The 57,671-nt window shown below is 27.9% G+C and carries 60 protein-coding genes (2 of these 60 only partly in view); 28 read left to right on the forward strand and 32 right to left on the reverse strand.

The annotated features are described in order from the left end of the window. A protein-coding gene (locus ACQY22_RS02310) for a hypothetical protein (RefSeq protein WP_428324935.1) crosses the window boundary here: on the reverse strand, window positions 1-431 show its 5' portion. 163 nt of this gene lie to the left of the window's left edge; the window shows 431 of its 594 coding nt (coding positions 1-431); it begins with the start codon at window positions 429-431; its stop codon lies off the left edge, out of view. 118 nt (window positions 432-549) lie between these two features. On the opposite strand from ACQY22_RS02310, the gene ACQY22_RS02315 reads away from it, so the two are divergent. Both ACQY22_RS02315 and ACQY22_RS02320 read left to right on the forward strand, forming a co-directional pair. Continuing rightward, window positions 550-789, forward strand: coding sequence for a hypothetical protein (locus ACQY22_RS02315; RefSeq protein WP_428324936.1), 240 nt, complete (start codon window positions 550-552; stop codon window positions 787-789). A 26-nt stretch (window positions 790-815) separates the two neighbouring features. Continuing rightward, window positions 816-1,463: an SDR family oxidoreductase gene (locus tag ACQY22_RS02320; RefSeq protein ID WP_428324937.1), complete on the forward strand. Its 648-nt coding sequence runs from the start codon at window positions 816-818 to the stop codon at window positions 1,461-1,463. A 2-nt stretch (window positions 1,464-1,465) separates the two neighbouring features. Here the strand turns inward: ACQY22_RS02320 and ACQY22_RS02325 are convergent, their stop codons facing one another. After that, the gene (locus ACQY22_RS02325; RefSeq protein ID WP_148702680.1) at window positions 1,466-2,104 is read right to left on the reverse strand and encodes a PqqD family peptide modification chaperone; all 639 of its coding nucleotides are present in this window, start codon (window positions 2,102-2,104) and stop codon (window positions 1,466-1,468) included. 39 nt (window positions 2,105-2,143) lie between these two features. Continuing rightward, a complete protein-coding gene (gene mtnA / locus ACQY22_RS02330; protein WP_428324939.1) occupies window positions 2,144-3,187 on the reverse strand; it encodes an S-methyl-5-thioribose-1-phosphate isomerase in 1,044 nt (347 codons plus the stop codon). A 99-nt stretch (window positions 3,188-3,286) separates the two neighbouring features. On the opposite strand from mtnA, the gene ACQY22_RS02335 reads away from it, so the two are divergent. Next, on the forward strand, window positions 3,287-4,297 hold the full coding sequence (locus ACQY22_RS02335) for an SIS domain-containing protein (protein ID WP_428324941.1): 1,011 nt from the start codon (window positions 3,287-3,289) through the stop codon (window positions 4,295-4,297). A 5-nt stretch (window positions 4,298-4,302) separates the two neighbouring features. Here the strand turns inward: ACQY22_RS02335 and ACQY22_RS02340 are convergent, their stop codons facing one another. Continuing rightward, window positions 4,303-5,244: an iron-containing alcohol dehydrogenase gene (locus tag ACQY22_RS02340; protein ID WP_428324942.1), complete on the reverse strand. Its 942-nt coding sequence runs from the start codon at window positions 5,242-5,244 to the stop codon at window positions 4,303-4,305. Window positions 5,245-5,306: 62 nt separating this feature from the next. Between ACQY22_RS02340 and ACQY22_RS02345 the strand changes: the two genes are divergently transcribed. Genes ACQY22_RS02345 through ACQY22_RS02360 form a run of 4 tightly spaced genes read left to right on the forward strand, consistent with a single transcriptional unit; the run spans window position 5,307 to window position 7,990 of the window. Then, window positions 5,307-6,203, forward strand: a complete 897-nt coding sequence (locus ACQY22_RS02345; RefSeq protein WP_428324943.1) for an isocitrate lyase/phosphoenolpyruvate mutase family protein — start codon at window positions 5,307-5,309, stop codon at window positions 6,201-6,203. Beyond that, complete coding sequence (locus tag ACQY22_RS02350) at window positions 6,200-6,688, forward strand: thiamine pyrophosphate-binding protein (RefSeq protein ID WP_428324944.1); 489 nt, start codon at window positions 6,200-6,202, stop codon at window positions 6,686-6,688. Before ACQY22_RS02345 ends, ACQY22_RS02350 begins: the two co-directional genes overlap by 4 nt. After that, window positions 6,681-7,235 carry a thiamine pyrophosphate-dependent enzyme gene (locus ACQY22_RS02355; protein ID WP_428324945.1) on the forward strand — a complete coding sequence of 185 codons (555 nt, stop codon included), beginning with the start codon at window positions 6,681-6,683 and terminating at the stop codon, window positions 7,233-7,235. The genes ACQY22_RS02350 and ACQY22_RS02355 overlap by 8 nt, the downstream gene beginning before the upstream one ends. Beyond that, a complete protein-coding gene (locus tag ACQY22_RS02360; protein WP_428324946.1) occupies window positions 7,232-7,990 on the forward strand; it encodes an NTP transferase domain-containing protein in 759 nt (252 codons plus the stop codon). Before ACQY22_RS02355 ends, ACQY22_RS02360 begins: the two co-directional genes overlap by 4 nt. Here ACQY22_RS02360 and ACQY22_RS02365 read toward each other — a convergent pair. From ACQY22_RS02365 to ACQY22_RS02390, 6 genes are all read right to left on the reverse strand, one after another. Beyond that, window positions 7,974-9,101 carry a sulfatase family protein gene (locus ACQY22_RS02365; RefSeq protein WP_428324947.1) on the reverse strand — a complete coding sequence of 376 codons (1,128 nt, stop codon included), beginning with the start codon at window positions 9,099-9,101 and terminating at the stop codon, window positions 7,974-7,976. The genes ACQY22_RS02360 and ACQY22_RS02365 overlap by 17 nt on opposite strands. A 23-nt stretch (window positions 9,102-9,124) precedes the next feature. Beyond that, window positions 9,125-10,495, reverse strand: a complete 1,371-nt coding sequence (locus tag ACQY22_RS02370; protein WP_428324948.1) for a hypothetical protein — start codon at window positions 10,493-10,495, stop codon at window positions 9,125-9,127. Window positions 10,496-10,565: 70 nt separating this feature from the next. Next, window positions 10,566-11,900, reverse strand: coding sequence for a sulfatase family protein (locus ACQY22_RS02375; RefSeq protein ID WP_428324949.1), 1,335 nt, complete (start codon window positions 11,898-11,900; stop codon window positions 10,566-10,568). A gap of 1 nt (window position 11,901) precedes the next feature. Then, entirely contained in the window at window positions 11,902-13,248 is a 1,347-nt protein-coding gene (locus ACQY22_RS02380) for a sulfatase family protein (protein ID WP_428324950.1), read from the reverse strand. Continuing rightward, complete coding sequence (locus ACQY22_RS02385; RefSeq protein WP_428324951.1) at window positions 13,245-14,168, reverse strand: TylF/MycF/NovP-related O-methyltransferase; 924 nt, start codon at window positions 14,166-14,168, stop codon at window positions 13,245-13,247. The genes ACQY22_RS02380 and ACQY22_RS02385 overlap by 4 nt, the downstream gene beginning before the upstream one ends. A gap of 19 nt (window positions 14,169-14,187) precedes the next feature. Beyond that, entirely contained in the window at window positions 14,188-14,973 is a 786-nt protein-coding gene (locus ACQY22_RS02390; protein WP_428324952.1) for a glucose 1-dehydrogenase, read from the reverse strand. 52 nt (window positions 14,974-15,025) lie between these two features. On the opposite strand from ACQY22_RS02390, the gene ACQY22_RS02395 reads away from it, so the two are divergent. From ACQY22_RS02395 to ACQY22_RS02405, 3 genes are read left to right on the forward strand one after another with little or no spacing between them, the layout of a single operon-like run. Further along, window positions 15,026-15,514, forward strand: coding sequence for a KdsC family phosphatase (locus ACQY22_RS02395; RefSeq protein ID WP_428324953.1), 489 nt, complete (start codon window positions 15,026-15,028; stop codon window positions 15,512-15,514). A 43-nt stretch (window positions 15,515-15,557) separates the two neighbouring features. After that, window positions 15,558-16,388: an N-acetylneuraminate synthase family protein gene (locus ACQY22_RS02400; RefSeq protein ID WP_428324954.1), complete on the forward strand. Its 831-nt coding sequence runs from the start codon at window positions 15,558-15,560 to the stop codon at window positions 16,386-16,388. A 1-nt stretch (window position 16,389) separates the two neighbouring features. Beyond that, the gene (locus ACQY22_RS02405; RefSeq protein WP_428324955.1) at window positions 16,390-16,965 is read left to right on the forward strand and encodes a D-sedoheptulose-7-phosphate isomerase; all 576 of its coding nucleotides are present in this window, start codon (window positions 16,390-16,392) and stop codon (window positions 16,963-16,965) included. On the opposite strand, the gene ACQY22_RS02410 is transcribed toward ACQY22_RS02405, so the two are convergent. Together ACQY22_RS02410 and ACQY22_RS02415 are read right to left on the reverse strand one after the other, a co-directional pair. Continuing rightward, window positions 16,962-17,651: a cytidylyltransferase domain-containing protein gene (locus ACQY22_RS02410; protein WP_428324956.1), complete on the reverse strand. Its 690-nt coding sequence runs from the start codon at window positions 17,649-17,651 to the stop codon at window positions 16,962-16,964. The two genes, ACQY22_RS02405 and ACQY22_RS02410, sit on opposite strands and share 4 nt — an antisense overlap. 23 nt (window positions 17,652-17,674) lie before the next feature. Then, window positions 17,675-19,180: a hypothetical protein gene (locus tag ACQY22_RS02415; RefSeq protein WP_428324957.1), complete on the reverse strand. Its 1,506-nt coding sequence runs from the start codon at window positions 19,178-19,180 to the stop codon at window positions 17,675-17,677. A gap of 50 nt (window positions 19,181-19,230) precedes the next feature. Here ACQY22_RS02415 and ACQY22_RS02420 point away from each other — a divergent pair, with 50 nt between their 5' ends. Both ACQY22_RS02420 and ACQY22_RS02425 read left to right on the forward strand, forming a co-directional pair. Next, window positions 19,231-20,244 (forward strand): hypothetical protein, encoded by a 1,014-nt coding sequence (locus tag ACQY22_RS02420; RefSeq protein ID WP_428324958.1) that lies wholly within the window; start codon window positions 19,231-19,233, stop codon window positions 20,242-20,244. Window positions 20,245-20,363: 119 nt separating this feature from the next. Next, window positions 20,364-21,533, forward strand: a complete 1,170-nt coding sequence (locus ACQY22_RS02425; RefSeq protein WP_428324959.1) for a hypothetical protein — start codon at window positions 20,364-20,366, stop codon at window positions 21,531-21,533. A 2-nt stretch (window positions 21,534-21,535) separates the two neighbouring features. Here ACQY22_RS02425 and ACQY22_RS02430 read toward each other — a convergent pair whose 3' ends face one another. Next, complete coding sequence (locus ACQY22_RS02430) at window positions 21,536-23,644, reverse strand: 3-hydroxypropionate--CoA ligase (protein WP_428324960.1); 2,109 nt, start codon at window positions 23,642-23,644, stop codon at window positions 21,536-21,538. A 25-nt stretch (window positions 23,645-23,669) separates the two neighbouring features. After that, window positions 23,670-24,617 carry a DapH/DapD/GlmU-related protein gene (locus ACQY22_RS02435; RefSeq protein WP_428324961.1) on the reverse strand — a complete coding sequence of 316 codons (948 nt, stop codon included), beginning with the start codon at window positions 24,615-24,617 and terminating at the stop codon, window positions 23,670-23,672. Between the two features lie 134 nt (window positions 24,618-24,751). Between ACQY22_RS02435 and ACQY22_RS02440 the strand changes: the two genes are divergently transcribed. Further along, window positions 24,752-25,570, forward strand: coding sequence for a phytanoyl-CoA dioxygenase family protein (locus tag ACQY22_RS02440; RefSeq protein ID WP_428324962.1), 819 nt, complete (start codon window positions 24,752-24,754; stop codon window positions 25,568-25,570). A gap of 11 nt (window positions 25,571-25,581) precedes the next feature. On the opposite strand, the gene ACQY22_RS02445 is transcribed toward ACQY22_RS02440, so the two are convergent. Beyond that, a complete protein-coding gene (locus ACQY22_RS02445) occupies window positions 25,582-26,601 on the reverse strand; it encodes an SDR family NAD(P)-dependent oxidoreductase (protein WP_428325509.1) in 1,020 nt (339 codons plus the stop codon). A gap of 71 nt (window positions 26,602-26,672) precedes the next feature. Here ACQY22_RS02445 and ACQY22_RS02450 point away from each other — a divergent pair, with 71 nt between their 5' ends. From ACQY22_RS02450 to ACQY22_RS02460, 3 genes are read left to right on the forward strand one after another with little or no spacing between them, the layout of a single operon-like run. Then, a complete protein-coding gene (locus ACQY22_RS02450; protein ID WP_428324963.1) occupies window positions 26,673-27,419 on the forward strand; it encodes an N-acetylneuraminate synthase family protein in 747 nt (248 codons plus the stop codon). Between the two features lie 15 nt (window positions 27,420-27,434). Then, window positions 27,435-28,520 (forward strand): DegT/DnrJ/EryC1/StrS family aminotransferase, encoded by a 1,086-nt coding sequence (locus tag ACQY22_RS02455; protein WP_428324964.1) that lies wholly within the window; start codon window positions 27,435-27,437, stop codon window positions 28,518-28,520. A 17-nt stretch (window positions 28,521-28,537) separates the two neighbouring features. Beyond that, complete coding sequence (locus ACQY22_RS02460; RefSeq protein ID WP_428324965.1) at window positions 28,538-29,296, forward strand: cytidylyltransferase domain-containing protein; 759 nt, start codon at window positions 28,538-28,540, stop codon at window positions 29,294-29,296. Here ACQY22_RS02460 and ACQY22_RS02465 read toward each other — a convergent pair. The 3 genes from ACQY22_RS02465 to ACQY22_RS02475 form a co-directional block, all read right to left on the reverse strand. Next, window positions 29,293-31,086, reverse strand: coding sequence for a hypothetical protein (locus ACQY22_RS02465; RefSeq protein ID WP_428324966.1), 1,794 nt, complete (start codon window positions 31,084-31,086; stop codon window positions 29,293-29,295). The genes ACQY22_RS02460 and ACQY22_RS02465 overlap by 4 nt on opposite strands. A gap of 86 nt (window positions 31,087-31,172) precedes the next feature. Further along, window positions 31,173-32,333, reverse strand: a complete 1,161-nt coding sequence (locus ACQY22_RS02470; RefSeq protein WP_428324967.1) for a lipopolysaccharide biosynthesis protein — start codon at window positions 32,331-32,333, stop codon at window positions 31,173-31,175. 35 nt (window positions 32,334-32,368) lie between these two features. Beyond that, on the reverse strand, window positions 32,369-32,827 hold the full coding sequence (locus ACQY22_RS02475; protein ID WP_428324968.1) for a WxcM-like domain-containing protein: 459 nt from the start codon (window positions 32,825-32,827) through the stop codon (window positions 32,369-32,371). 116 nt (window positions 32,828-32,943) lie between these two features. On the opposite strand from ACQY22_RS02475, the gene rfbB reads away from it, so the two are divergent. Both rfbB and ACQY22_RS02485 read left to right on the forward strand, forming a co-directional pair. Further along, window positions 32,944-33,906: a dTDP-glucose 4,6-dehydratase gene (gene rfbB, locus ACQY22_RS02480; protein WP_428324969.1), complete on the forward strand. Its 963-nt coding sequence runs from the start codon at window positions 32,944-32,946 to the stop codon at window positions 33,904-33,906. 33 nt (window positions 33,907-33,939) lie between these two features. Continuing rightward, window positions 33,940-35,004, forward strand: a complete 1,065-nt coding sequence (locus ACQY22_RS02485) for a glucose-1-phosphate thymidylyltransferase (RefSeq protein ID WP_428324970.1) — start codon at window positions 33,940-33,942, stop codon at window positions 35,002-35,004. On the opposite strand, the gene ACQY22_RS02490 is transcribed toward ACQY22_RS02485, so the two are convergent. Beyond that, window positions 35,001-35,711 carry a TylF/MycF/NovP-related O-methyltransferase gene (locus tag ACQY22_RS02490; RefSeq protein ID WP_428324971.1) on the reverse strand — a complete coding sequence of 237 codons (711 nt, stop codon included), beginning with the start codon at window positions 35,709-35,711 and terminating at the stop codon, window positions 35,001-35,003. The two genes, ACQY22_RS02485 and ACQY22_RS02490, sit on opposite strands and share 4 nt — an antisense overlap. Window positions 35,712-35,800: 89 nt before the next feature. Between ACQY22_RS02490 and ACQY22_RS02495 the strand changes: the two genes are divergently transcribed. Continuing rightward, window positions 35,801-36,850, forward strand: a complete 1,050-nt coding sequence (locus tag ACQY22_RS02495) for a glycosyltransferase family 2 protein (RefSeq protein WP_428324972.1) — start codon at window positions 35,801-35,803, stop codon at window positions 36,848-36,850. A 6-nt stretch (window positions 36,851-36,856) separates the two neighbouring features. On the opposite strand, the gene ACQY22_RS02500 is transcribed toward ACQY22_RS02495, so the two are convergent. From ACQY22_RS02500 to ACQY22_RS02515, 4 genes are read right to left on the reverse strand one after another with little or no spacing between them, the layout of a single operon-like run. Further along, window positions 36,857-37,198: a holo-ACP synthase gene (locus ACQY22_RS02500; RefSeq protein ID WP_428324974.1), complete on the reverse strand. Its 342-nt coding sequence runs from the start codon at window positions 37,196-37,198 to the stop codon at window positions 36,857-36,859. Then, the gene (locus tag ACQY22_RS02505) at window positions 37,191-37,595 is read right to left on the reverse strand and encodes a VOC family protein (RefSeq protein ID WP_428324975.1); all 405 of its coding nucleotides are present in this window, start codon (window positions 37,593-37,595) and stop codon (window positions 37,191-37,193) included. Before ACQY22_RS02505 ends, ACQY22_RS02500 begins: the two co-directional genes overlap by 8 nt. A 16-nt stretch (window positions 37,596-37,611) precedes the next feature. Continuing rightward, window positions 37,612-37,851: an acyl carrier protein gene (locus ACQY22_RS02510; RefSeq protein ID WP_428324976.1), complete on the reverse strand. Its 240-nt coding sequence runs from the start codon at window positions 37,849-37,851 to the stop codon at window positions 37,612-37,614. Continuing rightward, window positions 37,848-39,596 carry an HAD-IIIC family phosphatase gene (locus ACQY22_RS02515; protein WP_428324977.1) on the reverse strand — a complete coding sequence of 583 codons (1,749 nt, stop codon included), beginning with the start codon at window positions 39,594-39,596 and terminating at the stop codon, window positions 37,848-37,850. Before ACQY22_RS02515 ends, ACQY22_RS02510 begins: the two co-directional genes overlap by 4 nt. A gap of 119 nt (window positions 39,597-39,715) precedes the next feature. Between ACQY22_RS02515 and ACQY22_RS02520 the strand changes: the two genes are divergently transcribed. From ACQY22_RS02520 to ACQY22_RS02535, 4 genes are read left to right on the forward strand one after another with little or no spacing between them, the layout of a single operon-like run. After that, complete coding sequence (locus tag ACQY22_RS02520) at window positions 39,716-40,252, forward strand: acyltransferase (RefSeq protein ID WP_428324978.1); 537 nt, start codon at window positions 39,716-39,718, stop codon at window positions 40,250-40,252. A gap of 46 nt (window positions 40,253-40,298) precedes the next feature. Beyond that, window positions 40,299-41,138 (forward strand): polysaccharide deacetylase family protein, encoded by an 840-nt coding sequence (locus ACQY22_RS02525; RefSeq protein ID WP_428324979.1) that lies wholly within the window; start codon window positions 40,299-40,301, stop codon window positions 41,136-41,138. Further along, window positions 41,135-42,337 (forward strand): glycosyltransferase family 4 protein, encoded by a 1,203-nt coding sequence (locus ACQY22_RS02530; protein WP_428324980.1) that lies wholly within the window; start codon window positions 41,135-41,137, stop codon window positions 42,335-42,337. The genes ACQY22_RS02525 and ACQY22_RS02530 overlap by 4 nt, the downstream gene beginning before the upstream one ends. 14 nt (window positions 42,338-42,351) lie before the next feature. After that, window positions 42,352-43,512, forward strand: a complete 1,161-nt coding sequence (locus ACQY22_RS02535) for a DegT/DnrJ/EryC1/StrS family aminotransferase (RefSeq protein ID WP_428324981.1) — start codon at window positions 42,352-42,354, stop codon at window positions 43,510-43,512. Here the strand turns inward: ACQY22_RS02535 and ACQY22_RS02540 are convergent. Continuing rightward, entirely contained in the window at window positions 43,509-44,531 is a 1,023-nt protein-coding gene (locus ACQY22_RS02540) for a Gfo/Idh/MocA family protein (RefSeq protein ID WP_428324983.1), read from the reverse strand. The genes ACQY22_RS02535 and ACQY22_RS02540 overlap by 4 nt on opposite strands. Window positions 44,532-44,536: 5 nt before the next feature. Then, window positions 44,537-45,304 (reverse strand): NDP-hexose 2,3-dehydratase family protein, encoded by a 768-nt coding sequence (locus ACQY22_RS02545; RefSeq protein ID WP_428324984.1) that lies wholly within the window; start codon window positions 45,302-45,304, stop codon window positions 44,537-44,539. Window positions 45,305-45,411: 107 nt separating this feature from the next. On the opposite strand from ACQY22_RS02545, the gene ACQY22_RS02550 reads away from it, so the two are divergent. The 3 genes from ACQY22_RS02550 (at window position 45,412) to ACQY22_RS02560 (ending at window position 48,995) form a co-directional block, all read left to right on the forward strand. Continuing rightward, entirely contained in the window at window positions 45,412-46,296 is an 885-nt protein-coding gene (locus tag ACQY22_RS02550) for a glycosyltransferase family 2 protein (RefSeq protein ID WP_428324985.1), read from the forward strand. A 5-nt stretch (window positions 46,297-46,301) separates the two neighbouring features. Next, window positions 46,302-47,828, forward strand: a complete 1,527-nt coding sequence (locus tag ACQY22_RS02555) for a glycosyltransferase family 39 protein (RefSeq protein WP_428324986.1) — start codon at window positions 46,302-46,304, stop codon at window positions 47,826-47,828. Between the two features lie 75 nt (window positions 47,829-47,903). Further along, window positions 47,904-48,995 (forward strand): glycosyltransferase family 4 protein, encoded by a 1,092-nt coding sequence (locus ACQY22_RS02560; RefSeq protein ID WP_428324987.1) that lies wholly within the window; start codon window positions 47,904-47,906, stop codon window positions 48,993-48,995. A gap of 13 nt (window positions 48,996-49,008) precedes the next feature. Here ACQY22_RS02560 and ACQY22_RS02565 read toward each other — a convergent pair whose 3' ends face one another. Further along, window positions 49,009-50,661, reverse strand: a complete 1,653-nt coding sequence (locus tag ACQY22_RS02565; RefSeq protein ID WP_428324988.1) for a pentapeptide repeat-containing protein — start codon at window positions 50,659-50,661, stop codon at window positions 49,009-49,011. An 81-nt stretch (window positions 50,662-50,742) separates the two neighbouring features. On the opposite strand from ACQY22_RS02565, the gene ACQY22_RS02570 reads away from it, so the two are divergent. Further along, complete coding sequence (locus ACQY22_RS02570) at window positions 50,743-51,600, forward strand: methyltransferase domain-containing protein (RefSeq protein WP_428324989.1); 858 nt, start codon at window positions 50,743-50,745, stop codon at window positions 51,598-51,600. A 21-nt stretch (window positions 51,601-51,621) separates the two neighbouring features. Here the strand turns inward: ACQY22_RS02570 and ACQY22_RS02575 are convergent, their stop codons facing one another. The 6 genes from ACQY22_RS02575 to rfbF all read right to left on the reverse strand — a co-directional run bounded on the left by ACQY22_RS02575 (window position 51,622) and on the right by rfbF (window position 57,197). Next, window positions 51,622-52,500 (reverse strand): O-methyltransferase, encoded by an 879-nt coding sequence (locus ACQY22_RS02575; protein ID WP_428324990.1) that lies wholly within the window; start codon window positions 52,498-52,500, stop codon window positions 51,622-51,624. A 76-nt stretch (window positions 52,501-52,576) separates the two neighbouring features. Further along, window positions 52,577-53,386 (reverse strand): NAD-dependent epimerase/dehydratase family protein, encoded by an 810-nt coding sequence (locus tag ACQY22_RS02580; protein WP_428324991.1) that lies wholly within the window; start codon window positions 53,384-53,386, stop codon window positions 52,577-52,579. Between the two features lie 6 nt (window positions 53,387-53,392). After that, window positions 53,393-53,950: a dTDP-4-dehydrorhamnose 3,5-epimerase gene (gene rfbC, locus ACQY22_RS02585; RefSeq protein WP_428324992.1), complete on the reverse strand. Its 558-nt coding sequence runs from the start codon at window positions 53,948-53,950 to the stop codon at window positions 53,393-53,395. Further along, window positions 53,947-55,308 carry a lipopolysaccharide biosynthesis protein RfbH gene (rfbH, locus tag ACQY22_RS02590; protein WP_428324993.1) on the reverse strand — a complete coding sequence of 454 codons (1,362 nt, stop codon included), beginning with the start codon at window positions 55,306-55,308 and terminating at the stop codon, window positions 53,947-53,949. The genes rfbC and rfbH overlap by 4 nt, the downstream gene beginning before the upstream one ends. A 13-nt stretch (window positions 55,309-55,321) precedes the next feature. After that, the gene (gene rfbG / locus ACQY22_RS02595) at window positions 55,322-56,428 is read right to left on the reverse strand and encodes a CDP-glucose 4,6-dehydratase (RefSeq protein WP_428324994.1); all 1,107 of its coding nucleotides are present in this window, start codon (window positions 56,426-56,428) and stop codon (window positions 55,322-55,324) included. 1 nt (window position 56,429) lies between these two features. Then, window positions 56,430-57,197, reverse strand: a complete 768-nt coding sequence (gene rfbF, locus ACQY22_RS02600) for a glucose-1-phosphate cytidylyltransferase (RefSeq protein ID WP_428324995.1) — start codon at window positions 57,195-57,197, stop codon at window positions 56,430-56,432. A 110-nt stretch (window positions 57,198-57,307) separates the two neighbouring features. Between rfbF and ACQY22_RS02605 the strand changes: the two genes are divergently transcribed. Then, window positions 57,308-57,671 carry the beginning of a glycosyltransferase family 2 protein gene (locus ACQY22_RS02605; protein WP_428324996.1) on the forward strand. 554 nt of this gene lie beyond the right edge of the window, so only the first 364 of its 918 coding nucleotides appear in the window; its start codon is at window positions 57,308-57,310; its stop codon lies beyond the right edge, outside the window.

Consider the following 57,671-nt stretch of genomic DNA (forward strand, 5'->3'; position numbering starts at 1 on the left):
TTTAAAATTAACAATCCACCAAGGGAACCAAGAACTAATCCCAGTTCCAGAGGTTGATGAGACCAAGAGATTAATCCATCAATTCCAAATACTTCATGAGATAACGAATCACCAAATCCTGAAATTATTTGAATAATAGAACCAATCATTACTAGTTTAATTCCAGTTTTTAGAGAACGATAAACTGATTTTCGAATTATTAACATCCCACCTAGAATTGCAGCTACCGCAGTCATAGAAACTCCAGTGTATACAATCATGTGAGAGGGACTCCAGAAAAATTCAGGTTCTTTTTGAAGATGAGATATTGCATCCCAAAATCCTGCAGAAACTGTGATGACAGGACCAATAACAGATAGAACACATATGATATGCACAAGATTTTCAGATTTTACAAGTGTAGAGTTTGAAATTCTTTGAATTAATCTCATTTATTTGCACTCAAAAAAAGGGGTATTTGAAATCTTGTAAAAATATCAAGTTGGAAAAATTAACTTTGTGGCTAATTTTTAGAATTAACTATATTAGATAAAACAATCTAGGGATTTCATGAGTCCTGGAATTGGATTAATGAAAAGGAGATTAGAAAAGGAAAAGGATGCCATAGCTCTTGCAGTATCAGGTATTGCAAAAAAATACAATGTAGTTCCAGACACTATCCAGACTCTAGAAACAAAATATCATGATGATGCTGGTGATTGGTACGTAGCATTAGGTTGGGATGAAAAAAGAGCTATAATCCAAATGGATTCTGTTCAAGGGACAATAACTGAGATTAAAGAAATTTAATTATCAAAGAATATTTTGAGTATATTATGACTAATGCAATTGTTTTAGGTGGTTCAAGAGGCATAGGAAAAGCAATCTCTGAATCACTAAAATCATTAGAAATTGATGTTTTTGCAGCATCAAAAAATGACATTGATACATCAAATTTGGATAGTGTGAGTGAATTTTTAAAAAATCATAATCAAACAGATATTTTGATTCTAAATACAGGTGGTCCAGAACCAAAACCATTTGCAATAATTACAGAAGAGGATTGGAAATTATATCACAACCAATTATTCCTAGGATTTGTAACAATTTTACAAAATATCAAAATCAATAATGGAGGATATATTTTTTTGATCAGTTCTAGTGTAATTAAAGAGCCAAATTCAAAATTAATAATTTCATCAGCATATCGTGCAGCATTTGCAGAAATATTCAAAGTGTTAAGCAAAGAATATGCTGAAAACCAAATCAGCTGCATCAATATTGCTCCAGGACCAATCAACACAGATAGAACCCAAGAATTAATAAAAAATGTTGAAGAATACAAGAAATCTTTACCTATGAAAAGACTTGGAGAGCCTGAAGAGATTGGAAATTTTGTAAAATCAATTATTCAAAATAAAATAAAATATCTTTCAGGTGTTACAATAAACTTTGATGGTGCAAATTCAAACTATATTTTCTAAAATTATTTTTTAAATTCAACATTTGGTGTGTCTGGTTGACCTGCAATTGCAATCAATCCACCATCACGTAATTGTTGTAGTAATTGCATAACTTCTTTTTCAACTTGATTTCTTTGTAATCCAGTTTGCTGTGCAAAGATTTCTACCAAGTCTGTAACTTTACGTTGTCCATTACATGATTTCCAAAAATCAACAATTGCTTGATTTACCATGAATCCTTGATCATGTTCATTTGCTAACACCATAGAACCATCTTCTTGTTGAACTAATTTTCCAACACCTTGAGGTAATGCGGTTTCATAATTAATTGGTGCAGGAGTATTCATTCCAGCACCCATATTTTTAATTTTGATTTTTGCTTCTTCAGACATTTTATCCATTGACCAAGGAGGATCCCACACAATGTCAATATTGACATTATTTACTCCAGGGACTTTTTTGACAAATCTTGTTGCATCAGAAACCAGAGTTTCATGAAGAGGGCAACCCTGAGTAGTCATTGTCATTTTGATATTCACATCATTGTTTTCTGCCACATCAATTCCATAAATTAATCCCATCTCAACAATATTGAGTGGAACTTCAGGATCCATGCATTGTTTTAAAGAATCTTCAATTGCTTGTGGAGAAATTGTACTCATATTGTTACAAGCAATTGGAAAAACAATAAAAACTTTCTATTAATTAGCTGCAAATAATTTTGGAATAGATTCCTCATATGGTGCAGTAGCCACACCTTTTTCAGTAATTATTCCCGAAATTAGTTCAGGAGGAGTCATATCAAAAGCAGGATTGATTACACCTATATCATCGGGAGCAGTCTTTTTTTCACCAATTCCAGTAACTTCAGTACCTTTACGCATTTCAATAATTACATCTTCAGCCTTTGTCTCCAGATCAATTGTAGATAATGGTGCTGCAACATAAAATGGAATTCCATGTTGTTTTGCCATGGTAGCCACTTGATAAGTTCCAATTTTGTTAAAAACATGACCTGTTTTTACAATTCTATCCGCCCCAACTACAACTTTATTCACTAAACCATTTGCCATAGAGTAACCTACAGCAGTGTCAGGAACTAAACTAACATCAAAACCATCATGTTTTAACTCAAAAGCAGTTAATCGTGAACCTTGTTGAATAGGTCGTGTTTCAGTTGCGATTACTTTGACATTTTTTCCACTCTCTCTTGTTGCCCTAATTACACCTAATGCGGTTCCATATGCAACAGTAGCTAAGGCACCAGCATTACAATGAGTCATTATGGTATCATTATCATCAAAAAGTGCAGAGCCATTCTTTCCCATTGCTTTGTTTATTTCAATATCTTCGTCTGCCATTTTTTTGGCTTCAGAAATTACTAATTCGCGTATTTGTTCAACAGAATCTCCAGATTTTGCAACATTCATAATTTTTTCTAGCCCCCAACCTAAATTTACTGCAGTAGGTCTAGTTGCAAATAAAATTTTTCTTGCATCTTCAAGATCTGAGATAAGTTCATCTTTTGCAGTTGCGTTACTTTGCAAAACTGCTAATGCTAATCCAAATGCACCCGAAACGCCAATTGCAGGTGCACCTCGTACTACAAGAGTTCTAATCGCTTCAGCGACTTGATTAAAATCATCAAATTCAACAAATACAAGCTCATTTGGGAGTTTTGTCTGATCAACCATTACTACTTTGTTATTTTTCCATTCAACTGTACGTAGTGAAGAATTATCCATACATTTTAAAAAAAAATACCCTATTTTAACGAAATAAAGGACTAAATTCTTTGAAAAAGAATTTTTAAACAGTATATTTAATCAGAGTTAGAAATTTTTATGATTAGCAAAGCAGAACTAGAAAAAATAGATTCTAAAAAAATGTTTGAGATTTATGATAATTGGCCAGAAATAGCGAGAAAATCTTATCATTCTAATTTAGAATCTATAGATTTTGGAGAAGTCAAACATATTGTTTTTGCAGGAATGGGCGGGTCAGGTACATTAGGTGATTTTTTTTCTGCAATATTATCCAAAACTAGTTTACACGTAAATGTCGTTAAAGGTTATCTTTTGCCAAATTCAGTAGATGTCAATACTTTAGTTGTCACAACTAGTGTATCTGGAGATACGGTTGAAACATTGTCCGTATTAAAGGCAGCTCAAAAAATTGGATGTAAAGTTATTGCTTTTTCTTCAGGCGGGAAAATGGAAAAATTTTGTATTGAAAATACAATTCAATTTAAAAAAATTAAAAAATATCATTCACCAAGAGCTTCATTTGTAAGCTTTTTGTATTCAATGTTAAAAATTTTGGAATCAAATATTCCAGTAGATATTCAAGATATATTAAATTCTCTAGAAAAGTTAGAAGATACAGGAAAAGAAATTTCTTCAAAAAATATTTCAGAGTCAAATGGAGCATTAAAATTAGCAAATTCACTTACTTCAATTCCTGTAATTTACTACCCATGGGGTTTGGAAGCTGCTGCAATTCGATTTAAGAGTTCACTACAAGAAAATTCCAAAATACATGCAATAGTAGAAGATGTTGTAGAGGCAAGTCACAATGGAATTGTTGCATGGGAAGTGGAATCAAATACACAACCAATTTTACTCCTAGGAAAAGATGACTATATCAAAACTAAAGAGAGATGGGAGATTTTTGAAGAATATTTTAATTTAAATAAAATTAAATTTGAAAAAATTATTTCTAAAGAAGGAAACATTATTACTAAATTAATAAATCTGATTTATTTCTTAGATTATACTTCTATTTACTTGGCCGTAAAAAAAGGAATAGATCCAACACCAGTCAAACCTATTAATTTTATAAAAAATCACCTATGAATTTTTTAGAAAACTTGTTGAGAGTTAATTAATGATAGTAAGTTAACTATATCACTATCTGAAACTTCTTTGGGGTTATAATCAAGATGTTTTCTATCAAGTTGAATCAATTTCGTTGCTTCATTCAAATCCAATTCTAGATTTATTGGAGAAAAATTTAGGTTTTTAACTAAATATTTGAATCGGTCATAAAATTGAGAATTATTAAATTTATGAGCAACAGTAGTGGTAAATGCTAATGCATGACCATGAGAAATTCCCTCATTAGAATAAACATACGATAATGCATGACCCAATGTTGTGGATGAATTTCCAAATCCCAATCCTGAAATTAATGCACCATATGCTAAATCTTCGTAATTGTTTTCTAGAATAGCATTTTCTAAAATGTCAAATGCTTTGTTACACAAAAATTTAGTATAATAATTTGCAAGTTTACTATCAAAAGCTTCAGTGCACTGCGCACAAGCATCGATTGCGGAATTTTTAATAATTTCCATAGGGGCGTCTCGTACAAAAAAAGGATCTATTATGGAAATATCAGATAATAATTTATCGTCATGAAAACTCCTTTTCTTTCCATTAACTTTTAAAACAGAAATTCTTGTAACTTCACTTCCACTACCAAAGGTGGTAGGGATCAAAATTTTAGGTTTTTTCATTTTACTTGCAACAAATTTTGCAACATCTAATGAACTCCCGCCTCCTAAGCCCACAACTACAGAAAAATTTTGACTAAACTCGGTCAAAATATGCTCAACGGTTTCAATAGATGGATTAGGTTCAACTGAATCAAACAGATCAAAATTTTTCACACCAAGATAATTAATCCATCCCCTAGATTTTGCACCAGAGGATGTTATCAAAAGTATATTTTCAGGAAATTCAAAATTTTGGCAAGAATTTATCCCAAAAATAATTTTTTTTGGCTGTCTAATTGTGTACAAACGATAATTTGTTTTTGAATATTCTTTATAAGTACAATAGTTAAGAGACGAGGTGACAAGAAATGACCAATAGTAAAAAATTAAGAAATTTGATGGAAAAAAGATCTATTGTGAAGGTTGGTGGTGCTTATGATGCACTATCAGCAAAGCTTGTTGAAACATCAGGTTTTGACGCAGTTTGGGCTGGGAGTTTTGCAATTTCAGCAACACATGCACTACCTGATGCCAGTATTCTAACCATGACAGATTTCCTAAGAACCACTGAAAACATGGTTGATGCTTGTAATATACCAGTAATTGCTGATTGTGATACAGGATTTGGAGGTCCTGCAAATGTTAGTCATGCAGTAAAAAAATACGAGAAAGCAGGAATTGCAGGAATAAGTATAGAAGATAAAGTTTTTCCAAAACAAAATAGCCTATTAAAAAATTCAAAACAAGAATTACTATCTGAAAAAGATTTTGTTGGAAAAATTATTGCTGCAAAAGAAGCTAAAAAAGAAGAAGATTTTATGATTATTGCACGTACTGAATCTCTAATTGCTGAAAAAGGAATGGATGAGGCATTAAAAAGAGCATCGGCATATGAAAATGCAGGAGCAGATGCAATTTTAATCCATTCTAAAAAAAATACACCTAATGAAATTTTTGAATTTTCTGAAAAATGGACAGGAAGAATTCCTTTGGTAGTTGTCCCAACATCATATCCATCAGTTACAATAAATGAACTTGTATCACATAAAATTAAAATGGTAATTTATGCAAACCAATCATTACGTGCAGCACATAACATAATGTCAAAAATTCTAAAAGAAATAATTCAAAATGAAAGTTTAGAAGAAATAAAAATAAACATGTCAAACATGGAAGATATTTTCAGACTTCAAGAAATGTATAAAATAAATGAACAAGAAAAACATATTGAAGAAAATTTGAAAAAAATGGGTTATATCAATTGAAAGAAAAATCACAAAGAAAACTTTACAATGTTTTAAGTAAAAAAGGAATAAAAAACTTCGTGGGAGTTCCAGATTCTACCATAAAATATTTTATTGATGAAGGATTAAACAAAAAGAAAATTTTGATTTCTACAAGAGAAGAAGAAGCAATAGGTATTGCAACAGGCATGAGTCTTTCAGGTGAAAAATCATTAGTTTTTATGCAAAATGCCGGATTTGCTAATTCTCTCAGCACAATTACTTCACTGGTTCAACTTTATCAAATCCCAATAATTTTGTTAATTGGATGGAGAGGTTTTTTAAAAAATGACGCTCCAGAACATGAAAAAATTGGAAAAATTCAACCACAATTAATCAAAACCATAGGATTAGAATCAAAGATTGTGGATGAAAAAAATTTGAAAAATACTTGTGATTGGGCATTAACAAAATTGAATCAAGGTAAATCAATAGGATTGATCATAAAGAGGGAATTCATTGATTAGAAAAGAAGCAGTCAATATTATCGCCAATGAAATAGGTGAAGTCCCAATAATTTCAGCAAATGGTTTCATGAGTAGAGATCTATATGAAACAAATGAAAAAGAAAGTAATTTTTACATGATAGGTTCTATGGGATTAGCATCTTCAATAGGATTAGGAATTGCATTAAAAAATCCAAAAAAGAAAATTTTTGTGTTTGATGGGGACGGCAATATTTTAATGAATTTAGGATCATTAATTACAATTGGTTCATTAAAACCAAAAAATTTTGTTCATGTGATTTTTGATAACAAATCTCATGAATCTACAGGTGGTCAACCAACAAATTCAAGCGTTATAGAATTAGAAAAAATTGCTCATGTAGCAAAATACAAAACATTTAGAGCCTCCACAAAAAATCATTTAAAAAAAATTATTCAAAAAATAAAAAAAGAAAAAGGGCCCATATTACTACATGTAAAAATTGAAAAAAGTAGAGAAAAAAGTATTAGAGTAAATATCACTCCACCAAATATTAAAAAGAGGTTTATGAGTTCCTTGAAAAAATGAATGCCATAATAATAGCTGCAGGTTCCGGCAAAAGAATAAGTAATGATGTAAAAAATACGCCTAAATCATTGGTAAAAATTAATGAGAAAGCGATTATTGAATATCAACTATCAACGCTGAAACAAGCAGGAATTGAAAAAATTTTTGTTATAACGGGTCCAAATAGTGAGAAATTTCACTTAGAGGATGTTACATATGTCAGAGATCAAAACTACATTGAACATGACATTTTAGGAAGTTTAATGGAAGCTAAAAATTTCATTAAAAATGATGTGTTAATTTTATATTCAGACATAATTTTTGAATTCAAAATACTCCAACAAATTTTAGAATCAAAAAAAGATATTTCAATTGCGATAGATATGGATTGGGAGGAAATGTATGTAGGACGTACAGAACATCCAATTGCAGAAGCAGAAAATGTTCAATTAAACAATAAAAATCAGATTATAAAAATTCAGAAAAATATTGTAAATCAAAATGAAGATGTTGGGGAATTTTTGGGCATATTGAAACTGTCATCTAAAGGTTCTGAAATTTTTGTGAAAAAATTTAATGAATTAATAGAAAATCACACTGGACAATTTCATCAAGCACCATCACTATTAAAAGCATACATAACAGATATGATTCAAGAATTAGTTGATTTGAATATTGATGTAGAACCAATTTTAATTTCAGGAAAATGGTGTGAAATAGATACAATGCAAGATTTAAAAAATGCTGAAAAAATGTTTCCTAATCACGTTTGTTAATTAAATTTTGTAACTCTATCCATAACATTTCTTCAATTTTTTCCCCAGTTCCAATTAGATTTTTTTGTTCTTCAGGATCAAATTTAAGATTGTATAGTTCTTTACTTCCATCATATTCATTGAAAATTAATTTCCAATTTGAATTACGAATTGATTTTACATTTGGTTCTTTTGGAGGAGATTTTTCTTTAAGGGGATTGCCTGTTTCAGAAAAAGCATATTTTTCTGAAATAATCTCCCCTTGAATCAAAGGCAATAATGATATTCCATCTAAATTACTAAATTTCTTGTCAAGTGGAATATTCAATGAATCTAGAATGGTAGGCATAAAATCAACGGTTCTTATTTGCTGAGAGATTTCTTTTGAATTTGTATCAGGTATCAAGAAATATGTAAAAGTTCTAAGGGTATAATCATAACAAAAAGCACCATATGCCCGTTCACCAATTTTTTCACCAATACTAATTCCATGATCAGACATTACCAAAATAATTGAATTTTTTTCAAGTTTCAATTGATGAATTTTTTCAAAAATCTGTTCTAAATAAAGTTCAGCACCATGAAATAAATTCTGATATCGAATTCTATTTTTTTCCTTATTTTCAAAAAAATCCTTACTAAAATTATCATATATTTTTAAAACTTCATTCATTATACCAGTGTGAATTTTGCTGTAATGAAGATAAAGGAAAAAATTTCCATTATTTTGAGATTTATCATTCATATCATCTAAAAGAATTTTATGGCGTTCAGTTAAATCATCATTTAATTCATCATGTACGACATAGGAATCAAACCCTTGTTTTGGAACCACTAGCTGATTTATAACATCAGCATGAGTGTGATAATCATTTTCTTTTAGATATTCAGTGATGGTTTTGAATTTGTCTTTTTTAAATTTGAATGTAGACCAATAGCTATTTGTTCCAGTCCTAGAACCAAAACATCCACTAAAAACTGCATGCATTGCTGCAATTGTATGTGGTCCATAAGTGATCGAATGAGAAAAAAAGATTGATTTTGATTTTAATTTATTAAATATAGAAGAATTTTGAGCACTGTCTAGTCTTCCTCCATCTATCATTATTAGAATTACATTTTTTTTCTTCATGATGGAATTAGAAATTTCTAAGATTAATTTTTACCTTTAGGATCAAACCATTGCATTGTTTCTGAAATTGCACGTTGTGCATTCTTTTTTCCAACAACTGACAATTCTCTTTGTGAATCACCTGCAATTTTTCCACCAATTCTTAAAACCAATAGTTTGCCATCTCCACTAAATCCATGTTTTATGAATGGTTTTAGGTACAATGAATCATTAGGACGAATAATTTCATCGTGTTTTACATTACCGAATTCCCAGTTTAATTTAATAGGGTTTTTTCCGACATTGTAGACATATTGATGTAATCCAGATTCCAAATCTAATTCAGAATTTTCTGATTTAAGTACACTTATTTCAAAAGCTTTTGAAAATGGTAATGCAGTAGTAGAAGCTAATTCACGGAATTGATAGGTTTTTGTATCTTCTGGAAAAAACCATGTATTACCATTTTCATGATGAGATACAATTACTTTTTCTTCAATTTTGTCATTTGGAAGTAAATCTCTAATGTTAATAGTTAGAGCATTTGCCATACTTTCAATTTGGGAAAAAGACGGAATTTTTGAAGTATTCTCAAAGGAGTTTAGGTCATCAACTGAAATGGAAGTTCTCTTTGACAATTCATTAATTGAGAGATTTGCAATAGATCTATGATATTGAATTAATGATGCGCTAGCAGATTCTTTAGATGAAAAATCTAATGCAAAGTTAGAACCCAATTCAACGGATAATCCTGATAACTCTTGTTGGATATCTCCTGTAAGTTTTCCTCCATAAGTTAAAGCTAATATGAGCCCGTGTTCTTTAGAGCCCTTTCTAGTAGTAAATGTGTGAGGAGTAAATGGTGTGATATACATAGAATCTCCAGTATTCATAACTGCAACTTTCTTTTCCCCATCAGAATTTCTATAGTAAAAGTTTACATCTCCAATAAAATATGTAAATTGATGCATAAAGTGTCCATTATTCCATTGAACATTTGGATTTAATGGATCATTATCATTAACAATACATAATTCTAAAATCCATTCAGGTCTAAATGGGGCAACAGTGCTCATAGCTGTATCACGGTATTCATAATATGGCTTACCAGCCCTATCCATTATTCTACTAGATTTTTTAGAATCATCTGCACTCATCATTTTAACACCTAAGGGGCAATCATCTTGAATTATGTAAAAATCTCGTTCATTAACAGGCCAAATTTTAATTGCTTTTTTTACTAAATCAGAAGTAAGTGGTTTCTTTCCTTCAATGATGTCAGTTATTTCATTTAATGGAATTTCTAATTCATTTGCAGCATCTTCAGGTCTTCGTTTAATGTCATTTAAAATACCTAAGAGATTTTTTCCAGATTTGATCATTTGAGAATTTTTAGCTATCTCTTCTACTTGCACAAAATCTGTCAAATTTGGAAATAAATATGTCTTTTCTTAATTTTTAATCAGAAGTATGTTTTGACGCATGCTAAATGTAACCCATTTTTTTAAGTTCGTCTTTTATTTTGGAAATCTCTTCATCATCAGATTCAGGTGTTAAATTATTTTCATGTTTTCTATGTTTAGATAACAAAGATTCCATTTCTTGAACAATATCTGGTTTTGTAGATGCAATGTTGATTTTTTCAGAAGGATCATTTTTTAGATCAAACAAAAAGGTTTTTCGATTTTTAGAATTATCCCTTGAACGAACAAATTTGAAATTAGCTGTTCGTATACCAACAAACTCTCCTAGTTCATCATTGGCATTAGGATCTGGAGCACTTTCAATGTATCCAATCAAGTCAGAGATATCTTTTTTTTTAAAAAAAGGTTTTAAGCTAATTCCATCAAAACCTTTTTCATTTTTTATGGATAACAGATCATAAATAGTTGGGAAAATATCAATTTGTCTAACTTGTTGATTTGACATTCCGTGCTGAACATTACCACCAGAAATTAAAAGTGGAATCCGAATAACATCATCAAAAAGAATAGTTTTTCCACGTCGTGATAATTGTTGTAATTCTTCATCAGCAGAATGTTCTTTCAATTTTCTTTCAACATATTTTCTCTTCGTTTCTCTTAGAAAAACAAAAAAATCAACTCCTAAAGGTTCAATGACTTTTGGGGATTTAGATTTAATAGATTTCAAAAATTTTTGAAGTTTAGGTATTGATCCATAGTCTACATCTAAATCAATATCAAATTCGCCATGATCAGATGTTATAATTATTACAGTATTTTTTAATTCAATTTTTTCTAAAAATTTTCCTATCCAAGAATCTAGAATATGCAATCTTTTATCCCAAGTTGTTTGGCCAAAATCTTCATTATTATATTCATCAGGTAGTTGTTTTGAAATATGAAAATCCATTAAATGGATATAATAAAACCAAGGTTCAGCATTCTTAATTTTTTCTAAACGTTGGAGAATTTTTCCTCCAAGACCTTCAAACAGTCTTAAGTAAGGTTGTCCATCAACAAGATCTACATCATCAAATATTGAGGATAACGTTTGAAAAAATGATTGATTTTGAAACGTGCCATTTAGATTGTAATTATTATTTTTTAAGAATTCAAAATAGTTAATTACTTTAGAATGATTATTAAACCAACTTATTTGATGGTTGTAAGGATGTTTTCCAGAAAAAAGACTTCCTAAAGATGAATACGTACTATCAGTACTACTAATAGTATTTGTAAAAATAAAACCATTATCAATTAGCTTATCAATATTAGGTGTTTTAGCTGTTTTTAATGGGCCAAAAAATTTATCGTATCTTAAAGAATCAACTACAATCAGAAGTATGTTTTGACGCATGCTAAATGTAACCCATTTTTTTAAGTTCGTCTTTTATTTTGGAAATCTCTTCATCATCAGATTCAGGTGTTAAATTATTTTCATGTTTTCTATGTTTAGATAACAAAGATTCCATTTCTTGAACAATATCTGGTTTTGTAGATGCAATGTTGATTTTTTCAGAAGGATCATTTTTTAGATCAAACAAAAAGGTTTTTCGATTTTTATTAGATATATCTCTAAAATATTTGTAATTAGGAGTACGAATACCAATTGCGATATCATTATCATTTGGATCAAGTAATTGATTTTCCATCAAAGCAACCATATCATCTATTTTTTCTCCATAAATAGAGGATAGAAGGCTTTTGCCTTCAATATTTTCAACAATTTTTGGAATATTCAAAATTGAATTAACAGTTGGGAAAATATCGATTTGTCTTACTTGAGAGGATATTATTTTAGTGGGAATATCATATCCTGAAAACAATAATGGAATTCTCACTACTTCATCATAAAGTTCCCAATTCATCTTTGTACCACGTATATTTAGAGTTCGAATTTCTTCAGAAGAATATTTTGACTTGAGAACAAATTTTTTTATTGGTACTAATAAATTGCGTATTTTCAAAAATATGTTTAATCCAACATTATCAAAATAGCTAGGAAGAATTTTTTTAATTTTTTGTCCCAGTTTTACTAATGTTGGCATATAAGTAATTTCATGATTAATGCTTGAAATAGGAATAAATTCGCCATGATCAGATGTTATAATTATTACAGTATTTTTTAATTCAATTTTTTCTAAAAATTTTCCTATCCAGTAATCTATACCAGAAACCATTTTTTCATAATCATTATTGCCAAATTGTTCATCTTTAAAATTTTCAGGAATTGCAAAATTTACACTTCTATGTAAATCCATAATATGTACATAATATATCCAAGGTTGAGAATTTTTTGCATCATCTAATTGTTTTAAAATTTTTTTTCCAGTTCCACCAAACAAATACTCATATGGTTTTGGGATTAGATCTACACCATCAAAATTTTTTGTTAATGTTTTCCATAAATCTACATCAGGAACAGTTGCAAAAAGAGAATAATTTTGTTTTTTATAATAATCAAAAAATACAGTTGATTTATGGTGATTGTGAAACGTAGTTAAACCACTGGTAAATGGATATTGCCCTGTTAGAATACTCCCAACACATGTTCGTGTACCATCAGATGAACTGATTGCTTGAGAAAAATAAGTTCCATTTTGTATTAAAAAATCAATATTAGGAGTTTTTGAAGTTTTTGAACTGCCAAAGCATTTATCGGAACGTAATCCATCAATTATTAATAGCAGAATATTGGGTTTCATTTTATTACCATTACTTGAGTATCAGCTATTTCAATAATTTTTTCTGGAAAATCTTGAAAAAATTCATCAAAAGCTTGTTTTACACCTCCAACATCAGGTGCATTATAATCATGAGAAACAATTCTTCCCCCTGACACCATACGAGGCCAAAAATAACTTAATGCATCAAGAGTGCTTTGATATAGGTCAGTATCAAGATGTACAAAACAAAAAGTTTCATCGTTCAAAGTTTCAGTAGTTTTTGGAAAAATACCTTGAAGGAAATGCACATGATCATATTTTGAAAGATATTGTTTTACTGAGTCTAAAGAAGTATCAGACAACCATCCAGATTGCACTTTATCATTTTTTGAAGTTTCAGGTAATCCTTCGAATGTATCAAAAAGAAATAATGTTTTAGATTTCTTTAATTCACAAATGATTTTTGCAGAACCACCTTTGTATACTCCTAGTTCAGCAATATTTCCATCTAAAGCAAAGGTAGCTTTTAGGGAAGAATACAAAGTGTATTTTTCTTCATCATCCAAAAAACATTCTTGATTAACTTTTTCTATAATTTCAAGAAATTCTGAATTATATTTTTCAAATACATGATCAGAAAAAAGCAAATTATGAAAATAATGAATATTGGTAAATCCCAAGTTTGTTAATTGAGTTTGGATTTCATTAAACATAGAACTTGAAATGAAAATATTAGTATCAAGAGGAAATTTTTTCAGATCTTCAAGATTTATAATGGGAATTCCAAAAATTTTCTTTCCATATTTTTTTGGATCGTTATCACAAAAAAGTATGAGATTTTTATCAAATCCTTTTGAAAGAAGATTATTTAAGACACGTTTGCCTCTACTAGAGGCTCCAAACAAAATTATTTTTTGATTTTGAAATTCTTTAATTGATGTATTAGAAAAATTTTCCATTTTGTTCACTAAATAATTATCATGATATACCTTTTACTAACCAACCACCATCAACATAGATATCTTGACCAGTAATATAGGATGATGCATCAGATGACAAAAAAACCACAACACCACTTAAATCATTAGGAGTACCCCATCGTTTCAAAATAGTTTGATTTGTACGTTCTTTTTGTTTTTTTGAATCAAGCCAACTTTTTTCAGTCATATTTGTTCTAAAATATCCAGGACCAATACTGTTTACTCTTATTCCATAATTAGCAAAATCTAATGCTAAAGATTTTGTAAGTTGTTTCAATCCACCTTTAAAAGCTTGATATGCAGGATTATTGGGAAAAGCCAATTCAGCATTAAGGCTAGTAATATTGATGATAACACCACCATTATTCTTTTTACGTTTCATAATTTTTGCAAATTCCTGAGATAAAACAAAAGGGGCTTTGAGATTTACAGCATATGTTTTTTCCCAACTTTTTTCAGGATAACTAATTGTAGGATGTGAAAATGAGACCCCAGCATTATTTATTAAAATATTTATCCTTCCAAAATTTTTTTCAACATATTGTCTTAGTTTTAAAATTTGACTTTTTTTTGTAATATCACAATGATAATGAAAAGCCTTGAGATTATTTTTTTGAAATGCTTTAGCAGTTGAAATTAATTGATTTTTTAATACATCTACTAAAATTACAGTTGCGCCAGATTTTAACAAGGCATGTGATATAGCTTTTCCATTTCCACGAGCAGCACCAGTAACTATAGCTATTTTCTCATTTAATGAAAATAAAGAATCTAAGTACGACATACAGATTGTTATCACATAACGATATAAATGATATTTAGTTTTCTTCTTAATAATGAATAAAGTAAAAAAAGCAAAAAATATTAAAATTCTTCTTACTGATGTAGATGGTGTGTTAACAGATGGTGGCATGTATTATACAATAAAGGGGGATCAAATGAAAAAATTTCATACTAGAGATGGAATGGGAGTGACGTTATTGAGAAAAAATGAAATACCAACAATTATCGTAACAAAAGAAAAAACAATAATGGTTAAAAAATGGGCAAAAAAGATGAAAATTGAACAACTTTATGAAAGTATACAGAATAAAGAAGAGGTTCTAGAAGAAGTTTGTAAAAAATACAAAATTAATTCAGATCAAGTTGCTTACATAGGAGATGACATTAATGACATAGGATTATTAAAGAAAGTGGGATTTTCAGCTTCGCCAAAAGATGCAATTAATCAGGTTCAAAAAATTGTAGATTATGTGTGTGGAAAAAAAGGCGGCGAAGGGGCATTTAGAGAAGTTGCAGATTTGTTAATTCAAAATAATAGTTAACAAATTTTATTAAACAACAAAAATTTCAAAGAACAGAGTAAAAATGGTTTTTGTCACAGCAGAAATAGGAATTAATCACAATGGCAATATCGATATTGCAAAACAATTGATCGATGTTGCAGTTAACGCGGGATGTGATGCAGTAAAATTTCAAAAAAGGACAATCGAAAAAGTATATTCAAAAGAGGCTCTAGATTCCCCAAGAGAAAGTCCTTGGGGTAAAACAACAAGGGAACAAAAAATGGGATTAGAATTTGGAGAGAAGGAATATGACGTCATTGACGAGTATTGTAAAAATAAAGAAATTGAATGGTATGCATCATCATGGGATACAGAAAGTCAAGAATTTCTTAGAAAATATAATTTAAAACACAACAAAGTTGCATCTGCAATATTAACAAATATAGAAGTATTAGAGAAAATTGCAGAAGAAAAGAAAGAAACTTTTATCTCAACAGGAATGAGTACATTAGAAGAAATTAGAAATGCAGTAAATGTTTTTAAAAAATATAATTGCCCATTTGAATTACAGCATTCCAATAGCTCATATCCTATGAAAATTGAAGAATCAAATCTAAAATGTATTGAGACGTTAAAAAGAGAATTTGATTGCAAGGTTGGATATAGTGGACATGAATCATTAGGATATTTGATATGTGTTACAGCAGTAGTTTTAGGAGCAACATCAATTGAACGACACATAACGTTAGATCGTTCTATGTATGGCTCAGATCAATCAGCATCGTTAGAGCCACAAGGATTAGAAAGACTAGTCAGAGATATTAGAAGAATCGATACAGTGTTAGGAGATGGAGTCAAAAAAGTTTGGCCATCAGAAATACCAGTTATGAAAAAACTTAGAAACTTAGATTAAAATGAATTACGAAAAAAAAATTGAGAAGTTATTTGATGACAGTATCAATACAATTTCTAAATCAAAAAAATTAAAAAAAGAAATTAGTGAATCGGCAAATATTATTTCTAAATGTTTAGAAAAAAATGGTAAAATTATTGCATTTGGAAATGGAGGTAGTGCAGCTGATTCACAGCATTTTGTTGCAGAATTTATCGGTAGATTTCAAAAAGAAAGAAAAAGCATGCCTGCAATATCATTTACTACAGATACATCTATTATTACAGCAATTGGGAATGACTACGGATTTGAAAAAATTTTTGAACGTCAATCCGAATCCCTGGTCAGAAAAAATGATGTTGTTGTGGCTATATCTACTAGTGGAAAATCAAAAAATGTGGTAAATGGAGTAAAAATAGCAAAACGGAAAGGTGCAAAAATAATTTGCTTAACAGGAAATACATCAAAAATATTATCAAATTTATCAGATGTAGAAATAGCAATTCCCTCAAAATCAACACCAAGAATTCAAGAAGTTCACAGATTAATTTTGCATTTTATTTGCGAAATAGTGGAAGATAATTTTAGTAAAAATTAAGATTTTTCTTTCATTAATAATTCTGCAACTTTAAAATCAAATTCAAAATCAATCATATGCCCATGCTCTTTGGAAATTTCATAAGGAATGATTTTGCCTGACGAAATTTTTTTTGTTTTAAGGAAATTTTGTACATCTAGAATAAACATGCCATCCACATCAAAAACCACAGGTGCATTTTGTCTTCTAGTGATGGATAATGGTGAAACTTTTGAGGGAATCAAAAATCCTTGTTCATTAGGTTCCATCATTCCAAAATAAGGATTTGGATGAGCCATAATTGCACAAAATACAGCGTCACAAGAACTATTACTAAATAATTTAATTGCACCTTGAATATCATTCTCATCAATGAAAGGCACAGTACAATCTCGTAAGACCACAACATCAAATGTTTGACCTTGTTGTTTTAATTCCTCTAAAACATGTAAAATGACATCATCAGAGGTAGTTTCATCCTGTGCTAAGTCTTTTGGTCGATAAAATGGAACTTCAGCTCCATATTGTTTTGCAATTGTTGCTATTTTTTCTTCTTCTGTAGATACAACAATTTTATCAAAACACTGTGACGATATTGCACTTTCTATAGCATAAGCTAAAAGTGGTTTTCCATTAATCATACGAATATTTTTACAAGGAACACCTTTTGAACCAGATCTTGCAGGAATAACACATAAAATTTTCATAATAAAAATCATAAAATAATGATTTAAATTTCTTGTTTATCAAATAATTCGATTTTTTTAATATATTGACTAGTAAGGAATTCCAATTTTTCTTTGTGCTTTGTTAAAAAGGATACCATTTTTTCTTCAGGAATCTCTACATCAACAAGATTTCCACCATGATAGAATTCTTTATGGTATAATAATTCAAATTCCAAATAATCATAGGAAAAAGAATTATTTTCTAACAATCTAACATAACTATCTAATTCAACTGCACTTACTGAATTTTTTAAAGATGATAAAATTAGTGTTGGTAATTCAGTAATTGAATTGATTTTAGTTACTGAAGAAAGAACATTATAACCCAAATCCGCAAAAACCATTGATGGTTTTTCGTAAAATGCAGCTTCAAAAGATGTAGTCCCACCAATAGATATTACTAAAGAAGAGCTTTGAATTAATTTTTCAGAATCTAGAGAAGGATGTAGAAGACGTACATTAGGTATGGACATTATATTTTTATAAAATTCAATATCTCTCCATCCTCTGACAGGGCCTTGTGTAGGATGTTCTTTAACATATAATTTGTAATCAATAGGGATCGATTTGGCGATAAAACGAATAATTTCGATCTGATTAGTAAAATACGGTGCTGCTATCAATAAAGAACGTTCGGGTTCTTGATGTAATGGGAAGAAAATAAATTTTTCATCAGTATCAAAAGTTTTTAATAAATTTTCATCAATAAATTTTTGTCTAGAACGTTTTTTTAAAATTTCTGAAATTTCATAATTTAAAACCTTAAATTTATTTCGTCCAAAATAATAATAATTATTTTCTAAATTTGTATTTGGAGAAGATAAAAATTCAAGACCAGCGTTGATTTTATCTTTAGAGGATCTTTGTGTCTCATTAAATTCTAAAAGATGTTTCACTAAGGGTTTTTCTTTTAATAGTTTTTTTAAATCAGAAAAAGATCTTGAATTCTTAGAATCACCTTGAAATGAATCCAAATTATCAAATTTATGTCTCTCTTGTGAAATGTAACAAAAAGATTGGAAATTTGCATGATTCAACATTAAAGTTTGAATTTTTCTAGATCTACATAATAGATAAAACAAATGATGATGGCGTAAAGCTGTTTCTTCAGTAATAAAAAAATCAGGTTGTACATGATCTAAAATATCTTCAAACAAGTCACATTCCTGAGTGATAATTGAAAGCATTTCTTTTTCGTTAAAATGATAAATTTCATTGTACTGATTAAAAATTCTATCATTAAGTAAAAGAGTCCACAATTTTATATCATTTCTTATTTCAAAATTTTTTAAATATTCTAAATTTGGTGCTTTGTCAAAATTAATGTTATCATGTAAAAACCAAATTTTTTTAAAATTAACTAGTTGTTGGTTTTGAAAAAATGGTTTTGGTCTATTAGTAATATCAATTACAGCATATAAATCACAATCAAAATTTTTTTGCAAATAATATGCAATTGCAAATTGAGTAATACCAGCATTTAACCAAAAAATTATTTTCTTTTTCAATTTTCTTAACATTGGGTTTAATAATTAGCATTTAAAATTTTAGTTATATTTTGAAATGTATTATATTTCGTGTTGATGCAAATAAAAGACTTGGAATGGGTCATCTTTCAAGGAGCATTCAATTAGCAAAAGAATTAAAAAAATTAAAAATTAAAACATACTTTTTGATAAAAAATGAAAAGGAATCAATTAAAATAATAAAAGAAGCAAAATTTCCATTTTTTATATTCTCAAACTTATCAAATGATGAAAAAGAATTATCTGAATTAATGAAACTACATAAAAAAATTAATTTTGACTGTACTATTATTGATGTTAAAAAATCTAAAAACAAGACATATTTTTCTAAATTAAATAAAATTTGTAAAACAGTTGTAATCGATAATACTAATAAAAATAGTTTATTTGCGGATTTGATAGTATGGCCATGGGTTAAAGAACAATATCCAAAAAACATTACAAAAAAATTTTCTGATAAATTATTAATTGGGCCAAAATATATGCAATTAGGAAATTTTCAAAGGAAGAAAATGGCAGTAAAAGACAAAAAATCAATTTTAGTTTCTATGGGAGGTTCAGATAAAAGAAATATTACACTAAAAATTATCAATTCATTCAAAAAAACGAAACACAAATTTCATATGAATATAGTAATTGGTAGATTTTTTTCAAATCATGAAAAAATTCTTTCATCAATCAAAAACGATGAGCGATTTTCATTAATTTTTAAGAATAATGGATTGATTCCTCTTATGTCAAAAAATAGAATAGGGATTTTTACATTTGGAATCACAACGTGTGAGGCATTTTTTGTAGGCATTCCATCAATCGTGTTAAGTCATTCAATTGAAAATGATATTTATGCAAAAAAAACTTCGGATTATAATTGTATGAAATATCTAGGATATTATAAAAAAATCAATTTTGATAAAATGCCAAAAATGGTTTTCAACTTAATGAATAACTCTAATGACTACAAAAAATATGCCATGAATGGAAAAAATATGATAGATGGGAAAGGAAATAAACGCATAGCAAAAGAAATTTTTGAAATGATAAAATAGAATTGCTCTTTGGGCATTAATATATTCAAATTGTTTTAATATCTATCAATGGAATAATAGCCAAATGAACACTAATATCATAATGATATTTAACATGGAAATCAATTTGAGAGATTAAGATGGCTGGAGCAAAAAATTCAAACTTTGCTGAAAAACTAACACCTTATCTTCAACAAAAACTTGTTGAAGCTAGTGAAAAATATGGAATTGATTCAAAAGAATACAAAGCATTTGAAAAACAATATCTAAAATCATCAAAAGAAGATGAAATCAATCATGAAGATCGTTTAAGACACTACCAATCAGAGATACATGTTCATTATGAAGGAAAAGCATTAAGAGGTGTTGAGAGATTGTATAGGAGAACAATTCTATTGGAACCTACAATGGTTTGTGCAGCACATTGTAGATGGTGCCTAAGAGGTCAATACCCACAATTTGGATTAACAGAAGAAGAAATCACTACTTTTGCAAAATATTGTGGAAGTGATGAAGTAAAATATGATTTGAAAGAAATTCTAATTACTGGAGGAGATCCATTAATGGTTCCAAAAAGATTAGAATTTATTTTTTCACAAGTGAACAAATTTGCTCCAAATATAGAAATTATTAGAATAGGAACAAGAGTTCCAGTTCAAGATCCATTAAGAGTAAATTCCGAATTAGTAAATATTCTCAAATCAGTTGATCCAATCAAATTAGAAATTGGAACTAACATTAATCATCCATCTGAATTAACTGTTGAGGCTAGAAAAGCATATACAGATCTCTATAAAGCAGCTTTCAAAATTTATGATCAATCAGTTTTATTGAAAGGTGTTAATGACGATGTTGAAGTACTCAATAAATTGTATGATACCTTTAGATACTTAGGAATTGAATCACATTATCTATTTCATTGTATTCCAATGCAAGGTATGGGTCACCATAGAACATCAGTCCAAAGAGGAATTGAAATTGCTTCACAAATGATTAATTCGGGAGGAGTTTCAGGCCGTGCTAAACCCATGTTCACACTAATGACAGATTTAGGAAAAATTACATTACTTCATGGAACAATTTTAGAAAGAAATGAAAAAAATGAATTATTGATTCAATCACATTATACAATAGATGATTTCAAATATAGAAATCCTTCATGGGAATTACCAAAATCTGCATTTGAAGATAATAATGGATTTTTGAGAGTGTGGTATCCAGATGGAAATGATGATGATGAAGGAAAATCAGATAGTACCAAAGACATTGAACATTATTTTTCTATTCCAATCAACAGAGTAAAAAAATAGATTTAATGTTTTATTTTCGTTAATGCATACGCAGTTTCTACCCATAGTTTACAATCATGATAAACTGGAATTTTGTGTTTTTCAATAAGTTTTGAAATTTTTTCTGTGTAGGGACCACCATTACACCCAACTAAAATTGGTTTTTTCTGTTTTTTTGAAAAATCAAACAAATATTTGATGATTTTTTCAGTTAATGGATTATCCTGAAAAACAAACCATGGCATAATAATGTCAATGTTTTTCGCATCCATGAATTGTTGAATTACAAATTGGTAATCATCAGCAGTTGCACCTCCAGTAATATCTAAAGGATTACCTTTTTTCCCTATAATGTATAATGGTGGAAAGTAATCGTTAATTTTTTTTAATATTTTTTTTGATAAAGGAGGTACAAATAGATGTTTATCTTCAATGTAATCAAGCCCTGCAACTATTGGACCAGCTCCATTACTAATTATAGAAATCCTATTTCCTTTAGGAGATGGTTGCCACACTAATGCTTTTGTTACTGCAATGAATTCTTGATAACTGTCAACTGAGATAATTCCTGCTTGCTTGAATGCACCCATAATGATTGAGTTAGAGCCACCAAGTGAGCCTGTGTGTGAGGCTGCTTGTTTTGCACCAGCTGCAGTTCTTCCGCTCTTCCAGATAACAATTGGTTTCTTTTTCTCTTTCATTACACGTTTTGCGACATTGATGAATTTTCTACCATCACCAAATCCTTCAACGTACAATCCGATCACTTTAGTTTGAGGATCATTTGCAGCATACCAAATCATATCTGCTTCATCAACATCAGAGCGGTTACCATAACTGATCATCTTAGATAGACCAAATACATCAGCACTCTCCAACATACTGATTCCCATTGTTCCACTTTGTGAGAAGAATGCAACAGGACCAAGTTTTGGTCTAATCATTTTACTATGTTTAAAGAATGCACAATCAAGACGGTTTGCTGCATTGAACATTCCGATACAGTTTGGACCAATAATTCTGATTTTGTGTTTTTTAGATAATCTTGCAACTTCAGCTTCATATGATGCTCTTTCACCACCAAGCTCCTTTCCTCCACCAGATACAATTACAACACTGTGAACTCCTTTCTTTGCACAGTCCTCAAGAACTGGAGGAGTCATGGATAAATCTACGGAAACAACAACTAGATCAACTTTTCCTGGAATGTCAGCTACTGATGGATAGCATTTTTGTCCAAAGATTTTGTCAGCCTTTGGATTAATTGGGATTACTTTTCCTTTGAAATCATAATTTACCAAACTATCTAAGATAGAGTTACCAATCTTTCCTGCACTTGCAGAAGCTCCAACCACTGCAACAGATTTTGGAGTAAAGAATGTCTCCATATCTGTAATGCTTGGTTTTGCTTTTGAGATAGAGTTCTTTTTCTTCTCTTTGTTTAAGATAATCTTTGCATCAACAACATAATGTGATTTTGGATAGACGATTATTGGGTTAAAGTCAATGCTGTTAATGTAATCTGCATTTTCTACGCCTAATTTTCCAATGTTTACCAACATTTTTGCAACCAAATTAGTATCAATTGGTTCACTTCCTCTGAATCCTTTGAGAAGTTTAGAACCCTTTAGTTCGTTTAACATTGATTTTGCATCAGAAGTTGTAATTGGTAGCATTCTAAATGCAACATCTTTCATTACTTCTGTCATGATACCTCCAAATCCTATCATGATTACAGGACCAAATTGGGAATCATTTTGAATACCTACAATAAGTTCAACACCTTTTGGAACCATTTTTTCGAGAAGAATTCCTTTTACATTGACTCCTTTTTTCTTTGAGAGTCTGCCATACATATCAGTAAATGTCTTTTTTACATCAGCAATATTGTCTAGACCAACTTTAACTCCACCAACATCAGTCTTGTGTAAGATTTGTGGAGATACTACTTTCATTACAAGTGGAAATCCAATTTTCTTTGCTTGTTTTGCTGCTTCTTCAGCAGAAGTTACTAATGCATATGGTGGTACTTTAACGCCATAATTTTTGAGAATAGATTTTGATGATTCTTCAGTGATGACTTTATGATCAGTTTCAATAATTTCATCAAAAATTTTCTTAACTGCAGCCATCATATTTCTCCAAAGTTAACAAATATCATCTCACAGAAGACTCATTTTTTCTCAAAAGTCTACCAGGAGAGCCTACTATTACTGAGTTATTTGAAAAGTTGGTTCTAACTAAACTAGATGTACCAACAATGCAATTATCTCCAAGTTCACAACCCACATCAATAACACAGTGGGGTGAAATCCAACAATTTTTTCCTATTTTGACTCTACCCACAATAACACAACCAGATGTTATTTGTGTAGATTGTTTAATTATGGTATTATGACCAATTTGTACAAGATCATCAATTTTTACATCATCCTCAATTATAGTTTGATCTAAATGAGATTTTTCAACTGTACTATTAGAACCGATCCAAACATCGTTACCAATTAAAATTGAACCAACATGAGGTAGATGAAAAAGACCATCATCAGTAGGAATAAAACCAAATCCTTCACTACCTATTGTGGTATTAGATTTTATTACACAGTTAGAACCAATTTCAGTTTCACCATAAATACAAGTATTATCAAAAACCTTGGTATTATTTCCAATTTTTACATTATTTCCAATATAGCAATGAGAGCCAACATAGACATCTTTGCCAAGTATAGCACCATCTTCAATTACTGAACTTGGATGAATTCCATTTTTGAAATTGTTTTCTGAAAAAAATTCAAGTATAACACGATAGAAATCTAATTTAGGATTTTTAGAAAATAAAATAGGAATATCAATTGTTTTATCTAAAGTTGCATTAGTAATTAAAATAATATTTTTAAATTGTTTTAATTTTTTCAAATCATAATTCATATTTTTTATAATTTGATTAGATTTATCTTTAGCAATAGCATAAAACAATACAGAGTTATCAGAAATATTATTTAATGAATTAGCAGAAGAAATAAAAAAATTAGGTCCAGAATAACTAATATCCAAAAAATCAGCAACTGCTTTAACAGAGATATTATTTTTACGAATAGTATACATAAAGGAATTCAGTTAAAAGTATATTTAAAATAATTGTTACCAAAATTAAAAATTACTTTAACATTATTATGGTATTACGATAGGCATAATTACATGAATCAAAAAATAAGAAATGTGATTTTTGAGGTAATTAGTTGACTACAGACGCAATCAATAAAATAAAGAAACAAGGATATGTTATACTAGAGAACGTGTTAACAGAACAAGAATGTGAAATGTACAAATCAATGCTAAGCAGAGATTATGAAAAATATTCGTCAAAATATGCTAAATCTAATCCTACAGAACATGGATTAAACGATAAAGGACAAGAAAAAATTGTATACAACTTGCACAATAAAGATATAAAATATTTTGATTTATGTGATCATCCAAAAATAATTCCAATTATCAAAGAATCATTACAAGAAGGATCATATCAGAATTCACAACCATTCAATTTACTTGGTTTTGATGCACGAAATCCAAGTAGTAATACAAAACCACAACAACTTCATGTAGACAGTAATATTCCAGGTCAAGGAGGATATCCATTAATCATGGTAGCGTTATTCATGTTAGATGAGTTTACAGAAGAGAATGGCACAACAAGAATTGTACCAGAAAGTCATTTAAGATCAGATTATTCAGAAAATGGAAAAAAATACGATACAGAAATATCAGTTGAAGGCAAAAAAGGTTCAGTACTAATTTTTAATGGTTCATTGTGGCACGGAGGAGGTAAGAAAAGAAATGATTCAAGTCGTTGGGCAATCATACCAAGTTATGGAAGATGGTTCATTAAACCTGCTTTTAATTTTGCAGAAAATATCCCACCACAAATATTCGATCAGTTAACAGATGATAGAAAAGACTTGTTGGGATTAAATACATGCCCACCTAAAGATGAATTTACAAGAATTACACGTCGTTCAACTAAGTTTGAATGGAAAAATAATTATCAATTACCATAAAATAACTAGAATTAAGGAACAAAATTATGTTTTTTTAGGACTTTTTTAAGTTCGTTTTTTGAAATGTGAGGAACGTGATCTGACGAATAGACTTCCATACTCAATGGTTTAGACTTTGGATATAATTTATTTAAAGACTTTATTTGAAAGTCAGAAGGTAATAAAACATAACCATTTTTGAATTCAATAGAGTAATTGATTTCATATTTATTTAATAATAATTCATGCATTTTTTCACCAGGTCGAGAGGGAATATTCTTTTGTTTAAATGCAGTTGAAGATAATTCTTTTAGAGCTTCAACTAAATCAGACAAAACATAAGATTTCAATTTTGGTATGAATACTTCATAACCTTTAGAAGATTGAATTGCATGTAAGATTAAATCTAATGCTTCATCCATAGTAATATTAAATCGGGTCATAGTAGGATCAGTTATAGTAATTATTTTTTGAGATTTTATTTGTTCAATAAATTTTGGAACAACAGAACCCCTACTACCTAAAACATTACCATATCTAACACAAGAAAATTTTGTTTTTCTTTTTCCTTTAAAATGATTTGCTGCAATAAACAATTTTTCCATAGATAGTTTTGTGGCACCATACAAATTCAATGGAGATACAGCCTTATCAGTACTAATTGCAAGACAAAGATCAACTTCTTCATCCATAGAAACATCAATTACATTCTGAGAACCATTAATGTTAGTTTTAATTACTTCAAATGGATTGTATTCAGCAATAGGTACATGTTTTAATGCAGCTGCATGTATTACAATATCAATATTTTCAACTGCACGTCTAAGACGTTCTTTGTCTCTAACATCACCTATTAAAAATCTCAGTCTTTTGTCATTAAATTTTTCTTCAAGTTGGATCTGTTTATTTTCATCACGAGAAAATATTCTAATAGTTCCAACATCAAGAGACAATAATTTCTCAGTGAGAGCTGTGCCTAAGGAACCAGTACCTCCAGTAATTAGAATATTTTTTCCATTAAACAATTCACAATTTTTTTTTATCTTAAATATAAACTTGAATTGCTTTTAATTTTTGGAGTTATAGAGATAAGATAATTAACTATCAGTATTTTCTACACAACATGACTGTAAACATAATAGCTGAAATTGGTTCTAATTGGGAAGGAGATATTGAATTAGGAAAACAACACATCAAAAAAGCAAAAGAATGTGGAGCTACGCATGTAAAATTTCAAATGTGGAGGGCTGAAGATATCTATGAATCAACAGACCCAGATTGGAACGAAATAAAAAAATCACAATTAGATGAAAATACAGCAATTGAATTAAAAAAATATTCAGATAATCTAGGGATCAAATGGTTTTGCAGTGTATTTTATCCCGAATCAGTAGAATTTTTAGAATCACTTAATGTAGAATTGTATAAAATTGCATCTTGGACAACTGCATTAAAACATAATTTTGCATTAGAAACAATTGAAAAAGTAGGTGAAACAAAAAAGAAAACATTCATCAGTACTGGAAATGGAATAGACAAAAATATTATAGAAAAACAATTTGACGAAAATACATTTCAATACACATATTGTATTGCAAAATATCCAGCATTAGACAAGGATATAATTTGGAATGATCTTTTAAAATATGATTTTTTTTCTGATCATACATTAGGAATTACAATGCCTTTATCATTTGCAATCTTAAAAAATGCAACAGGAAATAATGAAATTTTTATTGAAAAACATGTTAAACTTGACAAATCCATAGGTCCAGATGCACCTTTTTCCATTACATTTGATGAATTACAAGAGTTAACTCAACATATAACAAGAATTGAAAAGATGAATTTATCAAATACTTTAAAGTAAAATTTTTGATATAATATGAAAAAAATAATTAAATTATTTTCTCCAAAATTTGATAACAAAGAAATTTCAGCAGCAGTAAATACCATCAAAAGTGCAAATTGGGCATCAGGAAGTGGCAGAGGTAATGTTGAAAAGTTTGAAAATAAATTCTGCGATTATATCAATGCAAAAGAATGTGTAGCAGTAGATAATGGAACAGCAGCATTACATCTATCATTACATCTATTAAATATCAAAAATAAAGAGATACTTGTACCATCTTTTACTTTCATTACAACAATTCATTCAATTGTATATAATGGTGGAATTCCTATTTTTGTAGATATAGATCCAAAATCTCTTTGTATAGATACAAATGATTTGGAAAAAAAAATCAGTAAGAAAACTAAAGGCATTATCAATATGCATTACGGAGGATTTCCAAATAAAATAAATGATATTAAAAAAATTTCTAAAAAATATCAATTACATATTGTAGATGACGCTGCACATGCATGTGGAGCAAAAAATAAAAATAAAAAAATTGGTTCAGAAAATGAATTAACATGTTTTAGTTTCCATCCAGTAAAAAATTTGGCAATGCCAAAAGGAGGAGCAATTACAATCAACACAAGAGATAGTAAAAATTTGAAAGAGAAATTAAACTCACTTAGATGGTGTGGAATAGATAAAAGAGTTGGAACAAAATATGACATTACATCATTAGGCTATAATTATTACATGGATGAAATTTCAGCTTCAATTGGAATAGAACAATTAAAAAAATTAGATAAAATGAATGAAATTAGATTTAAGATCGCAAAAAAATACAATTCAAATTTAAACACTAGAGAAAAAATGCCAATAAGCAAAGATTGTAGTTATCATCTATTTTGGATAAGAGTAAAAAATAGACATATTTTTATGAAAAAAATGTATGCTAAAGGCATAGAAACAGGCTCACATTATATTCCAGCACATCTAACATCATATTATAAGAAAAATCACAAATTACCTATAACAGAAATGGTTGCTAAAGAAGTTGTGACATTACCGATGCACCCAAATCTTACAGATGAAGAAATTGAATTTATTATAAAAACTGCTAATTCTATAATTTAATTTGGATGAAATCAGAATTGAAAAATAAAAAAATAATTGTTATGATTCAAGCAAGAACTGACTCTACCAGATTTCCAAATAAAATATTATCGATTATTGAAGGCAAACCTATGTTATGGCATGTAATAAATCGAATTAAAAAAATGAAATGTGATGAAATAGTTGTTGTAACAACTACTAGAAAAAAAGATGACGACGTAGTAAAGATTGCAAGAAAATCAAAAGTTAAGTGTTTTAGAGGTAAAACAAATAATGTATTAGATAGATTTTATCAAGCAAGTATAAAATTCAAAGCAGAAGTAATTGTTAGAATAACTGCAGACTGTCCATTAATAGATCCAATACAAAGTAAAAAAGTAGTAAATGCATTTTTGAAAGGAAATTATGATTATTTATCTAACGATAGTAAAACAATACCAAATGGATTAGATACAGAATGTTTTAGTTTCATAGCATTAAAAGAAGCATGGATAAAATCAAAATTAAAATCAGAGAAAGAACATGTAACTCCATATATTTGGAAACACCCAAAAAAATTTAGAATTGCTACAATCCATAATAAAGATAAAAAAAATAGAGAGAATATGAGATGGTCAGTTGATTACAAAAATGATTTAGAGTTTGTAAAAGAGGTTTATTCAAAACTCTATTTTAAAAAAGAAATTTTTTCAATGACAGACATACTAAATTTAATAAAAAAAGAGCCAAATTTATTGAAAATCAATTCAGATCATAAAAAGAATGAAGGATATTTAATTTCATTAAAAAACGACTAAAAATTATTTAAAAAATTAACAAAATTTTTTGCAGCAGAATCTTGGTTTGATGAATAATCATTAACAAATTCAGAACCTTTAGAAATTATTTTATTTTTGAATTTGGGATCATTAAAGATTTTAATCATTTGAGTTTCAAGATTGTCAGTATTTACATACACACAAGATTGAAAAATTTTTGATTTTGAATCTCCTAAATTATAGTCTTTTACAGAAACCGCAATAACGGGTTTTTTAAAAAATTGTGCTTCAAGAATTGTTGTAGAAATATCTATACAAAGAAACAAACTTGAATTTTGAATTAATTCTTTAATATTTCCAGATTTTATTATCTGGACATGAGAATTAAAAGATTCTATATATTTTGTTATATCTAATTCATGAGGATCAGGATGTAATTTTATGATTAATTTTTTATTTAATTTTTTAGATATTTCACAAATTTTGATGATAGCATTTATGTAATTTTCATATGTAGAGACATTTAGGTCAGATAAAAAAACATCTGTAGGACTTTGAGTTGCTAAAAGAATATAATCAGATGATTGGATATTTGATTTTAATTTATTATTATCAAAAAAGAGATTACCAATTATTTTGATATTTTTATTTTTTAAATTTGTGTCTATGCAATAATCATACATTTTATTTCCCCACACCAAAAAATAATCAGATTTTTTAGGCAAAACTCCTGAAAAATAATTATAAGTTAACGCGGTTTCATCATCATGATAATACCCATGTTGAACAAGTATAACAGGTATATTTTGTGATTGTGCTACGTTAATGAATATTTGTTCAATTGTGCCCAATTCAGACCATAGGGTTACAGTAGAAGGATTAGTGATTTTGAAAAAATTTAAGGCCAATTCTATTTCATAAACTAAAATAGAAAATCTTAGTTTACATAGATGAAAAAAATGTTTTTCAATAATTTTCCAAAATGAGCGATTATTGGTTTTAAAAAAATTGAAAAAATAATCATCATAAGATTTCAGTTTTTCTATAGTACTCAAAACCCACATATCTGCATCTTGAAGATTATTTTTTAATTCATTATCAGATAACTCATTTTCTCGAAAAAAGCAAATATTAGATTTTTTTAGAATAGAAAAGGAAGACGAATTCCAAAAATATGGTCTACGTCTATTATATATCACAAAATTAGAGGTTTTAGGTAAAATAGAAAATAACTTTTCAGATTTAATAGGATCAAATTCAATTAACACATGAGATTTTTTGGAAGGATCATGGGATTTATTCAGCAGTAACTTCGAAAAATTTTCAGAAAAATTCTTTAAAAGTTTGTAATTTGATTTTGAAATTGAAAAAGAAATATCTTTTTTAAAAAGTCTAAATTCATAATCAATGTTATCAAGATAAAATTCTACATCATTATCATTTTCACCTATTTCTTTATAATTTACTGAAAAATGTTTTAAAAAATTTGAAATTTTTGATGATGCAAAAAATGTTGAATTGGGATATTTTGATACAATGTGTTGAAATTCTGAAAAAAATTTTAAAATAGGTAATAAGTAAATGTAGAAATCAAGATAAAATAATTCTCCTAAATTGATATTTTTGTAAGTTATCAGATTTTTTATAATATTATTTTCGTACCACCGTACAAATTCATAAGAAGATATTTGAAGTTTTTTAATTTCATCATCTGAAATAAAATTATCAGATATGATATGACGTATGTTTTTAGATTCTAATTTCTCATGAGATGGAAAATCTAATGATATGATTATCTGTGACTGATCACTAAAATTAATTGAATCCATAGAAAGTGTGCTATCAACTAAAATAATTTGGCAAATATCATTCAATTAATTATTTTTTTAATTATCACATATAAAAAATAACTAAATCAATTGATTTTATTGAATTTCTTTTTTGAATATACTAGTAAAAAAGCAGCTTGACAGGAAGAGGATAGTAAATATGCTAATGCTAATCCTTGTAATTCAAAAATAGGTCCAAAAATAAAAATTCCCAATATCATTAATGATAGTGAAATAATTCTTGCAGCTAAAACCTCTCGACTTTTCTCATTTCCTAAAAATTTTGAAACAAGCATTTGACCAACTGTAGCAGGAATTACAGCTACACTAATAATTTGAATTGCATCAACTGCAGGTATAAAATTTGGAAAAACTAATGGAATTAGTATGGGTGAGATAAAAATTCCTAGAATTGCAATTACAATAGAAAATAGTATTGTTAGATTTTTTATCTTAGAATTTGTTATTCCTTGTGCATCGTGTGGAAGGGCATATTTGAAGACAACATTGCTTACTAACATCAAAATAGCAAATACTTGCATTGCTAATGCATAATTACCTAAAATTACAAATCCTAACAAAGGTGCAATAATGATCTTATCCATATGACTTCTTAGGGCACCAATCACACTTAGTACATAATTATTAGTAACAAATTCTTTATGAGAAATCAAAAGATTAAAATCAATTTTTGTATTTTTAATTTCTCGAAATATTATAATACTAAAAGGTAAAAATGAAAGAGTTAATCCATATAGTATTCCTTCATACCCAAAAATAAAATAAAAAGAAATTCCAAGAATTAAGGTGAGGGTTTTTTGTGATAAAACATATACAAAATATTTTTTATAAAATTTCTTTCCTAAAATATATCCAAGTGCAAGATCATTAATAACATATCCCATTAGAATTACTATAGAATGTATTTGAAAAACAAATGTAAGAATTAGTATAGCAATAGTTCCAAAAACTAAGCTTAACAAATACAAAGTTGAATTGAGATTTATAGATTTAGATGTAAAAACAGAAATAACATCACGGGTTCCAACCAATGAAATTATAAATCCTATTCCTGCAATAGATAAAACATAATGTATTTCTCCATAATTTTTGCTAGATAAAACTAGTGGCAGATATAACCAAAATACTGATGAAATTAAGGTGCCAATAATATCAGTACCACCAATAGTGGAAATACCTTGAAAATTTAGAAATTTATTTTTTAAATTATTCCATTTTTTATCCATTTCTTCTTAATTAAAAATAAAAACCGTAATAACGTTTAAGAAAAAGAATTCAAATCCCACTTTTTCCAGTCATAATCATTAAAGGAAACATTTCTCATTTCATTATCATCAGGTTTCCACGCAATATCAGCTAAAACAAGTATTTTTGAAATATTTTTGGAGACATTAATATGAGCAGATGCATAATTATTTGGAATGCAAATTAATTGTGGTTTTTCAGAACTGCACTCGATTTCTTTGTAAACACCATCAAAATCTTGAACAATTACAATCACTTTGCCTTCAATACATGTCAGATAACTTGTTCTCTTAGAATGCAGATGAGGACCTTTTACTTCCTTAGGAAACACAGTGGTGAGATAAATCATCTTAGGAGGATTTTTAATGATTTTATCCCAATCTCTCCAAATCACAGATAAATTTCCATTTTGATGACCATCATTAACGTCTTTTGTCACGTGATTCTCTAAGTCAATTATTTGAAATTCTGTCAAGAATATTGTATGAAGTAAAATAAGTATTAAATTTTTAATTTTTGATAAAATTTAGTATTTTATTAAAAATTCATCCAGATCTATAAATAATAATGAATAGTCGAATTATTAGAATATTGGCTAAAATTTTAGTTACAGGTGGATTAGGATTTATTGGAAGTAATTTCATATTATTTTCAATAAAAAAAGACTCTAAAATAAAAATTACAAATATTGATGCATGTTTAACAGGTTCAAATAAAAAAAACCTAAAGGAATTAAAAAATTCAAAAAATTATAAATTTGTTAAAGCAAATATTAACAATCAAAAGATTATTGATGATTTAGTTTCAAAAAATGATGTAATCATTAATTTTGCAGCAGAATCTCATGTAGATAGAAGTATTTCAAATCCAAGACCATTCATTCAGTCCAACATAAATGGCACATATACAATTTTAGAAGCAATAAGGAAATATGATAAAACACTAGTACATATTTCGACAGATGAGGTTTATGGAAGTTTAAAAAAAAATAGCGCTACGGAAATATTTCCTTTGAATCCATCTAGTCCATATTCATCATCAAAAGCTTCAGCAGATTTATTGGTAAAATCATATCATACCACATATGGTTGTGATGTAAAAATTACAAGATGTACAAACAATTATGGACCCAGACAATTTACAGAGAAATTAATACCTAAAGTAATAATTAACGCAATGAAAAATAAATCAATTCCAGTTTATGGAAATGGAAAAAATATTAGAGATTGGTTGTATGTGATTGATCATTGCAGAGCAATTCGTAAAGTTATGACAAATGGAAAATCAGGTGAAATATACAATATTGCAGGAAAGAATGAAATTAACAATAATACAATAATCAAAATGATTTTAAGAACTATGAATAAACCGTTAAGTTTAATGAAATATGTTAAAGACCGACCTGGACATGATTTTAGGTATAGTTTGGATTCTACAAAGATTGAAAAAAAATTAAATTGGAATCCAAAATTTGATTTTGAAAATGGTATAAAAGAAACTATTGCATGGTATCTAAATAACAAATCATGGTGGATGAAACAGACTAATGTATAGAGTCAATTTATCTTCAAGGAATTGGGGGATATTATGAAAGGCATAATTCTTCATGGAGGTCATGGAACCAGATTACGTCCATTAACACACACTGGGCCAAAACAACTTCTTCCTATAGCAAACAAGCCAATGTCTCAATACTGCATAGAGTCAATGAAAGAAGCTGGGGTCACAGATATAGCAATAATTATTGGAGGGGTAGGTTCCAATAAAGTCAGCGAATTTTATGGAAATGGAGAAAAATTCGGTGTAAAAATAACTTATGTTAAACAAGATAATCCAAAAGGTATCGCTCATGCTATTGGTTTATGTAAAGATTTTATTGAAAATGAAAAGTTCCTAGTTTTTCTTGGAGATAACATCATTCAAAAAAATATTAGTAATTTTTCTGATGAATTTTTAAAATCAGATTATGATGCGATGATTCTTTTATGTGAGGTTGATAATCCGTCAAGATTTGGGATAGCAGATATTAAAAATGACAAAATTATTAGAATTATTGAAAAACCAAAAGATCCTCCTACCAATTTTGCTGTAACAGGAATATATTTTCTGACTCCAAAGATTTTTGAAATTATTGAAAATCTAAAACCTTCTTGGAGAGATGAATTAGAAATTACTGATGCACTTCAAATTTTACTTTCAAAAAACAACAATATTTCTTATCACTTAATAACCGAATATTGGAAAGATACAGGAACTCCTGAAGATATTATACATGCAAATAAATCAATTCTTGAAAACTATGTACCTGTTTTTAATGCTAAAAAAGAATCTGGAGTTGTAATTACAGGGGATGTTTCTGCTGGAGAGGGAACAATTTTTAAGACTGGATCAAAAGTTAATGGACCTGTTATAATAGGAAAAGATTGTATTATTGAAAAGAACACTGTTATCAACCCAAATACAAGTATAGGAAACAATTGTATTCTTTCAGAATGTGATATTAGAAATTCAATTATAATGTCTAATTGTGAAATTCAAAAAGATGTAAAAATTAGAAACAGCATAATTTCCTCAAATTCTAGTATTAAACAAAATGAAACAATAAAAGAACAAGTATTTCTTTTAGGAGAAGGAACTAAAATTTTTCTTTAGTGAATATCAACTTTTACAATCATACATTGGGAACCGCTTAATTCAATTACGGGTAATTTTTTATTTTTTAAAAATTCCTCAAAAGCTAATTTTACACCTCCTGTATGAAAATCATGTGTAAGAATAATCCCACCTTTAACTAATCTAGGATAAAAAAAATCAAGACAATCTTTTGTACTTTGATATAGATCTACATCCAAATGAACAAAAGAAAATTTTTTCTCTGAAACAAAAGTTCCAGTTTCTGGAAATTTTCCGGAATGTGTATAGACGTTATCATATTTTGACAAATAGTCTTTAACTACGTTTTCACTTGTATTGTTAAATTGATCATCTTTCCAATATTTCATTCCAAAATGGGTATCCTTTTCAGAAACTTTGGGCAATCCAGAAAATGTATCAAATAAATGTAAATTTCTATTTTTTTTAGCTTCACAAATTATTTTTGCTGAACCTCCTTGAAATACACCAATTTCTGCCATGTCTCCTTCTAACACACATTGAGATTTTGCTATAGAATAAACTACAAAGGCTTCAATAGGAAAAAATGCAAAATCAACTTCTTTTTTAATTTTTTTTATTAAATCAACAATTTTTTTGTCCTTATAAAATGCTAATAACTGTAATTGAAAATAATTTGAAAAATTTCCCAGTATATTTCCCAAAAATTTGAATTTATATACACTCTTCTTAGTTGATTCTTCCATTTTTTTCTAAAAATCTAATTGATAATTTAATATTCTGGCTAAAAAAATTTCACATTCTCCATATATGGGACATTTATTATGTAATTAGTATGGCTGAAGAAAATCAAAAATCATTAGTCAGTATAATTATTTTAAATTATAATGCATCAAATCTACTGATAGATTGTATAGAATCAATCATGAAATCAAATTATAAAAAATTTGAAATTATTTTAGTGGATAATGCATCTACTGATAAAAGTCACATAAAATGTAAGGAAAAATTTCCTAATGTAAAACTAATAGAAAATAATAAAAATCTAGGGTATTGTGAAGGAAATAATATCGGCATAAAAGAAACAAAAGGGGAATTTTTAGTTATTTTAAATCCCGATACAATTGTTGATCCTTATTGGTTAGATGAATTAATTTCTGCATATCATCAGAATGGTGAAGGACTTTATCAACCAAAATTCCTAACAACTACAGACCAAAAAAGATTAATGAGTACAGGAAATCAAATACAGCTTTTTGGTTTTGGCTTTTCAAGAGGAAAAGGAGAAAAAGATTCAAATCAATTCAATCAAATTGAATTAATTGGATATGCATCTGGAACTTGTTTGTTTTCTAAAACAGATTTGATCAAAAAATTAGAAATGTTTGATTCTTTTCTATTTGCATATCATGATGATTTAGATTTAGGGTGGAGAGCATCATTAGAGAAAATTAATTCGTATTATGTTCCAAAATCAATTGTTTTTCATCCATCTGAAGGATTTGCATTTCATTGGTCAAAATTCAAGTATTTTTTATTAGAGAGAAACAGATTATACTGTATTTTTACACATTACTCTCATTCAACTATTTTTAAACTTCTACCATCTTTAATTTTAGTTGATTTTGCTGTATCAATATTTTATTTACGAAAACACATGTTTAAGGAAAAAATCAAAGCATCATTAAATATATTGAAAAATTTAGGTACAATAAATAAAAAATACATCAAAATTCAAAATAAGCGAAAAATAAATGACGCCGAATTAATAAAAAAGTTTACTGATCATATAGATATTCCTAAAGAAATCCAAATCAATTCTCAAGAAAAATCTTTTTACAATTTTTTAAAAAAACTTAGTGAAATTGCAAGATCTTGTGTATAATGTTATCTATCCTAATGAAATCGCTAGAGCTATAGAAAAATTCTTTTCATGAGACATAGAAATCAAAAACTTTGAATTACTATCTTTTATCTTTACTTGTGGTTTTTCATTTTCGTGAAATGTTTCAATATTGAATAAATCAATGTTGGAATTAAGAGATTTTTTTACAGCTTCTTTTATTGCAAATTTTCCTGCAAAATGTTCATATGGTTCTTTGAATTTTAAGCAATACTGTATTTCTTTATTAGTGAAAATTTTTGTGTAAAATGTTTGTTTTTCATTAAATGGTATTTTTTTAAATTTATCAATATCAACTAAATCAATTCCTATTCCTAAATTTTCAATCATATTTAGATTCTACTAATTCAATCAAATTAAAATTAGTTTTTTTCATATTCAAGAAAATAAATGCGATTTGCCTACCTTCAAATCCTTTTACAGGTGATACAATAAGCCGGCCTCCTTTTTTGGTCATTTTCTCTATTGTGGTATTCAAATTCTCAACTTCAAAACAAATGTGATGAAATCCGCCTCCTTTTGTTAGAAAATTTGATACAGGTGATTCTTCATTGATGGGTTCGATCAATTCAATACGAAATTCGCCTAATGACATAAAGCAAACATTAACTTTTTGGGAATTAATTAATGTTGGAATTGTAGTCTCTTCGAATTTTACAAATTTTGAAAATTCTCCTAATGACTCTTGTATGTCATTTACCACTATTCCTATATGATGAATTTTCATGTCGCCTTTACTCAATTTATTCAAAATTAATGCCTTTTTCTACAAGAATTTTTTTAAAATCACCAACATTTTTGATTTCCAATGCTTCTTCCATTCCTATACTAATGTTAAAAGTTGATTCAATTTCATCTAAAAGAACATAGCCTGTAAAAGAATCCCATCTTTCAATGGTTTCTGGGTTTGATTGTTCATTTATTTCACCTTCCGGGATGTTAAATACTCTCGAAATAATTTCATACAATTTATTTTGAGTCATTCAAACCTCACCACTAAATGATTTGGAATATTAATTGAATCTTTCACAGAAAATAACCAAAATTCACCATCTTTATGAAATCCAAATTCATATAGAAAGTTTTCAGCAGGTTTATTTTTTTGTGTTGGCACAAATTGGGCTTTAATTGTTTTAACTTTTTCTTTTTTTGCTAATTCAACAATTTTTCCAAGAATACCTTCTTCAATACCTCTTCCCATTATTCTACAACTAAGAAGAAATGTATCTAGAAACCATTCATCATCATTTTTTTTAATAATAAAAACATTAGTTATTCCACTTTCTCCAAATTTGTCATTAACTTCTGCACAACCAACAACAATATTTTCATCTTCAGTAAATTTTTTAATTTCTTCTTCTTGATATCTTTTTGTAGTAAGATTAAACTGATTTGTTTTTAATATTAATTGTGAAATTCTAGGAATGGAAAATTTGTTTGCCAATTTTACTTTAACATTAATGTTCAACTTTTCAAGATATTCGTTTAGATTTTTTGTTGAGTATTCTAGAGCATGTCTTTTATTTTCTTGTTGATACATATTTGTGCGTTTAAAATCATCTTCGGTAATTTTTAGAGAATTAAAATCATTCAAGTCCATTAAGATAGAACTAAAATATGCAGGATCATCAGTTAAATCAATAGTTTTAACTTCTGGAATGCTCATTTTTATCAATTCCCTATTCACGGGATCATCATCAAAGAAAATCATGCTATCCAATCCTATATTCAATTCATTTGAAATTTCTTTCATATTTGATATTTTATCATTCCAATTAATTTTTAGACATGCAAAATCTTCTTCTCTAAGAATCATGTATGGATGTTCTTTTAGCACTTTGATTGCATCATCAAAATTGTTTTTACTATTTACTGCCAAAATTATTCCTCGTTTTTCAAGAGATTTTAGCATTTTTTGAAATTCAACAAAAGGGCTACCTGCAGGATCGGGTCCTAATTTGATTCCTTCTAACCCATCCTCACCAACTATGCCACCCCATAGGGTATTATCTAAATCAAGAACAATACATTTTTTGTTTAATCCTAACATCGGCTTTAAAAATCCCATAAACTCATAAATCAAAAATGGAATTATGTCAAATGAAATTCTTATATCTCCAAAAAATAATTTTTTAAAATCTAGAACATTTTTTTCTCCAAATTTTGCTACAAAAGAATTAAAATCAAACAAATAAACAGAATTATTTTTTAGGGAAATTTGTTTTAATTTTTTATTAAGTTCAATTATCATTTCTTTTAATCCATATTCAATTTTGGAATCAAATATGCCAAGAGAACTATATGTTGGAATTAAAAAATTTGTTAATACGATTTTTGATTGACATTTTTTAATAACAGTTTCAATTAAATTTTGAAGTTCTAAAAATTTTTCATTAACAAAATTCTTTCTTTCTTTATCAGAATATTCGTATGAAGAATAGAAAAAATCTCCTAAAATAGTTCTTGTATCTATTAATAAAAAAATTAGTTCGGGATTGAATTTATATAAATCACTATTATTGTTTAAAATTTCTTGATTATATTGATTATATGGAGCATTATATGTAATGCAATTAATTTTTTCTTCATTAGATTGAACTTGGATTGTTTCTTCAAATCCATTAAGTGAAAAACTACCAAGAAATGCAACTCGAATTTTTTTATATTCTGCTTTCGGTTTGATAATTTTTGCTTCATTCATATAATCGGATAATTTCTTTAGCTCCATAATTCAAAGAAATTCTATTTCAATGATAAAAACTCTCTGCATGATAATTTTTTTCTCAATTAAATTATCAAATAATTTGTCCTTAAAGGTTAAAGGGATCTCATTATATTTTGAATTTAATGGTTACAAAATTTAGTACTGCTTTTTCTATGAATGAGGCAGAATTAATGGAATTTTATAATTTCAAAGGTAAATTGGGTAAATTTAGACTTAGAATGTTTGTATTAAAGAATTGGATTCTTCATTCACTTTCATATTTTTCTGCTCATTCTGGTTTTGCAATACGCATGCAAGAGGTAAGAGGAGTTAACGTTGGAAAGAATTGTCATTTTTGTCCTTATGTTCATATTGATTTAATCTACCCACATCTTGTAAACATTGAAGATAATGTCACTTTAGGGACAAATTGCATGATTTTTGCTCACATGAATCCTACTGCAAATTTGTTTTTAAAAACAGGAGAATACAAAAGAAAAGTTGAGCCAGTTACAATAAAATCAGGAGCAGTGTTAACACCAGGTTCAATTGTTATGGCTGGAATTACAATTGGAAAAAATTCGATTGTTTCTCCTGGAAGTGTTGTTACACAAGATGTTCCTGATTATTGTATTGTAGTAGGCAATCCTGCAAGAGTGGTAAAAAAAATTGATCATTAGTAAAAATAAATCTAAATTTTTAGACAGATTAAAGTAGTGATGTGTCTTGAATATACTTGGAATTGATTTTGAAGAGTGGTTTCATCCAGAACTTATTCAAAATGTACTGACAACTGAAAAAAAATCTTTTAGAGTTGTAAATGGATTAGATAAAATTTTAGAGTTTCTTGAAAATCATGATACTTATGCAACATTCTTTATGGTAGGGGAAATTCTAAAAGAATTTCCTGAAATTTTAGATAAAATTATTGATAATGGACATGAAATTGCTTTTCATACTATGTATCATTCAAGATTAGATTCAGATGGATTTAGAGAGAAATTTGCAAAAGAATTAGAAGAGTTTGCAAAACTTACTAATTATAAAAGTAAAGGCTTTCGAGCTCCTACATTTTCATTAAATGAAAAATCATCTTGGGCAATAGATCTTCTTGAAGAACAAAATTATCTGTATGATAGCAGTATTGTTCCTGCAAAATCCTACATGTATGGTAATCCGAATGCATTAAAAACTCCTTACAAAATCTCTAGCAGTTCCTTAGGAAGCAATAATTTGGAAGCAAAAATAACTGAATTTCCTTTAATGGTAACAAAATTCTTAGGAAAAACAATTCCTGCTGGAGGGGGATTTTATCTCAGAACATTACCTTTGAGTGTGACAAAAAAAGCACTTAGAGATTACGAAAAACAAAAAAATCCAGGTGTTTTTTATATTCATTCTTGGGAATTAACACCAGAATTTATGCCTAAAATAAAACTTTCAACCAAAAATAATTTCATAACATATCATAATTTAGAAAAAACAATTGTTAGAATGGATGAATTACTATCAAATTTTTCATTTACATCATTTGAAAGATATATTCAGGAAAAAGTGATAAAATGAGTAAAAATATGAAAATTGCATTACTTTGTCCTGCATCTTTTCCAGCAACACAGTTTGGAGGAATTGTTTTTCTGGCAGTAGATATTGCAAGAGAAATTTCTGAATTAGGTCATGATGTAAAAATATACACCACGGATCTTGATTTTTCTAACGGACCAACTAAATTTAATAAAAAATTACCTAGAATTGAAAAAATTGAGAAATTCAAAATTGCCCGTTCACATACATGGTTTTGTATAAAATTATTCTTTTTTAATCCAGGAATGTACAATCAATTAATCAGGGATAAACCAGATATTATTCACACAATAGGATTAAGAAGTTTTCAATCAATAATAGCGTGGGCAGTATCAAAAAAATACCATATTCCTCTAGTTGTTTCAGATCAAGGTGGATTAACTACTCATCCTTTCTTAAAAGAATCATCACCATTCTTCAGACTAATTTTTAAGGTGCAAAATATTTTCATAAAACAAATCTTAAAACAAGCATCTGGTATTTCTGCTGCAAATGAATATGAAGCAAAAATATTTTCAGATATTTATAAGAAATCTAAATCTACAATCATCCGTAACGGTGTAAATTTGAAATCATTAATCAGTCAAAAAAATTTTAAAAAAACATACAATATTAATTCAAAATTTATTTTATTTGTAGGAAGATTCTCAAAAAGTAAAGGTATTGATGACTTAATTAATGCAATACAGATAATAAAAAATGAATTAAAATCAAGAAAAGTTTCAGTTGTTATAATGGGAGTTGATTTTGGTTATCAAAATGAAATGTTTTCGTTAATTGAAAAACATGATTTATCAAATCAAATAATTGTTATAAAAAACCCTCCTAGGGAAGATGTAATTTCTGCATATGGAGAAAGTGAATTTCTTGTCATGCCATCAAAATGGGAATTATCGCCATTAGTACCACTAGAATCTTTTGCATTCAAAAGGACAGTAATTTCAACTAATACTCATGGAATTCCTTATACAGTTCAAGACAAAAAAAATGGTATTTTGATTGAACCAGAAAATCCTGTAGAATTATCAAATGCAATAATAAAATTACTAGATAATCCATCATTATGTGATTCACTAGGTATGGAAGGATATGATTTTGTTCAAAAGGAATGTAATTCTGTTTCTATGGCAGAAAATCATCTGAAGCTATATCAGAAAATACTCAAAATAAATAGAAGTTAATTAAAGTCAAAAAAATGAAAAAAGATTTTTTTAAAGATCCAAAAATAAAATATCCTGCTTATGAACCATGGATTTCAGATGAAGATCGAAAAATTGTAAATGAAACACTTAATCAGAGTATGCTTACCCTTGGACCGCAATTAGAGAAATTTGAATCTGATTTTTGTAAATACACAAATTCAAAATATGCAATTGCAGTATCAAATTGTACTGCAGCACTGCATTTATCATTAAAAGCTCTAGGAATAAAAGATGGGGATGAAGTAATCATTCCAGATCTTACTTTTGTTGCAGATACCAATGCAATTTTGGCATGCAATGCAAAACCTGTTATTGCTGATATTAACAAAGATGATTTTTTCTTATCAATCTCAAATGTTAAAAAAAACATATCAAAAAAAACTAAAGCAATTATTCCAGTACATATCTATGGACAGGTATGTAATATTGATGAAATTATTGATGTTGCAAAAGAAAATGATCTAAAAATAATCGAAGATTGTGCACATGCTATAGGAACATTTCACAATTCAAAACATGTAGGAACAATAGGAGATACTGGTTGCTTTTCTTTTTACCCTACAAAGAATCTTACAACTGCTGAAGGAGGAATGGTTATTACTAATTCAAAAAAAATTGCTGAAAAAGTTGTACAACTACGAAGCCACGGTATGACAAAATCTCTAAAAAATCGATATTCTGCAGAATATCCATGGGTTTTTGACATATTGGAACCGGGTTATAACTACAGATTAGACGAATTAAGATCTGCATTAGGCATATCCCAACTAAAACGAATCAATAAAATCAATGAATTACGTAAAAATGCAGCACTTTATTATCACAAAAAATTGCAAAATATATCAGGAATTATTTTACCAGATATGGTAAATGACAAAACCCATTCATATCATTTATACACAATCAGGGTGAAAAGACCATACAAATTATCTCGAAATCAATTATTCAAAAAACTAAAAGATAACGGCATTAGGACTACAGTTTATTGGTTGCCTATTCACAAATATTCTGCATATCAAAAATATATCAAAAAATTCAACATAAAAAATACGACAGAAATTTATAATGAAATATTATCATTACCGTTATTTCCAAACATATCAAAAAAACATCAAGATAATGTTATTTCAGTAATAAAAAAATTTAAAAATTAATTTATTTCATCAAGATATACAAACTTCTTATTGATTGATGAAATTCTATGAGCTTCCATAACTTTAGCCTGATTTTCTAATTCTTTTTCAAAATCTAACGAAGATTTTTGTTGTTTAGAAATATCTAAACAAAAATCATCAATCATTTCTAGAAAATGATCTTTTGGTTTAATTTTAAAATTTTCATTTTTTTTATCTTCCCAAGCATATCCTTCGTTATATTCTAAACATACATTGGTTTCAAAGTCAGACGGTACTGAATATGCCCTTTCCAAAGTAATTTTTCCATCAGTTCCCCAAACATTGTATTCTGATTGATAATAATTTCCATTACCAAAAATTATTGATGCAGTTTTTTCATTTTTAAAGGTCATATAAGATACACCTCTTGTATCTACTCCTGTTTTAGGATCTATTATCAAACTAGAAGAGACACCAACAGGTTCTTCTTCAAAAATCATCCTACTTGCAGAAATAGGATAACATCCAGAGTCATTTAGAAAACCACCGCCTAAATTCTTCACATATCTAATATCACTTATTGGAAATTTAGGGAAACCAAAAATTCCATGAAAAGAAATTAAATTTCCAATTATATTATTAGTTATCAACTCTTTGACTTTTTGATGTTGAGGATGAAATTTGAACATAAATCCCTCCATAACTCGAACATTATTCTGTTTTGCACAATCAACCATTTTTTTGGCTGATTCAAAGGATATAGTAGAAGATTTTTCACAGTAAACATGTTTGCCTTGAGACATTGCCCGAATTGCCCATTCTGCATGAGTTCCGATTGGAGTAGATATGTAAACAGCATCTATTGATTTATTGGAAATGACATCCTCATAAGCACCAAAATTTTTACAATCAAATTCTTTAGAAAATTCTTTAGCTTTATCAACGGTCCTACTACCAATCATTTCAATCTCTACAAATTCTGATTTTAAGATAGCTGGTATAACTGATTTTTTGGAAATTCTAGAACAACCAATAATTCCAATTCTTACAGGATTCATTTTGATTAGAGATATGAAATAATACCTCTTACATGAGGTCCAACAAAATTTTCAATTTTCATTAATTGTTTTATCTGATACAATGTTACCCACAAAAAAGAATTTGGAATTTCAAGTTCTTCATCTTCATCGACTTCAACAATCATATTATAATTTGATTTAAGATAAAATCTTCCACCATCTTCTGATTGCCATTTTGAATAGATTATTTTTGCATTTTTTGGATTGTCAAAATACTCTGCAAACAAAGGTTTTGTTCCTCCGTGAGCTTTTAACAAATTACTAGTTGTAGCTTGAAGAGTAGGAGATAATTGAAGTTTGTCAATATTTCCAGGTTCAGCTTTTGCCTGTAGTAAAAAATGAGTAACCCCATTAATTTTCTTTGTTAGAAGACCCAAAATACCGCCAGGGTTTTTTGCAATTATTGGTTGAGTCCATCCTTCTTTTCCTACTTCTCTATCAAAAGTATTAGATGCTTTTATTCCAATTATTTCAAAAAATCCTCCAGACACATGAGATATATTTCCAGTAGTTTTATCCACATTCCATTTATCTAGATCATTAACCCCAATTTCTTGAACTATCATATCCGATTCTTCTCTTTTTTTCTTAAACCAGTTAATGATATAATCCAAGTTGTATAATTGATTATCATCCTTTACAGTTTGCAGCATTGTTTCTATGCGTAAATTTGTATTTTCATTAATTGGGATATTATGTTTCTCTAACAATTGTTTTAATTCATCAATTAACACAATCGCCTTTTGATACATGTATTAATTAGATTTTCCATAAAGAGAAAATTCCATGTACAAAAAATGAGGATTTTGCCATTTTTTACTAGGAAATTATATTTAATAGCAAATAGAAACTAGAAAAATTGGAAATTTTAATAGGATTACCTGCCTATAATGAGGCAAAAAATTTACCTAAAATAATACCTGAGCTTCAAAGATTATCTTACAAAATTGCTATTTGTAATGATGGATCAACAGATGCCACAGGAGAGATTGCAGAAAAGTATGGTGCAATTGTGATTAACCATTCAAAAAATTTGGGGTATGGTTCTAGTATCAAAAGTATTTTTAAAAAAGCACGCGAGTTAAAAGTAGATATTTTAGTAACTTTTGATGCCGATGGACAACACAGAATAGAAGATATTGCAAATGTAATACAACCAATCATAGATAAACAATCAGACATAGTAATAGGTTCAAGATTTTTAGATGATAGTGAAAAGAATGTTCCAAAATATAGAAGAGCGGGAATAAGGGTAATTACAAAAATTACAAATATTAGCATTAAAGAAAAGTTAACTGATTCTCAAAGTGGATTTAGAGCATATTCCAAAAGTGTGTTAGAAGAATTAAATCTAGATGAATTAGGAATGGGAGTTTCTACAGAAATTTTAATAAAATCTAGTAGTAAAAATTTTAAAATTTTAGAAGTTCCAATAAAAATTTTGTATCAAGGAAATACTTCTACTCATAACCCAATCACGCATGGAACTTCAGTTATTTTAAGTACGATTAAGTACACATCATTGCAACGCCCTCTAACATTTTATGGAATACCATCAGTGATTTTTTTAATAATAGGTAGTATTTTTTCATTTTATTCAATACAATACTATGTTGAAGTAGGACGATTGAATACTAATTTAACGATAATTTCAGCAGGTACAGTTTTAATTGGAATAGTTCTCATGATTACAGCAATCTTACTATTTTCTTTAGTTTCTATTATTAGAGAAGGAAAAAATTAGAAATAATGATTCAACAGTTTGAAAGATTAGATTCGTTTTCAAAAAACATTTTATTTTTGATATGTCTAGTTGTAACAGGTTTTGTTATACGAATAAATTATTCCCTATTAGATATTCCAATAATTCTAGATAGTCTTGATTATTTTTTAGTAGCAAATGAGTTAGCAATTTCAGGAAATGTAGGAGAATACAGTAAACAAAATTTAGGATGGCCATTATTTTTATCAATAATTTTTCAAATCTCAAGATTTGAGAATTATTTTGAATTAATGAATATTCAACGAATATTTTCAGTCATTTTTTCAACGTTGGCTATAGTTCCAGTATTTCTGTTATCAAAAAAATTTTTTAATTCATCAATTGCATTAGTTGGTGGAACATTTTTTGCTTTCTCACCATATATCATAGAAAATTCATTTATTGGAAGTAATGAATCATTATTTATTTTTTTAATAGGGATGTTTTTTGTTTTATTTTTTCAGAAAGAAAAAAATCAGGTTATTACTTCATTTATTTTTCTAGGATTGGCAACTATTGTCAGATATGAAGGCATTTTATTCATTTTACCTGCGGCAATAATTTTTTTGAATAAATTCAAGAATGAAAAAAATTATAAAAAATATTTTATGATAAGTTTAGTTTTATTTTCCAGTTCTATAATTTTGATGAGTTTTTGGAGATTTTCAATGGGTATGTCAGATGGATTTATTGTTAATTTTATTTCAGGTGGAAGTGTTGTTATCAATGAAGAAACAATAAAAGGGGAACCTTTAGAAACAAGATTTTATTTAGAGCGCGGAATATTTGGATTATTAGAATTTAGTGGGAGATTATTACTTCCCATTTGTCTATTTTTTGTTCCTTATTCCATTATTACGTTAATAAAAAAACAAAAAAAAGATTTTTTTAATTTAATTCTGCTAGCAGTGTTTTATTTGATCGTTCCAATCTATGCATATGGAAGAGGTTTTGAAGACATAAAATACGTATTTGTTTTATTTCCAATTTTTATAATATGTTCACTATTTCTTGTTGAAAAAATTTCCATAAAAACACAAAAGAACAATTTGATAATTTTTATATTAATTATTTTGATAGTTTCAAGTTCAATTGTTTTCCTTGAATCAAGAAAATCAGATAAACAAGAGATTTTAGAAGTTGTTAAAATTGCAAAAATTGTTCACGAATTGCCTGGTAAAATAAATGATTACGGAACAGAATCATACTATGTAGAACCTATGTATTTTGGGAATATTGAATTTCCAATACATAGCCAAGATATTCAGAGAGAGCATAAAGTAAAAAGAATTTCTGGAGATACTATTGAAGAATTGATGAATGATGCAAAGAGTAAAGATTTGAAATATTTAGCTGTTTCAGAAAAATCTAATAATAAAAATTTTTCAGATATTTATTATAATAATCAAAAATACAGTTTTCTAGTAAAAATTTTTGATTCAGAAAATACTCATGAAAAATTTAAAATTAAAATATTTGAGATAGATTATGGAAAATTAAATTTGAAAAATTGATAATCTAAAGAAATTCAATGAAAATAATGATTTAAAATTGAAAGACATAAATCTATATCATCTAACGTGAATATAATGAAAGTGCTAATTGCATCTGGGGCAGGAGGTGGAAGTGCAGAAAAAAGTATTGGAAAGTTTTTCCATTTAAAAGAATTTGGAGAAGCATTAAAAAAACAAGGAGTTGAGTACAAATTAGTAAAAGAAACAGATTATGTTTCAGGATTCCCAAATAAAAATCCAAAAAGTTGGATTTCCAAAAAAAAATTTAAAAAATTAATTGATGAATTTAATCCAGATCTAGTATTTGTGGATAGACAATCACATTTTGGTTTAGAGACAATTAAAATGAAAATACCATTATTTGTTTATTTGAGAGGACATTTTTGGTCAGAACAAGAATGGGCAAAAAAAACTATTTACAAAGATCCTATAATGAAAACTGTAATAAATTTAAGAAAAAATATTGCTGAACGGGTTTTTAGAGAATGCCAAGGAATTTTTATGACTGCAGATTATCTTGATGGAGTCATTAAGGAACATATTCCTAACGCAAAAACATTTCATTTTCTTGAAGGACTAGACACATCTAGATGGTACAAAACTAAAGGAATGAAAGAAATCAAACATCCGTGTGTTGGAATGTGTCATGATGCAAATTGGTGGGGCAAAACAAAGGAAATGTTGACTTTGGACAAAGTTATTGCAAAATTACCTGATGTTCATTTCTATTGGGCAGGAGATGGTCAATATAAAAGAGAAATTTTAGAGAAACTTCAAAAATATGAAAATTTTCATTATCTTGGAACTATAGATTATCCTGATAAAGTAAGAGATTATCTTTCTGAAATAGACATCTATGCACTTCCTACTGGAATGGATACAACTCCACTATCATGTAGAGAAGCAATGTCAATGGAAAAACCAATTATTGCATCAAAAGTTGGGGGCATTCCTGAAATGATTTACAATGATGAAACAGGATTACTGGCAGAAGAAGGAAACGCAGAACAATGGATAGAAAAAATCATTAAAATTTTAGACAACAAGGAATTTGCGGAACAATTAGGAAAAAATGCAAGGAAATTAGTAATTGACAAATTCAATTGGGACAAATTGGCAAAAAATTTTATTCAAATTGTGTCCAAAGAAATGAAAATGATTGAATAATCATTAAAACAATTTAATAGAAATTACTAAAGGGGTTATCCTTTTCAAGATTAAAAAATTTTTCATATTGATTTTGTGAAACACGTTCTAAATAATCTACATATGAATTTAGAGGATTAAGAGAATTACTAATTTTAATTTGAAATTTGATCATTGGATTAAGTTTTGTTTTTTCATCTACAACAGTTTCCTTAAATCCAACATTACTAAAAGTAACGTTAGATAAATCTGAATTTTCAAATGTAGTTAATTCAAATTCTAAATTATTAAAATTTTGAATTTTAAAATTTGAATTTATAAAAGATGATTGTTGAAATTTTGAATTGTCAAAAATAACATATTCAAGGTTTGTATTTTCAAATAATGATGAACTAGTTGATGAATGATGAAAATCTATATTTTTTAAAAAAGAATCATGTAATGCGAAACCAGCATTTTTTGTATATTTAAAATCAAGATTTGTCAAAGTAGAATTTTTAAATGTAGTTGATTTCATTTTTGAGCCTAAAAAATCAGAATTACTTATGACAGAGTTATGGAATGTGACATTTTGAAAATGAACACCTGAGAAATTTGAATCTGAAATATTTACATTATTAAATACAATATTTGTAAAAGCAGAACCAGAAAAATCTTTTTTGTTTAAGGACATATTTTCAATAATTTGATTTCGTATATTATTCCCCAAAAAAGATTTTTTTTTATCTAAATCATTGGAAAAGTTTTGATTTTCAGTATAACCATAATGAAAGTTTTCAAAAGGATGTCCTGAAGATTCAAAAATAATTTTTGAGTGTTCAGAATTAGGAATTTTCTCAAGTATGTTAGTACCAAAAAAATTTGTGTTATTAAAAATTGAATTTTCAAAATTTGCGTTAATAATTTTTGAATTATAAAAATCAGAATTACTCAAATTAGAAAATTTAAAATTTGCGTTAATAAGATTACTATGTCTTAAAATAGAGTTTTCAAGGTTGGCATTTTGAAGATTTGCATTATACAAATTAGCATCATACAAATTTACATTATACAAATTTTGATTTTCTAAATTTGTATTAGATAGATCTGCGCCAATAAGATTTGTATTTTCAAAAATAGATGTACTCAGATCAGCGAACATTAATTTTGCATTATGTAAATCAGTATTTTTAAAAATTGTATTATCAAATTTCATATATTCCAAATTTGCACCACAAAAATTCGCTCCTGTTGCATCAGCGTGTGAAAAGTTTGCATTTTTTAAATTTGCCTTATATAATTCCACATTAGCAATTATTGAATTTTCAAAATTTGCATTTTCCAGATTTGCATCTCTAAAAGTAGATCCATTAAGAGTAGAGTTTACAAATTGAGCATTAATCAGGTTTGTTGATTGAAAATTTGTTCCATACATTATTGCGTTCTTAAAATTTGCATTTTCCAGATTTGATCCATAAAAATAACTTCCTGAAAGTATAGTATTTTCAAAATTTGCATTTTTTAGGTCTAAATTATGTAATTCAATACCAATCAAGATACAATTAGAGAAATTTAATGACTTATGATTTTCAAGTAATGTTTCTATTTCCGATCTATCATGAAAATTACATTCAGTATCTCCATATGCAAAAGAAATTGGAATTAAAAAAATAACCATCAAGAAACAGATTTTTGCAAAAAAGTGCATAAATAATGTATTATTTTTGATCTATTAAATTTTTCAAAATGAATGTAGATTAGATTAATTATGAGTGTAAAGAAATTAACTTTGATAAAAAATATGAATTGTGTTGCATGTGGAAATCAATTATCAGACATAATACTAAAAGATAATTCGATTCACGAAAATTACAAGTGTTCACAATGTTTACTAGTACAAATTGATCTGAAAAACAGATCTGTTTCAAAAAAAATTCATGAAAAAGAATTTTGGAAAGAAGATAGTGATTATAGGAATTTTACAGGTACAAAATTTACGGATAAAAAAGTGCAAGATCTCGTATTAAGTTGGAACTCGTGGTTTTCCACTTTTGAAAAATTTTTTGACAAAAAAAATCTTCTCGATGTAGGTTCAGGTACAGGTATTTCTTTAGTAAAATTTGAAGAAAAAGATTTTGAAGTTTTAGGAATTGAACCAGATAACGAAAATGTTTTGAAAATTAACAAGATTTTAAATCGAGGAAAATGTATTCATGGGTTTATTGAATCAATTGAAATAGGGGGGAAATTTGATATTATATGGTCAAGTCATTCATTAGAACATTTAGAAGATCCAAACTTGTGTTTCAAAAAAGTTTTTAATTTATTAAAAAACAATGGAGTATTTTGTGTTGTTGTACCTGATGGAGAAAATATTGAATCATTAAAGAATTCAGTTAGAAACAGATTTCATTTATTTCATTTTTCTAAGAATTCACTGAAAAAAATTGGAGAGAATAACGGTTTTGAAGTTGAGTATATTTCATCATATAGGATTATGAGAAGAAATATTTTTAGAATTCATAAAATTCTTCGTAAATGTGGATTAGTGAAATTAAGTAATTTATTTTTTCCACATTATCCTTTTGAAGAAACAAATTCAGACGGTGAAGAAATAAGAATATGTTTTAAAAAATCAGCGAATTAAAGATAATTTTTGAAATTTAGACTATTTCCAAAAGCCAAACTTAATTTTTTTTAAAAAAGGCAAATATTTCTCAAGATTATATCTTTTAGAACGAATTCGTTTATCAGATAATCTATATGATTTTAAAAAAGATTGAATATTGTCTTTTTCATAATTTTCAATAGCTAATTTTTCTTCATCATATGAAAAAAATACCATTCCATAATCATGTTGATTTTTTGTAAATTGTTTTAAATAATTTTCAGGATCTGAATTAACTAATGTTAAATCAAAAAATGGTTCAACTTCTTTATCTATGAACTCCTTTACACCATAAAAATCTCTTTCAATATAATCATCAAAAAGTATAGAAAATTTTTTTGAAGATATTTTTAAAAATGAAAAAAAATCATGTTTGGTTCCATTATATGTATGAACTCCATCAACATAACAAAAATCAAAATCTTTTGTTTGTAATTTTTCCATAACCATTCCAGAATATCCCTTTATTGGAATAATTTTTTCAGTCCATTTTGGGTTTGCGATCAATTTCCAAATTTCTTTATTACTAATTTTTTGTTTTTGTGGATGTAATTCGTTAGGTAGTTTATAGTACCTCCAAATTGGTTCCTCATTACCTACACGATCAATCGTGTAAATTTTTCCATCAATGTTATTATCAAACATAGATTTTGCCATGCAAAGTGTGCTATATCCTCCACCGGTACCAAATTCTAAAATTTTTTTTGGTTTCAAAGATTGAATTAATGCGTAAAGCAATGGACCCCTATGAAATTCGAGTTGTTGGCCAACGGTACTTTCAGATAGCGATGTTGCATTTCCCATTTCCCAAAAATCATGCAGATCTAGATTATTAACATCTAAAAAATCTAAAAAATCACAATATGACTTTTTCTTCATTTTCATTCTGTAGTTTTAATATATAAAAATCATATTTTTAAGATTTTTTTGATGACTAAAATTTTGAGTTTTAATATCAAAAATTTTGATTCTTATAGGAATTAATAATATCTTCTAAAGTATCTAAAATTGGTTGAGGATAAAAATCAAATTCATTTTTGATTCTCGAAATATCAATTTTAGGGAATGAGTAATCAAAAGCATGTTCAGAAATTGAAAAATCACATTTTGTTATTTCTTGAATTTTAGATATTAATTTTTCATTAGTGATATTTATTCCGCTGGCTACATTATAAATTCTAAATTTTCCATCTAACAATATTTTTGGTAGTATTTTAGTTACATCATTAATCAAAACGTAATCTTTTTCGCTTTGCAAAGTAGTGAATAGTTCTATGTGTTTTTTATCCACTGCATCACGAATTAAAGAAGGTAAAAATAAGTCAGAGTTGGGATTATTTCCTGTAACATTAGACAATCTAGCAATTTTTATTTTTGGATTATTATAAGATAAACAAATTGATTCACCAAGAATTTTTGAATTTGTATAGAGATTGTTTGGATTAAATGAATTTGTACATAATAAACTATCTTCGTTTGTAGTCATGGATTGAGAATATACTCTAGTTGCAGAACAATAGAGAAATGAATCAAAATTTGCGTCATCAAGAATTTGAGTTAAGTAACCTACGTGGGAGTTAATAAAATCTTGAGTTTTTTCCTTATGTTTTATTTCTCCAATGGCATAGATAACATGTCCTAAATCTGTTTTTTCAAGAATTTCATGTCTTATATCAGGAGTCTTAACTTCAATTCCTAATTGTCTTAAATGATTAACAAGGTTTTTACCAATAAATCCGCTTGACCCTAAAATAGTAAATAACATAAATGATTATCCTGAATTTGATGTTAAAATTGTTTTTTCTGAAAAAATATTCCAATTTTTATCATTATCTGAGATATATGAAATAGGTAATGGCCAATCAATATTAAAAGAAGGATCATCATATTTTATTCCAGAATAATATTTTGGATTAAAATATTGACTCATTTGGTAATATAGAGTTGAATTATCTTCTAAAGTTTGAAAACCATGTGCAACACCACTGGGAACATATAACATAGAAAAATTATCTGAAGATAATTCATTACTTTCCCATAATTTGAAAGTTGATGAATCTTTTCTTAAATCAACTACAACATCAAAAATTTTACCATTAATGCAACTCACAATTTTTGTTTCATCATATGGGGGTAATTGAAAGTGCATTCCTCTCAAAGTACCTTTTGTATGATTATATGATATACTACATTGTACAAAATCTGATTCTAGATCATTTTTTTGGAATTCATGTTTATCAAAAGTTCTGGAAAAAAATCCTCTTTGATCCTCTATTTTTTCTAATTCAATTAAAAAAACACCAGAGATTTTAGTTTGAGTGAATTTCAATTGTTAAAATTACTCCGGAAAAATGAATCAAATTGTTGAACAATATATTCTAACATTTCATTTGATAATCCTGGAAAAACACCTATCCAAAATGAGTCGTTCATTATTTTTTCAGTGTTGGATAAAGAAGAAGATGTTTTAAAAGATTTGTTTTTAAAGTAAGGTTGTTTTATTATATTGCCAGCAAAAATTGGTCTTGAATCAATTAATTTACTTGAGAGGAAATTTACAAGTGAACCTTTTGAAAAATTTTGATTACTCTTCACGGTTATAGGAAAACCAAACCAAGAAGGAATACACCCTAAAGAAGGTTTAGGTAAAATTAAAAAATCTTCATATGCGGATAAATTTTTATAGAGAAAATCAAAATTTTCTTGTCTTTTTGATATAAAATCAGGTAATCTTTCTAATTGTGCCAAACCCACTGCCGCTTGCATGTCAGTAAGTTTTAGGTTATATCCAACATGGGAATATGTATACTTATGATCATATCCAAATGGCAATTCACCTAATTTTAATTCAAATCGTTTTCCACAAGTATTGCTTTTTCCCGGAGAACAAAAACAATCTCGTCCCCAATCTCTAAAAGATTCAACAATTCTTTTTAATTGATGATTATTAGTTAAAACTGCTCCTCCTTCACCCATTGTAATATGATGCGCAGGATAGAAACTTAATGTGGATAAATCTCCAAATGTACCAAGAAATTTATTATCATATTTACTTCCTAATGCATCACAACAGTCTTCAATTAACCATAAATTATGTTTCTTTGCAATTTCTGTGATTTTCTTTACATTAAACGAATTACCTAGTGTATGAGCAATCATTATTGCTTTAGTTTTTGTTGTAATATTTTCTTCAATCAAATTTTCATCAATTACATATTCAGGAATTTTTACATCAACAAATACTGGAACCAAGTTATTTTGTAGAATAGGATTTACTGTTGTGGGAAATCCTGCAGAAACGGTAATTACTTCATCTCCAGAATTTAACGATTTTGTACCTAACTGTTCTGAAGTAAGTGCAGATAATGCTAAAAGATTTGCAGATGAACCAGAATTAGTTGTAACAACATGTTTAATATTTAAAAATTGACTTAGTTGTTTTTCAAATTCAGCATTAAATCTACCAGCTGTAAGCCAAAAATCTAAGGATGAAGAAACAAGCATTTGAAGTTCAATTTTTCCAAAAACCTTTCCAGATGCAGGAATCAATGTCTTTCCTGGGGAAAATGGTTTTTTTGCATGAGCAATATCAGTGTATTTTGAAATTAACTCCATAATATCAGATCTTATTCTAGATGAAGTTTCATCATCTAATTTTGGATTTTGTAAAAAATTTGTGTCATCCATATATCATCAATATTTATTTAGATTGTTTTAATTTTTGGGAATATTTTTGGATTTGATATAAAGAAAAATCTCTCATATTTGATTTTTTTTCAAAAAATGCTTTGTACCAGTCTACAGTAAATGTTATTGCTTCTTCAAAAGTCATAATTGAATGCCAATTTAGTATTTTTTTTGATTTTGTAGAATTAAGAATTAAAGATGTTGATTCAGGAAGAGGATTGGAAGATTTTTTTGAAGCATCTATCCAAGCACCGTTGCCCCATTGTTTAATTAATAATTCAACTAGTTTTTTTACTGTTATTTTTTTATTTGAATAATTTGGTCCCATATTCCATGATGAAGAAAATTTATCAGGTTCGGTAGTTAGTTTTTCTGCCAATTTTAACATACCAGCAATAGGTTCTAAGACAAATTGAAATGGTCTTACGTGTAAAGGATTTCGTACATGAATTTTTTTGTTTTTTATTATTGAGTTGATAGAATCTGGAATGATCCTTTCTTTTCCCCAATCTCCTCCTCCAATAACATTTCCAGCTCTAATACTTGCAATACCTACATTCAAACATTTTTTAGAATTTAAAAAAAATGAATCTTTGTAAGAAGAAATAATTAATTCTGCAGATGCTTTACTTGAACTATAAGGATCAACCCCTCCTAAAGTATCAGTTTCTTTAAATGAACTATTATTGTTCAAATTTTTGTAAACTTTATCAGTAGTAAATAAAATGCAAGTTTTTACACTACGTATGTTTCGTATAGATTCTAAAACATTTGCTGTACCCATAATGTTTGTTTGAAAAGTTTCAATTGGTTTTTCATATGAAGTTCTGACAAGTGGTTGTGCTGCTAAATGAAAAACAATTGAAGGCTTGTATTGTTCAATTGTAGATTTTAGTTTTTTTAGATTATTGACATCGCCGGAAACATGAGTGAGATTATTTTTAATTTTTAAAGTTTCAAATAGAGAAGGTTTTGTGGGTATATCTTTTGAATAACCAATAACATTAGATCCTAAATATAATAGCCACAATGAAGTCCATGTTCCGATGAAACCAGTATGTCCCGTAATAAATACAGTTTTTCCTGAAAAGAAGTTTTGAAATATTTCTTGGTTTTTCATATTACCATAATTTCCAAGGAGCAGAATTTGTATTCCATAAATTTTCTAAGTGATTTTTATCTCTTAATGTATCCAATCCTTGCCAAAAACCAGAATGTTTGTAAGCTCCTAACTTTCCTTTTTCCGCCAATATTTCGAGGGGTTTACGTTCAAGAATTGTATCATCATCCTCAATGTAGTCAAAAACTGATGGTTCAAAAACAAAGAAACCACCATTGATCCAACTTGAATCACCTTGGGGTTTTTCCTGAAAATTTTTGACAGTATTATTTTCTATTTGTAGTGCACCAAATCTGCCAGGAGGTTGAACTGCAGTTACAGTTCCAATGTTTTTACTATTTTTATGAAAATCAACACATGCTGAAATATTAATATCAGATAATCCATCACCATAAGTAAAGCAAAATGTTTCATCTTCAAGATAATTTTTAATTCTTTTTAGTCGTCCACCAGTTTGAGTATTTATTCCTGTATCGACAAGAGTTATTTTCCAAGGTTCAACAAATTTTTGATGGACTTCTAAGTTATTCTTAGTTAAATCAATTGTTATATCAGACATATGTAATGAATAGTTTGCAAAATATTCTTTTATCATATATCCTTTGTATCCACAACAAATAAGAAAATCATTAAAATTAAATGAAGAATAAATTTTCATAATATGCCAGAGTAAAGGCATATTGCCTATCTCAATCATAGGTTTTGGTCTAGAATGAGTTTCCTCACTAATCCTTGTTCCGAATCCTCCAGCTAGTATAACTACTTTCACAAAAGAAATCACACTATTAAGTATAAATGTCATACAATTGTTTTTAATCAAAAATAATCATATAGTGAATAATTGTTATTAAATTAAAAAACTAATTTTAAAACACTAAATTGGATATAAAAGAGAAAAAAATTGTGCAAGTAGAAAAAAAACCAAAATTAAGTATTGGAGTTCCTGTTTTCAATGGAGAGAAATTCATACGTAAATGTCTAGATTCACTTCTTAAGCAAACATTTTATGATTTTGAAATAATTATCTCAGATAATTTTTCAACAGATTTAACAGGAAAAATTTGTCAAGAATACGAAAAATTAGACGATAGAATATCTTTCTTTCAACAAAAATCAAACATACAAATGGTTGGAAATTTTAATTTTGTCCTGCAACATGCAAAAGGAAAATATTTCATGTGGGCTGCAGTTGATGATGTTTGGCATCCAGAATTTATAGAAAAAAACATAATATTTCTTGAAA

The organism is Candidatus Nitrosopumilus sp. (assembly GCF_965263415.1).
In the GTDB taxonomy this organism is placed as follows: domain Archaea; phylum Thermoproteota; class Nitrososphaeria; order Nitrososphaerales; family Nitrosopumilaceae; genus Nitrosopumilus.

What these genes read in the sequence shown, in the direction of transcription:
- mtnA (WP_428324939.1), bottom strand. Translation starts at nt 3,187, where the DNA reads ATGGATAATTCTTCACTACGTACAGTTGAATGGAAAAATAACAAAGTA.
- ACQY22_RS02535 (WP_428324981.1), top strand. Translation starts at nt 42,352, where the DNA reads ATGAAAAAAGATTTTTTTAAAGATCCAAAAATAAAATATCCTGCTTAT.
- ACQY22_RS02405 (WP_428324955.1), top strand. Translation starts at nt 16,390, where the DNA reads ATGAATTACGAAAAAAAAATTGAGAAGTTATTTGATGACAGTATCAAT.
- ACQY22_RS02540 (WP_428324983.1), bottom strand. Translation starts at nt 44,531, where the DNA reads ATGAATCCTGTAAGAATTGGAATTATTGGTTGTTCTAGAATTTCCAAA.
- ACQY22_RS02395 (WP_428324953.1), top strand. Translation starts at nt 15,026, where the DNA reads ATGAATAAAGTAAAAAAAGCAAAAAATATTAAAATTCTTCTTACTGAT.
- ACQY22_RS02425 (WP_428324959.1), top strand. Translation starts at nt 20,364, where the DNA reads ATGGCTGGAGCAAAAAATTCAAACTTTGCTGAAAAACTAACACCTTAT.
- ACQY22_RS02490 (WP_428324971.1), bottom strand. Translation starts at nt 35,711, where the DNA reads ATGGAAGAATCAACTAAGAAGAGTGTATATAAATTCAAATTTTTGGGA.
- ACQY22_RS02495 (WP_428324972.1), top strand. Translation starts at nt 35,801, where the DNA reads ATGGCTGAAGAAAATCAAAAATCATTAGTCAGTATAATTATTTTAAAT.
- ACQY22_RS02530 (WP_428324980.1), top strand. Translation starts at nt 41,135, where the DNA reads ATGAGTAAAAATATGAAAATTGCATTACTTTGTCCTGCATCTTTTCCA.
- ACQY22_RS02435 (WP_428324961.1), bottom strand. Translation starts at nt 24,617, where the DNA reads ATGTATACTATTCGTAAAAATAATATCTCTGTTAAAGCAGTTGCTGAT.
- ACQY22_RS02470 (WP_428324967.1), bottom strand. Translation starts at nt 32,333, where the DNA reads ATGGATAAAAAATGGAATAATTTAAAAAATAAATTTCTAAATTTTCAA.
- ACQY22_RS02375 (WP_428324949.1), bottom strand. Translation starts at nt 11,900, where the DNA reads ATGCGTCAAAACATACTTCTGATTGTAGTTGATTCTTTAAGATACGAT.
- ACQY22_RS02400 (WP_428324954.1), top strand. Translation starts at nt 15,558, where the DNA reads ATGGTTTTTGTCACAGCAGAAATAGGAATTAATCACAATGGCAATATC.
- rfbH (WP_428324993.1), bottom strand. Translation starts at nt 55,308, where the DNA reads ATGGATGACACAAATTTTTTACAAAATCCAAAATTAGATGATGAAACT.
- ACQY22_RS02465 (WP_428324966.1), bottom strand. Translation starts at nt 31,086, where the DNA reads ATGGATTCAATTAATTTTAGTGATCAGTCACAGATAATCATATCATTA.
- ACQY22_RS02500 (WP_428324974.1), bottom strand. Translation starts at nt 37,198, where the DNA reads ATGATTGAAAATTTAGGAATAGGAATTGATTTAGTTGATATTGATAAA.
- ACQY22_RS02515 (WP_428324977.1), bottom strand. Translation starts at nt 39,596, where the DNA reads ATGGAGCTAAAGAAATTATCCGATTATATGAATGAAGCAAAAATTATC.
- ACQY22_RS02385 (WP_428324951.1), bottom strand. Translation starts at nt 14,168, where the DNA reads ATGGAAAATTTTTCTAATACATCAATTAAAGAATTTCAAAATCAAAAA.
- ACQY22_RS02450 (WP_428324963.1), top strand. Translation starts at nt 26,673, where the DNA reads ATGACTGTAAACATAATAGCTGAAATTGGTTCTAATTGGGAAGGAGAT.
- ACQY22_RS02455 (WP_428324964.1), top strand. Translation starts at nt 27,435, where the DNA reads ATGAAAAAAATAATTAAATTATTTTCTCCAAAATTTGATAACAAAGAA.
- ACQY22_RS02345 (WP_428324943.1), top strand. Translation starts at nt 5,307, where the DNA reads ATGACCAATAGTAAAAAATTAAGAAATTTGATGGAAAAAAGATCTATT.
- ACQY22_RS02365 (WP_428324947.1), bottom strand. Translation starts at nt 9,101, where the DNA reads ATGAAGAAAAAAAATGTAATTCTAATAATGATAGATGGAGGAAGACTA.
- ACQY22_RS02555 (WP_428324986.1), top strand. Translation starts at nt 46,302, where the DNA reads ATGATTCAACAGTTTGAAAGATTAGATTCGTTTTCAAAAAACATTTTA.
- ACQY22_RS02560 (WP_428324987.1), top strand. Translation starts at nt 47,904, where the DNA reads ATGAAAGTGCTAATTGCATCTGGGGCAGGAGGTGGAAGTGCAGAAAAA.
- ACQY22_RS02520 (WP_428324978.1), top strand. Translation starts at nt 39,716, where the DNA reads ATGGTTACAAAATTTAGTACTGCTTTTTCTATGAATGAGGCAGAATTA.
- ACQY22_RS02320 (WP_428324937.1), top strand. Translation starts at nt 816, where the DNA reads ATGACTAATGCAATTGTTTTAGGTGGTTCAAGAGGCATAGGAAAAGCA.
- ACQY22_RS02580 (WP_428324991.1), bottom strand. Translation starts at nt 53,386, where the DNA reads ATGTTATTTACTATTTTAGGGTCAAGCGGATTTATTGGTAAAAACCTT.
- ACQY22_RS02545 (WP_428324984.1), bottom strand. Translation starts at nt 45,304, where the DNA reads ATGTATCAAAAGGCGATTGTGTTAATTGATGAATTAAAACAATTGTTA.
- ACQY22_RS02315 (WP_428324936.1), top strand. Translation starts at nt 550, where the DNA reads ATGAGTCCTGGAATTGGATTAATGAAAAGGAGATTAGAAAAGGAAAAG.
- ACQY22_RS02380 (WP_428324950.1), bottom strand. Translation starts at nt 13,248, where the DNA reads ATGAAACCCAATATTCTGCTATTAATAATTGATGGATTACGTTCCGAT.
- rfbG (WP_428324994.1), bottom strand. Translation starts at nt 56,428, where the DNA reads ATGAAAAACCAAGAAATATTTCAAAACTTCTTTTCAGGAAAAACTGTA.
- ACQY22_RS02575 (WP_428324990.1), bottom strand. Translation starts at nt 52,500, where the DNA reads ATGAAGAAAAAGTCATATTGTGATTTTTTAGATTTTTTAGATGTTAAT.
- ACQY22_RS02485 (WP_428324970.1), top strand. Translation starts at nt 33,940, where the DNA reads ATGAAAGGCATAATTCTTCATGGAGGTCATGGAACCAGATTACGTCCA.
- ACQY22_RS02325 (WP_148702680.1), bottom strand. Translation starts at nt 2,104, where the DNA reads ATGAGTACAATTTCTCCACAAGCAATTGAAGATTCTTTAAAACAATGC.
- ACQY22_RS02335 (WP_428324941.1), top strand. Translation starts at nt 3,287, where the DNA reads ATGATTAGCAAAGCAGAACTAGAAAAAATAGATTCTAAAAAAATGTTT.
- ACQY22_RS02390 (WP_428324952.1), bottom strand. Translation starts at nt 14,973, where the DNA reads ATGTCGTACTTAGATTCTTTATTTTCATTAAATGAGAAAATAGCTATA.
- ACQY22_RS02565 (WP_428324988.1), bottom strand. Translation starts at nt 50,661, where the DNA reads ATGCACTTTTTTGCAAAAATCTGTTTCTTGATGGTTATTTTTTTAATT.
- ACQY22_RS02510 (WP_428324976.1), bottom strand. Translation starts at nt 37,851, where the DNA reads ATGACTCAAAATAAATTGTATGAAATTATTTCGAGAGTATTTAACATC.
- ACQY22_RS02505 (WP_428324975.1), bottom strand. Translation starts at nt 37,595, where the DNA reads ATGAAAATTCATCATATAGGAATAGTGGTAAATGACATACAAGAGTCA.
- ACQY22_RS02360 (WP_428324946.1), top strand. Translation starts at nt 7,232, where the DNA reads ATGAATGCCATAATAATAGCTGCAGGTTCCGGCAAAAGAATAAGTAAT.
- ACQY22_RS02410 (WP_428324956.1), bottom strand. Translation starts at nt 17,651, where the DNA reads ATGAAAATTTTATGTGTTATTCCTGCAAGATCTGGTTCAAAAGGTGTT.
- ACQY22_RS02430 (WP_428324960.1), bottom strand. Translation starts at nt 23,644, where the DNA reads ATGGCTGCAGTTAAGAAAATTTTTGATGAAATTATTGAAACTGATCAT.